The sequence below is a fragment of the Pelagicoccus sp. SDUM812002 genome, assembly GCF_031127835.1.
Classification (GTDB): domain Bacteria; phylum Verrucomicrobiota; class Verrucomicrobiia; order Opitutales; family Opitutaceae; genus Pelagicoccus.
On record NZ_JARXHX010000017.1, the window covers coordinates 1 to 57,671 of the forward strand.

General features: G+C 54.4%; 40 protein-coding genes (1 of these 40 running past the window's edge). 27 read left to right on the forward strand and 13 right to left on the reverse strand.

Annotated elements, in window-relative coordinates; all coding sequences use genetic code 11:
* Positions 1 to 109 precede the first annotated feature (109 nt).
* The gene (locus QEH53_RS18995) at positions 110 to 1,504 is read left to right on the forward strand and encodes a M28 family peptidase (RefSeq protein WP_309024799.1); all 1,395 of its coding nucleotides are present in this window, start codon (positions 110 to 112) and stop codon (positions 1,502 to 1,504) included.
* Between the two features lie 87 nt (positions 1,505 to 1,591).
* Here the strand turns inward: QEH53_RS18995 and QEH53_RS19000 are convergent, their stop codons facing one another.
* The 5 genes from QEH53_RS19000 to QEH53_RS19020 all read right to left on the reverse strand — a co-directional run bounded on the left by QEH53_RS19000 (position 1,592) and on the right by QEH53_RS19020 (position 7,281).
* Positions 1,592 to 2,890 (reverse strand): Gfo/Idh/MocA family oxidoreductase, encoded by a 1,299-nt coding sequence (locus QEH53_RS19000; protein ID WP_309024800.1) that lies wholly within the window; start codon positions 2,888 to 2,890, stop codon positions 1,592 to 1,594.
* A gap of 190 nt (positions 2,891 to 3,080) precedes the next feature.
* Positions 3,081 to 4,043 (reverse strand): aldo/keto reductase, encoded by a 963-nt coding sequence (locus QEH53_RS19005; protein ID WP_309024801.1) that lies wholly within the window; start codon positions 4,041 to 4,043, stop codon positions 3,081 to 3,083.
* Positions 4,040 to 4,774: a creatininase family protein gene (locus QEH53_RS19010; RefSeq protein ID WP_309024802.1), complete on the reverse strand. Its 735-nt coding sequence runs from the start codon at positions 4,772 to 4,774 to the stop codon at positions 4,040 to 4,042. The genes QEH53_RS19005 and QEH53_RS19010 overlap by 4 nt, the downstream gene beginning before the upstream one ends.
* Positions 4,775 to 5,006: 232 nt before the next feature.
* The gene (locus tag QEH53_RS19015; protein ID WP_309024803.1) at positions 5,007 to 6,329 is read right to left on the reverse strand and encodes a DUF455 family protein; all 1,323 of its coding nucleotides are present in this window, start codon (positions 6,327 to 6,329) and stop codon (positions 5,007 to 5,009) included.
* Positions 6,330 to 6,357: 28 nt separating this feature from the next.
* Positions 6,358 to 7,281 carry a phytanoyl-CoA dioxygenase family protein gene (locus tag QEH53_RS19020; protein ID WP_309024804.1) on the reverse strand — a complete coding sequence of 308 codons (924 nt, stop codon included), beginning with the start codon at positions 7,279 to 7,281 and terminating at the stop codon, positions 6,358 to 6,360.
* Between the two features lie 100 nt (positions 7,282 to 7,381).
* Between QEH53_RS19020 and QEH53_RS19025 the strand changes: the two genes are divergently transcribed.
* The 10 genes from QEH53_RS19025 to QEH53_RS19070 all read left to right on the forward strand — a co-directional run bounded on the left by QEH53_RS19025 (position 7,382) and on the right by QEH53_RS19070 (position 20,906).
* On the forward strand, positions 7,382 to 8,230 hold the full coding sequence (locus QEH53_RS19025; RefSeq protein WP_309024805.1) for an AraC family transcriptional regulator: 849 nt from the start codon (positions 7,382 to 7,384) through the stop codon (positions 8,228 to 8,230).
* A 380-nt stretch (positions 8,231 to 8,610) separates the two neighbouring features.
* Positions 8,611 to 11,406, forward strand: coding sequence for a DEAD/DEAH box helicase family protein (locus QEH53_RS19030; RefSeq protein ID WP_309024806.1), 2,796 nt, complete (start codon positions 8,611 to 8,613; stop codon positions 11,404 to 11,406).
* The gene (locus QEH53_RS19035; RefSeq protein WP_309024807.1) at positions 11,406 to 12,794 is read left to right on the forward strand and encodes a helix-turn-helix domain-containing protein; all 1,389 of its coding nucleotides are present in this window, start codon (positions 11,406 to 11,408) and stop codon (positions 12,792 to 12,794) included. Before QEH53_RS19030 ends, QEH53_RS19035 begins: the two co-directional genes overlap by 1 nt.
* 83 nt (positions 12,795 to 12,877) lie before the next feature.
* Positions 12,878 to 14,461: an N-6 DNA methylase gene (locus QEH53_RS19040; RefSeq protein WP_309024808.1), complete on the forward strand. Its 1,584-nt coding sequence runs from the start codon at positions 12,878 to 12,880 to the stop codon at positions 14,459 to 14,461.
* Positions 14,458 to 15,975: a restriction endonuclease subunit S gene (locus QEH53_RS19045; protein ID WP_309024809.1), complete on the forward strand. Its 1,518-nt coding sequence runs from the start codon at positions 14,458 to 14,460 to the stop codon at positions 15,973 to 15,975. The genes QEH53_RS19040 and QEH53_RS19045 overlap by 4 nt, the downstream gene beginning before the upstream one ends.
* Positions 15,975 to 17,681: a restriction system-associated AAA family ATPase gene (locus QEH53_RS19050; RefSeq protein WP_309024810.1), complete on the forward strand. Its 1,707-nt coding sequence runs from the start codon at positions 15,975 to 15,977 to the stop codon at positions 17,679 to 17,681. Before QEH53_RS19045 ends, QEH53_RS19050 begins: the two co-directional genes overlap by 1 nt.
* Positions 17,682 to 17,695: 14 nt before the next feature.
* A complete protein-coding gene (locus QEH53_RS19055; RefSeq protein WP_309024811.1) occupies positions 17,696 to 18,775 on the forward strand; it encodes a hypothetical protein in 1,080 nt (359 codons plus the stop codon).
* Positions 18,772 to 19,638, forward strand: coding sequence for a GIY-YIG nuclease family protein (locus tag QEH53_RS19060; RefSeq protein ID WP_309024812.1), 867 nt, complete (start codon positions 18,772 to 18,774; stop codon positions 19,636 to 19,638). The genes QEH53_RS19055 and QEH53_RS19060 overlap by 4 nt, the downstream gene beginning before the upstream one ends.
* A 98-nt stretch (positions 19,639 to 19,736) precedes the next feature.
* The gene (locus QEH53_RS19065) at positions 19,737 to 20,006 is read left to right on the forward strand and encodes a hypothetical protein (protein WP_309024813.1); all 270 of its coding nucleotides are present in this window, start codon (positions 19,737 to 19,739) and stop codon (positions 20,004 to 20,006) included.
* 39 nt (positions 20,007 to 20,045) lie between these two features.
* Positions 20,046 to 20,906, forward strand: coding sequence for a linear amide C-N hydrolase (locus tag QEH53_RS19070; RefSeq protein ID WP_309024814.1), 861 nt, complete (start codon positions 20,046 to 20,048; stop codon positions 20,904 to 20,906).
* A 244-nt stretch (positions 20,907 to 21,150) separates the two neighbouring features.
* Here QEH53_RS19070 and QEH53_RS19075 read toward each other — a convergent pair whose 3' ends face one another.
* Both QEH53_RS19075 and QEH53_RS19080 read right to left on the reverse strand, forming a co-directional pair.
* Positions 21,151 to 22,419: an ATP-binding protein gene (locus tag QEH53_RS19075; RefSeq protein WP_309024815.1), complete on the reverse strand. Its 1,269-nt coding sequence runs from the start codon at positions 22,417 to 22,419 to the stop codon at positions 21,151 to 21,153.
* A 266-nt stretch (positions 22,420 to 22,685) separates the two neighbouring features.
* Positions 22,686 to 24,824 (reverse strand): GxGYxYP domain-containing protein, encoded by a 2,139-nt coding sequence (locus QEH53_RS19080; RefSeq protein WP_309024816.1) that lies wholly within the window; start codon positions 24,822 to 24,824, stop codon positions 22,686 to 22,688.
* A gap of 143 nt (positions 24,825 to 24,967) precedes the next feature.
* On the opposite strand from QEH53_RS19080, the gene QEH53_RS19085 reads away from it, so the two are divergent.
* The 3 genes from QEH53_RS19085 to QEH53_RS19095 are packed head-to-tail and all read left to right on the forward strand — an operon-like array spanning position 24,968 to position 28,297.
* Entirely contained in the window at positions 24,968 to 25,783 is an 816-nt protein-coding gene (locus tag QEH53_RS19085; RefSeq protein ID WP_309024817.1) for a sugar phosphate isomerase/epimerase, read from the forward strand.
* A 31-nt stretch (positions 25,784 to 25,814) separates the two neighbouring features.
* Complete coding sequence (locus QEH53_RS19090; RefSeq protein ID WP_309024818.1) at positions 25,815 to 27,776, forward strand: CRTAC1 family protein; 1,962 nt, start codon at positions 25,815 to 25,817, stop codon at positions 27,774 to 27,776.
* On the forward strand, positions 27,773 to 28,297 hold the full coding sequence (locus QEH53_RS19095; protein WP_309024819.1) for a RidA family protein: 525 nt from the start codon (positions 27,773 to 27,775) through the stop codon (positions 28,295 to 28,297). Before QEH53_RS19090 ends, QEH53_RS19095 begins: the two co-directional genes overlap by 4 nt.
* A 37-nt stretch (positions 28,298 to 28,334) precedes the next feature.
* Here QEH53_RS19095 and QEH53_RS19100 read toward each other — a convergent pair whose 3' ends face one another.
* Positions 28,335 to 29,606, reverse strand: coding sequence for an aminotransferase class V-fold PLP-dependent enzyme (locus QEH53_RS19100; protein WP_309024820.1), 1,272 nt, complete (start codon positions 29,604 to 29,606; stop codon positions 28,335 to 28,337).
* A 171-nt stretch (positions 29,607 to 29,777) separates the two neighbouring features.
* On the opposite strand from QEH53_RS19100, the gene QEH53_RS19105 reads away from it, so the two are divergent.
* The 4 genes from QEH53_RS19105 to QEH53_RS19120 all read left to right on the forward strand — a co-directional run bounded on the left by QEH53_RS19105 (position 29,778) and on the right by QEH53_RS19120 (position 36,916).
* A complete protein-coding gene (locus QEH53_RS19105) occupies positions 29,778 to 30,479 on the forward strand; it encodes a peptidase E (RefSeq protein ID WP_309024821.1) in 702 nt (233 codons plus the stop codon).
* Positions 30,480 to 30,505: 26 nt separating this feature from the next.
* Positions 30,506 to 31,942, forward strand: a complete 1,437-nt coding sequence (locus tag QEH53_RS19110) for an enolase C-terminal domain-like protein (RefSeq protein WP_309024822.1) — start codon at positions 30,506 to 30,508, stop codon at positions 31,940 to 31,942.
* 156 nt (positions 31,943 to 32,098) lie between these two features.
* Complete coding sequence (locus tag QEH53_RS19115; protein WP_309024823.1) at positions 32,099 to 34,411, forward strand: hypothetical protein; 2,313 nt, start codon at positions 32,099 to 32,101, stop codon at positions 34,409 to 34,411.
* Positions 34,412 to 34,483: 72 nt separating this feature from the next.
* Positions 34,484 to 36,916 carry a hypothetical protein gene (locus tag QEH53_RS19120; protein ID WP_309024824.1) on the forward strand — a complete coding sequence of 811 codons (2,433 nt, stop codon included), beginning with the start codon at positions 34,484 to 34,486 and terminating at the stop codon, positions 36,914 to 36,916.
* A 3-nt stretch (positions 36,917 to 36,919) separates the two neighbouring features.
* Here QEH53_RS19120 and QEH53_RS19125 read toward each other — a convergent pair whose 3' ends face one another.
* Positions 36,920 to 38,116 carry a DUF455 family protein gene (locus tag QEH53_RS19125; RefSeq protein WP_309024825.1) on the reverse strand — a complete coding sequence of 399 codons (1,197 nt, stop codon included), beginning with the start codon at positions 38,114 to 38,116 and terminating at the stop codon, positions 36,920 to 36,922.
* A gap of 159 nt (positions 38,117 to 38,275) precedes the next feature.
* On the reverse strand, positions 38,276 to 41,626 hold the full coding sequence (locus QEH53_RS19130) for a TonB-dependent receptor plug domain-containing protein (protein WP_309024826.1): 3,351 nt from the start codon (positions 41,624 to 41,626) through the stop codon (positions 38,276 to 38,278).
* Between the two features lie 453 nt (positions 41,627 to 42,079).
* Here QEH53_RS19130 and QEH53_RS19135 point away from each other — a divergent pair, with 453 nt between their 5' ends.
* Positions 42,080 to 43,105, forward strand: a complete 1,026-nt coding sequence (locus tag QEH53_RS19135; protein WP_309024827.1) for a Gfo/Idh/MocA family oxidoreductase — start codon at positions 42,080 to 42,082, stop codon at positions 43,103 to 43,105.
* A 156-nt stretch (positions 43,106 to 43,261) separates the two neighbouring features.
* The gene (locus tag QEH53_RS19140) at positions 43,262 to 44,341 is read left to right on the forward strand and encodes a LacI family DNA-binding transcriptional regulator (protein WP_309024828.1); all 1,080 of its coding nucleotides are present in this window, start codon (positions 43,262 to 43,264) and stop codon (positions 44,339 to 44,341) included.
* A 184-nt stretch (positions 44,342 to 44,525) separates the two neighbouring features.
* On the opposite strand, the gene QEH53_RS19145 is transcribed toward QEH53_RS19140, so the two are convergent.
* On the reverse strand, positions 44,526 to 46,631 hold the full coding sequence (locus QEH53_RS19145; protein ID WP_309024829.1) for a sodium:solute symporter family protein: 2,106 nt from the start codon (positions 46,629 to 46,631) through the stop codon (positions 44,526 to 44,528).
* 204 nt (positions 46,632 to 46,835) lie between these two features.
* Here QEH53_RS19145 and QEH53_RS19150 point away from each other — a divergent pair, with 204 nt between their 5' ends.
* Positions 46,836 to 48,419, forward strand: coding sequence for a hypothetical protein (locus tag QEH53_RS19150; protein WP_309024830.1), 1,584 nt, complete (start codon positions 46,836 to 46,838; stop codon positions 48,417 to 48,419).
* Positions 48,420 to 48,734: 315 nt separating this feature from the next.
* Here QEH53_RS19150 and QEH53_RS19155 read toward each other — a convergent pair whose 3' ends face one another.
* Both QEH53_RS19155 and QEH53_RS19160 read right to left on the reverse strand, forming a co-directional pair.
* On the reverse strand, positions 48,735 to 50,429 hold the full coding sequence (locus tag QEH53_RS19155; RefSeq protein WP_309024831.1) for a GxGYxYP domain-containing protein: 1,695 nt from the start codon (positions 50,427 to 50,429) through the stop codon (positions 48,735 to 48,737).
* 2 nt (positions 50,430 to 50,431) lie between these two features.
* A complete protein-coding gene (locus QEH53_RS19160; protein ID WP_309024832.1) occupies positions 50,432 to 50,953 on the reverse strand; it encodes a hypothetical protein in 522 nt (173 codons plus the stop codon).
* Positions 50,954 to 51,061: 108 nt separating this feature from the next.
* Between QEH53_RS19160 and QEH53_RS19165 the strand changes: the two genes are divergently transcribed.
* From QEH53_RS19165 to QEH53_RS19190, 6 genes are all read left to right on the forward strand, one after another.
* On the forward strand, positions 51,062 to 51,838 hold the full coding sequence (locus QEH53_RS19165) for an amidohydrolase family protein (RefSeq protein WP_309024833.1): 777 nt from the start codon (positions 51,062 to 51,064) through the stop codon (positions 51,836 to 51,838).
* A 3-nt stretch (positions 51,839 to 51,841) separates the two neighbouring features.
* Positions 51,842 to 52,600 (forward strand): amidohydrolase family protein, encoded by a 759-nt coding sequence (locus tag QEH53_RS19170; protein WP_309024834.1) that lies wholly within the window; start codon positions 51,842 to 51,844, stop codon positions 52,598 to 52,600.
* A gap of 380 nt (positions 52,601 to 52,980) precedes the next feature.
* On the forward strand, positions 52,981 to 53,475 hold the full coding sequence (locus QEH53_RS19175; RefSeq protein WP_309024835.1) for a lactoylglutathione lyase family protein: 495 nt from the start codon (positions 52,981 to 52,983) through the stop codon (positions 53,473 to 53,475).
* A 170-nt stretch (positions 53,476 to 53,645) separates the two neighbouring features.
* The gene (locus QEH53_RS19180; RefSeq protein ID WP_309024836.1) at positions 53,646 to 55,511 is read left to right on the forward strand and encodes a sodium:solute symporter family protein; all 1,866 of its coding nucleotides are present in this window, start codon (positions 53,646 to 53,648) and stop codon (positions 55,509 to 55,511) included.
* A complete protein-coding gene (locus tag QEH53_RS19185) occupies positions 55,508 to 57,505 on the forward strand; it encodes a heparinase II/III family protein (protein ID WP_309024837.1) in 1,998 nt (665 codons plus the stop codon). Before QEH53_RS19180 ends, QEH53_RS19185 begins: the two co-directional genes overlap by 4 nt.
* Positions 57,506 to 57,515: 10 nt before the next feature.
* A protein-coding gene (locus QEH53_RS19190) for an aminotransferase class III-fold pyridoxal phosphate-dependent enzyme (RefSeq protein ID WP_309024838.1) crosses the window boundary here: on the forward strand, positions 57,516 to 57,671 show its 5' end (the start). Its footprint extends 1,071 nt past the window's final position; only the first 156 of its 1,227 coding nucleotides appear in the window; its start codon is at positions 57,516 to 57,518; its stop codon lies off the right edge, out of view.

Genomic DNA, 57,671 nt, shown 5'->3' on the forward strand with positions numbered 1-57,671 from the left:
TGACGCGGGACGGCGCGAGCGCCGCGCCCTACGATCCGAATCGAACTCAACTCACTTAGCACGCACATTTAATCGCACCCATACCAACTTCTAACTAAAAAGACACTTTATGAAACTACTTGCCATCTCTCTCTCCGCGTCGCTCCTCGGCGCCGTAGCCGCTGCCAAACCAAGCGAAGACATCGTGCGGGAACGCCTCTTGGGGGCCGCTTTCCTCGACAACCAGTCTTACGACTTGCTCGAAAAGATGACCAACCTCTACGGCGGGCGCATCACAGGATCCGAGTCCAACGAAAAGTCTATGCAGCTTCTCGAACGAGCCCTCGACGAAAACGGCATCGCTAACCATCGAGAGCTCTTCACCTTCCCCGGCTGGGAGCGCCGAGAAGACTCCGCAACCTTGCTGCATCCTCTCAAGCGAGAGCTGCGCTCCATCGCCATGGGCTACGTCGACCAGCATCCCACCTTCGCTGCCGAACTCATATACCTCGGCAAGGGAACCCCCGAAGAGATTCCCCAGAATTCCCAAGGTAAAATCGGCCTGCTGGCTGCCAATGTAAAACTATCGCAAGATAGTATCCAAGCGTTCGCTACAGACAACGGCATCAAGGGCCTCCTGCTCACCAACCGAAAAAATGGCGGTCAACTGCTGGCCCGCACTGCCAACTACAGTGGCGACGCCTCCCCCATCCCCATCTACTCCGTCACCGAGGAAGAGGGCCATTGGCTCAAGCGACTGGTCGAAAGCGGCGAAAATCCGCGCATCCAGCTCTCCACTTCCTCGATCGTCAAGGACATCGAGTGTGCGAACCTTGTCGCCACTATACCGGGAAAAACCTCAAAGAAAATCGTGATCGGCGCACACTTCGACTCCTGGGACTTGGGTCAAGGAGCCCTCGACAACGGTCTCGGCATCGCCCAAGCCTTCGACATCGCTCGCCTCATCCACGAGATAAATCCAGATAACCACTACACCATCGAAATCGTCTGGTTCAATGCAGAGGAATTTGGCCTCTTCGGCTCCTACGCCTACATGGAGCAGCATCAAGACGACGAGATCGTGGCTATGATCAACTTGGATATGGTCGGCAATCCCATCGGGGCCAACGCCATGGGATTCGACTCGCTGCTACCCGCACTCGAAACCTTCTCCAAGGACCTCAACGGATTCGCCCTGCCAAAAGACGTCGCCAACGCGCCCTGGCTGGGCAGCGACCACATGCCATTCATCAATCAAGGCATTCCCTCGATCACTCTGAACGCTCCCATCAAAGCGGAATCCGTAGCGTACTATCATGACTTCGGCGATACCTTCGAAAAGGTGGACAAGGAAGTCCTCTCCAAATCCGTCGGTATCTTGTCACTTCTCGCTTACCAGCTCGCCAACGACCCCAGCCTCGACCGCCCTCGCCTCACTGAGCAACAAACGATCGAACTCCTGAAAAAGGCTAAGCTCGACGAGAAAATGAAGACCGCAAAAATTTGGCCTTTCGAAGAAAATTGATCCACAAGAGGTGCCCTCGGCTCTGAAATGGGAAGCGTGCTTGTGCCGCGATTCGTGCAGGATCAATCGCGGCTCAAGTCCGCTTCCCTACTTCGCCAACTTGCGAGCGCCAGCCAATGGCACAGGGACTGGGCAACACTTGCCCAAGAATGATGTGTATCCAGAAATATCCGCCTTGCTTGGCTCAACTGCCCAAGGAGCCCCGAGCTCTTTGAAAGACTTCCTTTCGTGAAAGGAGCGAATCGCAAAATACTCGAGATCAGTCACTGTATCCACGACCTCATTACTCTCTTCCCGAACCGCCTTCCGATACTCTTTTGGAATATCCTGGATGATCGCGGTGTCATGGACTGCGTTAACCCATTTCACCGTTCCTCTCGCCAGCGTACTGGTGCAGATTCGAGCGGGCTTGCCTTGAATTACATCGATCACTGAGTCGAACATGTGATCGCGCACCGCTAATTGACCAAGTTTCGGATATGACATTCTGACACCCTCCGCTTCTACTTCGTAGTCGCCAATAAACCGCCAGATGATCTTCCCTTTTTCTCCTTCGATATGGATCTCCGGATCAAAGCGCTGGAACGTACTGTGGCTCAAGACCACCGCGGCTTCGATGCCCGAATCCATCTCTACCACACTTCGAACCGTGTCGTAGCTTTCGATCGATTTCGACCGGTAGGTTTCGGATAACATTTTCATCAACTCCGCTTCCTTGCCGAGCTCATCGCCAGACCAGAACAGGATCAAATTGATCAAGTGGCAAAGCGCGTTGTGCAGAGGAGAATCCAATATCCAGGAGTCCCCGTCGTGCAATCTACCGCTCCATTTGTTGCGTTCGTAGTAGTTGCGGGTACGCGGCCAAAGCGCTAGGCAATTGATACGTTTCACCTTGCCGATCTCGCCGCTCAGGATGCGTTCTTTGATATCCCACGTTTCCTCTTGGTAGGCATACTGGAAGCCGACGCTTATTGCGATACCGGCCTTCTTTTCCGCAGCCTGGATTTCAGCCACATCCTGCAAGGTTGGAGCCAAGGGCTTCTCTACCGTGACTTGAAATCCACGGCGCAGGCTTTCCACCGCCATTTGCGTGTGCCAGCCGATGCCGGTCGGGATACAAACCCAGTCGATCCGGTCCTTCGCCTTTTCTAGCATCTCCAGATAGTTCGCGTAGACAGGAACCGAACGCTCCTTGAAAAACGCGATCTCCTCGGCCGTTTCTTCCGGGTTAATAATGGTGACCGCCCCCCATTTCACGCGGCCCATATCGACCAATCGTTTGAGGGCATCTAGGTAGGCAGAGCCGTAGCCAGTGACGCCTACCAGCCCTACTCGAACAGGGTTGGGCGGGCTTTGCGAAAAAAGGGAGGTTTTAGTTTTGATCATCCGCGGTAAAAGGAGCCGCAAGGGCTCTCGTCGATAGAAGAAGTTTGGCCCTGAAATCTGCATGGAACGGGCCAATGGATGACAAACTAGCCGATCAAATGCAGCCGGTCATGGAAAAGTTGTTTTTCCAGTAAAGCGGATTCCTCCGCTCTCCCCTTAGGGCATGTCTTTCAATGACCTCAAACCTTCCTCACGCGGGGCAGAAATCCCGCTGGTGCAACGCTTCGCAACGTTCCAGCACAGACTCGGAAAACGACGGCAGTTGGCTCGCTCGAATGGAGTCTTCCAGCTCCGCCAACGACTTAGCTCCGGAAAGGGCCAGCGAAACTCCTGGCTGGTCTAAAACCCACCGGTAAGTCGCCTCGGGCAACGTTCTTACACCGTCCCCCAACAATGCGTCTTTCAACGCGTCCGCATAATCAACCCGCTCCGCGATCTCATCGCGCGAGTAGCGGGCGTTCAGGCTGCCCTTCGGAAAAACGGTTTCGCGGGTGATACCGCCGCTGAGAAATCCGTTGGCCATGCATTCGCGAGCTACGACTCCGCAATCGAGTCTCTTCGCTACGTCGATCAAAGGACGCGTCTCTCGGTTGAAAGGACTGAGCACCACCTGGATCGCGTCGATTCGGCGTTCCCGCATCCAGTCCGCCGACAGGTCGCAGGTATCAGAGTACATGGAAACGGAGTGTCCGAGCGAGCGCACTTTTCCTTCCGCACGCAGTTGGTCGAGCTCTGCCCAGACGTCATCGTCGATCTCCGAAGGGCCAAAGGGCGAATGGAAAAACAGCAAATCCAGCCAATCCCGCCCGAGACGTCGCAAGCTCGCCTCGCAGGAATGACGCGCTTCCTTCGCCGTGAACCGGCCAGGGATCACATCTGTCGCCGTCCGGCCAAATTTGGTCGATATGATTGCCTCTTCATGGCGACTTCCCAAACACTTTCCCAGAACGGTCTCGGCGATTCCATCTTCCGTTTTCGACCCATAGAGTGGAGCCGTATCGAAAAAGTTTATACCATGATCAAGCGATCCTTGAATAAGTCGCTCGGATGCCGGGAGTTCCACCTCGCCATATACCGAACTTCCCAGAGCCCAAGTGCCTAAACCAATTTCACTGACTTCTAAGCCAGTCCTTCCGAGCTTTCTCGTCTTCATTTGTTATCGTCTAACTCCTCAATCCATTTGTTCACCAGCGGCACGGCATTTCCTAAAAGGAGTGCCAACTGCTTCGCGCCGCGCTCTTCGCTCGCCTCGCGCGGGTCCTCGCCTGTGATGCCGTCGTCATCGAGCGTCACCTTGCGGTCCGGCAGGTTCGCGGTCTCCACAGAGCCAGGCCTAAAATACATCTGGTAAGAAGTCTCGTAGGCCCCTGCGTGATCCGCCTTAAACGATCCACCCTTCAGAAAATCGTTGTCTGCCCAAACCTCAAAGGAAGCCGTATCAATCTTCGTTCGAGCGCTCCGGGCTCCCGCTTTCAACGCATCGATCTGCTCCGGCGGATAATGCCCTGTAAACAAAATGATGATACGAAAGCCTTCGTCCGCCAGCTGGAGGCAAATTTCCTCCGCGAGCTTAGTGATCAGCCCAGCTGAAATCTCGATCGAGTGCGGAAACCCCTTGAACGGTTTAATCGTATTCGTAGCCAGCGGTATCGCTGGCAGCACTACACCCCCCGTCTCTTGTGCAAGAGCGCAACAAATCCCTTCCGCCTTGACCGAGTCGAGTCCGATCGGAGCATGGGCACTATGCCACTCCAAGGCTCCCCAAGGCACGTAAGCTATCCGGCTCTGCGCGAGAATCCGATCAATCTCCGCCGGCTTCAAGTCGCTGTAGCGTCCCCATGCGACAACTGCAGAGGACGAGGTTTCAGTAAATGAGTCACACATATTAAAGTTGGTAAGAAAAGGGGTAGCCTTCGCGTTTGTAAGGCTGGCGCTTGCGCCACGCCGCAGTGCAAGGGAGAGTAACTAACTGACGCAGAATTTGGACTAATTGTGGGAAGCGGCCTTGTGCCGCGATTTGATGCAGGAGATTCGTGGCACAAGGCCACTTCCCCCAAAGGTTGTTCGCGAAAAGACGGATTTCCCGAAATAGCGTGATGCCAAAAAAAAGCCCAAACTAATCGTTCCCCTTCGCGAGCGCCAACAAATCGCTGCCCGTTATCCGCTCCTCCGCGCTCAAGCTATGCGGAATCCTACCGCCGAACTCCTTCGTCATCTCCTCAAATCGCTTCTTCGTTGCCTCAACGAATTCAGCGACCGGTCGGGTCTCCCCAAACAACTTCATGATCTCCGGCAACCAACGATGCCCATAACGAACGTGTCCTTGCTCGTCGTTTCGATCGAATGCTAGCAGCGTATCCGCCTCGAAATCATTGAGCTCACGCACCCGATCCATGACTTTCGCCTTGGTGGGAAAACTCCCCGCTTCGAATTCCATGGTCATCATGGCATAGCGCTCTGGCGGGCTCATCTGCACGAGAATGTTGTACAAATCCAAAGAGTGCTCCAGCTTCGACAGATCGACTCCGAGCTTGGGAAGCTGCCTGTATCCAAATTGACTGTGACGCGACTCATCCCAAAGGTGGCGAGCCAGATCGTAGTGTAAATCGAAAGGCGCGTCTGGGGTGTCGTAGAAAATGGTCGAGAGATAGTCTACCGCATCGAGCTCCATCATGAGCCAGACATAAATTGTCAGTCGCACAAGCCGAGCATCCGTCGCCGGATCTTCTATCCAAGAGCGCACAATCGGATCGGATTCCGGATCATAACCAAAAACGCTCGAGCAGATGGGGTACTTTCCACGACTGCAAACCTCAGGATGCTTGTACACTACCTTCGCATACGACCACTCGAATCCGTCAGGAAAAGCGGCCCCTGCCTGAATTTCAAGCCAACCTCCGCGGACCTTCAAACAACTTTCGAGACTGGTCTCCCACTCGCTAGAATCCACTCCTTCTAAGTAAGGTTGGATTTCCGCAGCATGGCGTTTCTCGTCGGCTACGAACTCCTCGACCAACTTACTGGAAGGCCAGTCGGCTAAATGATCCGTCACCTCCAAATACTCCTGGTAGGCCGCAAGAAGAGCCTGCTTCAACACCCGGTAGAAAGCGCCAACGGCGACCATGGAATCTTCGCAACGAACCGCCTCTTCGAAAAATTCCCGAATTTCCGGCCGCACCGTTTCACTCGAACCAAAGCCGCTCAGTTCCCGTCCACGTTCGCGGATAAATCGTGCGTGACCCGCCGCTTCCCAAACGTGTTGGCAAAGCAAATACTTGAGCTCTATGTCGCCTACCCGGCAAATCAAAGCGGTCGCGGTTCGCACAAACTCCCGCTCAACCTCGAAAATGGATCGCAGGTAACCTGCCATGTCTTTAACAGCGGTCATACGACCGCCCAACGGGCGCGCACCCGAAACCTTTGCGTTTGAAGAAACCATATCGAAATGTAAATGTCGTTGTAGTCGCTTAACAGATACGACCGAGTTTAGCCGCCTTGGTGTGACCAGGAGGATTAACGCCTACCCAACGCTCATCAATCGGCTCACTGGCTCGTTGATAGCGGCTGTCGCTAGAGATGCGCAGGGTATTTTCCGTTTTATTGTCAACTGATGCATGCACGAGGAACATGCCAAAGGTCAAAAAGTCGCCTGCCTTGAATTCAGTTGTCAACCAGCGGCCGCCAAAGGAATTCCGTACCGCTGGAGGGTTCTTGGAAAGCGTTCCCGTGAAGGTCCATCCTCCGTCTTCCGCCCGCTTCTTCTGCTCCGGCTTGTTTTCGCAGTAGCTGTCGACGTCGCGAAACACGTACCGTTCAAGCATATCCATACGCTTGTGCGACCCTTCCAGGATCATCAAGCCACCCAGCTCGTATGAGATATCTCCATACGGCAACCAGCAAGTCATGTGCTGGTGCGTGCCCCGTCCCATATAAGGCAAGTCACAGTGCGGGTTGGTTCCCTTGCCCGGACGCATCGCCCGCAACCAGGTAAAGTCGTAGTGACGAATCTCTTCGGCGTAAAGCTGGCGATAGAAATTTGTCAGCTTCCCTGAATACAACAGTTCCTGCACGCTCTCGCTGTCACGAGCCGCGTCCGGCATGAAGCAGAGCCCATTGCCTTGCTTACACCGGGCCTCATCCTGCGGATACGCAGGGTCGAGTATGCCGTCCCCCGCCAAGTGGCTCGTAATAGAAGAGCGAGCTGCCAGAACCTTATCTCGGTCTAAGTAGCCACGCATGTAAAGATAGCCGTCTTCCTCGTGACGGCGACGCAGCTCGACAAAATCTTCGGCAGCGTCGGAAGAATCTCTCAAAAGGCCGACCTTGTCCTCGTCCATTTCGAGTTCGTGGCCATAGGAAGTCAGTTGCGGAATGGGGTAAGTCGTTTTCATAGGCACTAGTAAGTTGTTTAATAACGAACCATCAGCATAGCTGAAAAATGCCTTTGAGAAAATGGTTGTAATGGGAATTCGCATGTAGATTTTGGGAAATATGCCATCTTCCCCGTCGCCACCCCCTGGGTCCTGGCTGAAGGTCCCCATCCGTACCGAAATCGGCACCATCTCGCTAGCGGGAGCGCTCAAGGACGGAAGCTGCATCCAGCCCGAATCGATGCGTACGCTCGGGAATTTCGCCCTCATCTTTATACTTTCTGGACAGATCGCCTACTCGGATGCCAACGGCATCAGGCAATCCGTCGCGCCCGGCGACGCCATCCTCGTATTCCCCGATCTCGCCCACGCCTACGGTCCCGCAGCTGAAAACATTTGGGAGCAAATCTACATCGTCTTCAACGGCCCCCAATTCGAACTACTCGCCGACGCAGGCATCCTCTCCGCCACACCCCCCCTCTGGCGTCTCGGCTCCGTCGAGTACTGGCAGCACCGGCTCGAGGAGCTCTTCCGCGAAACGCCCCTCCGTCACGGCTCCGACGCCACCCGAACAATCGGTCGTTTCGTCAACCTGCTCACCGACATGGCCGCCACCCACGCGGAAGCCCAGCAAACGCCCCAGGACACCTGGCTAAGCGAAAGCATGCGCCTCCTCTCGGAACCCGGCCCCAACGGTTGGCTGACGCCCCAGCAAACCGCCCAACGCGTCGGCCTCAGTTACGAAAACTTCCGCAAGCTCTTCGCCAAACGCGCCGGCGAGTCGCCCGGCTCCTTCCACAAACGCCGCCGCATCGAGCACGCCTGCGCCATGATCTACCAAGGCTCCCGCCCCTTCAAGGAGCTCGCCGACGAGCACGGCTTCTGCGACGTCTTCCACTTCTCCAAAGCCTTCACCCAAGTCATGGGCGAATCCCCCTCCGACTACCGCAAACGCGTCAAAGGGAGCTAACAGGGGGAGCCAAGAACGTCGCTTACCTAGACCTCTACAATCATCATTGTGGGAAGCAGCCTTGTCGAAGAGCCTGAGCCTGCCGAACGGGTGCCGCGATTATTCGCGACCAAACAAACGAACAGTGCTCTTCAGGTACGGCAACAACCAACCCTCTCCCCAATGTGGGAATGTGCTCGTCACGCGATTCCAACGGCATATTGGAAACAAGCAGTTTAGCCTAAAACGTCTGTGTTATACAATTTTGAGCGACTATAATTTCCCTTACCAAAGAAATCACTCCTACGTAAAAACCTTTATCTCGCCAATAATCACCAAATTTACCAACGTCCGGCAGAATCCCCTCTACCGAACTGATACCTGTCTCTCCCAACCCTCCCTTGGCCTCCGAAAAAGACACCCGCCAGCAAATCATAGACAAACGGCTCGCACTCGCCGGTTGGGATGTCACGGATCGCACTCAAGTCATCGAAGAGTTCACAGTGCGAAAGTCCGAACCTCTCCTCGCGGCCGAATCAAAAGCCAGTTACAACAATACGTTCTCAGACTACCTGCTGCTAGGACGTGACGGGAAACCTCTCGCAGTGGTAGAAGCGAAGCGAACTTCCAAGGACGCAAAGACCGGCCGCGAACAAGCCAAGCAATATTGCTACGGCATCCATGAGAACTCCAACTCTGAGCTCCCTTTCTGCCTCTATACAAACGGGCATGACATCTATTTTTGGAATCTCGAGAACGCTCCCCCGCAAAAGGTCCACGGGTTCCCCACCCGTGCCGACTTCGAGCGTCTCCTCCACCTCCGTAAATACAAGAAGCCGCTCACCGACGAGCTCATCAACACCGACATCGCCGGACGCGACTACCAGCTTCAAGCCATCCGCTCCATAACCGAAGGCATCGAAGCTAAACGCAACCGGTTCCTCCTCGTCATGGCGACCGGTACAGGCAAGACGCGTACCTGCATAGCCCTCGTCGACGCCCTAATGCGTGCGGGTTGGATACAGCGTGTCCTCTTCCTAGTCGATCGCGTCGCGCTCCGTACCCAAGCATTGGATGCGTTCAAAGAACATCTACCCGACGAACCCCGCTGGCCACACCTCGGCGAGAAGTCCATTGCCACCGATAGACGCGTCTACGTAGCGACATACCCCACGATGCTCAACATCGTTCAAGATGAGGCGTCCCGACTCTCTCCGCACTTTTTCGATCTCATAGTCACCGACGAAAGTCACCGCTCGATCTACAACACCTATCGAGAAATCCTAGAGTATTTCAACGCGATCATTCTAGGCCTTACGGCGACTCCCACCGACGTTATCGATCACAACACATTCGAAATCTTCGATTGCGAAGATGGCGTCCCACATTTCGCCTTCTCCTACGACGAGGCCATCGGACACACCCCGCCTTACCTCAGCGACTTCACCGTCACGAAACTCACCACCCGATTCCAAAAACAAGGCATTAGCCAACGCACCATCTCCCTCGACGACCAGATGCGCCTGATCCACGAAGGCAAAGCGGTAGAGGAAATCAATTTTGAAGGCACCGAACTTGAGAAGACCATTACCAATCGCGGCACAAACGCGCTGATCGTTCGCGAGTTCATGGAAGACTCTATCAAGGATCCAAATGGCGTTCTACCAGGCAAAACCATATTTTTCGCCACCTCCAAGAAGCACGCCTATCGACTAGAAGAAATCTTCAACACACTCTACCCTGAGCACAACGGCGACCTCGCCCGCGTGCTCGTTTCAGAAGACTCGCGAGTCCACGGAAAAGGCGGCCTACTCGATCAGTTCACCCACCAAGATATGCCGCGTATCGCGATCAGTGTCGATATGTTGGATACAGGAATCGACGTTCGCGAAATCGTAAACCTCGTTTTCGCTAAGCCCGTATTCTCCTATACAAAGTTCTGGCAAATGATCGGCCGAGGCACCCGGCTCTTAGAGTCAAAAAAGCTCAAACCGTGGTGCCCGGAAAAGGACGTCTTCCAGATCCTCGATTGTTGGGACAACTTCGAGTACTTCAGAGTCAACCCCAGAGGTCGCGAGAAACCGCCCCAACTCCCTCTGCCCGTACGCTTCGTCGGCATTCGCATCGACAAGATTGAAGCCGCCGTCGGAAGAACCGAAAACGCCATTGCCGCCAAAGAGATTGGAAAACTCCGCGACCAAATCAACGAGCTCCCCAACGCCTCCGTGGTCATAAGAGACGCCTCCAGAGATCTCAACCAAGTACAAACCGACGCATTTTGGAAATCGCTCACGATTGAAAAGATCGAGTACCTTCGCTCCGTCATTAAGCCTCTCTTCCGCACCCTTTCCCAAGTTGACTTCAAGGCCATGCGATTCGAGAAAGACATTCTCGAAACCTCCCTCGCCCGCCTCAAAGGAGAGACTGACAAATACGAAACGCTCAAGGACAACATCGTCGAGCAGCTCGAAGAGCTACCGCTTTCAGTCAACACCGTAGCCGCAGAGGAACCGCTCATTCAGTCAGCCAAGACCAACCACTACTGGTCCACTGCTACTGAGGATGCGTTCGACACGCTCTCGACGCGACTCGCTCCGCTCATGCGTTACCGAGACACCTCCGCATTCAAACCCGGTATCGCTAAGTTCGACTTTTCGGACTCTATCTACGAAAAAGAAACCGTCGAGTTTGGCCCCGAACACGAAGCCCTCAGTATATCCCGTTATCGTGCTCTAGTAGAGGAGCGAATCGGTTCGCTCCTAGACTCCAACACAGTCCTCCAAAAGCTCCGTTCCGGGCTGGACATCTCCGAACAAGAAGCAGACCAGCTCGCCGATACCCTCTACCACGAGCGACCACACATCACTCTCGATCTTCTCCGCCGCGCCTACCAGCACCACCGAGCGCCCTTCCTTCGCTTCATCAAACACATCCTTGGCATCGAAAAACTAGAGAGCTTCCCCGACACTGTATCCAAATCCATCGACCTCTTTATCTCCCAGCATAGCACGCTCACCACCCGTCAGCTCCAGTTTCTCAACATCCTCCGCGACTACCTCATCGAACGTGGCACCCTCGAAAAGCGAGACCTCATCCAAGCGCCTTTCACCTCCATCCACCCCAGCGGTATCAGAGGCGTCTTCTCCGCTCAGGAGATTGACGAAATCCTAGAGCTCGCCAATACCCTCGTCGCTTGATGACCGACTCCGAACTACAGCTGATTCTTCAAGAAGGCGAAGGCTACACCATAGAGTTCAAGGAAAACGCCAACACCGACCTCTCCCGCGAAATGGTCGCCTTCGCCAACGCCTCCGGAGGCCGCATCTTCATCGGAATCAACGACCAAGGCAAAATCACCGGCGTCAAATCCACCAATCCCCTCAAGTCCAAGATCCAGGAAATGGCCACCGCGTGCGACCCCGCCATAACCATCGAGATCGAAACCTTCCAAAACCTCCTCGTCGTTCACGTCCCACCAGGGCAAAACAAACCCTACCGTTGCACCAAAGGCTTCTACCTCCGCAACGGCGCCAACGCCCAGAAGCTCACAACTCGCGAGATCACCGAATTCGTCCAAGCCGAAGGCAAAACCCGCTTCGACGAAATCCTCCGCGACGACATCGACGCAGCCGCCACCGCCTCCCCACAACTCATTGGTAATTATCTAGAAACCGCCGGTCTCGAAAACGCCCTGCCCAACCTAGATACCCTCGGAAACCTCGGCGCCGTCCAAACGCGCGGAAACCGCCGCCTGCTCAACAACGCCGGCCTTCTCTTCTTCGCCGAAAAACGCCCCGCCGACCTCTTCCACGCCACCATTACCTGCGCCCTCTACAAAGGCACCGAAAAGCTCGACATCCTAGACCGCAAAGACTTCTCAGCGCCCCTCCTGCAAAACATCGAAGACGCCCTCCTCTTCCTCAAGCAGCACCTCAAAACCCGCTACGAGATCACCACCCTCCGCCGTAAGAACATCCTCGAAATCCCCGAAGTCGCCCTGCGCGAAGCCGTCGTCAACGCCGTCTGCCACCGCGACTACTACGAGAAAGGTGCCAACGTCATGATAGAGCTCTTCGACGACCGCCTCGATATCACTAACCCCGGCGGCCTCCCCAAAGGCCTTCTCCCCGAAAAGTTCGGCAAGCTCAGCATCGCCCGCAACCCCACCATCGCCTCCCTCCTCCTACGCTGCGGCTACATCGAAAAGATGGGCACCGGCATCCACCGTATCCAAAAAAGCCTGAGCGACGCCAAACTCCCAAAGGCCAAGTTCGATTACTCCAGCGTTTTCACCCTCACTTTCACCCGCGTCCTCTCCGACGCTGACCGAAAAAAGGCGGTGAAAAGTGAGGTGAAAAATTCTCCGACAAGTTCACCAAACGCGTCGGAGAAAACGTCGGAGAAAACGTCGGAGAAAATAGTCCACTTAATGGCTCAGAACCAACAAATCACCATCGCGGAGATGTCGGAAAAAATCGGCGTCACAACGCGCAGCATCGAGCGGAACATCAAAAAGCTACAGGCAGTCGGACGCATTAAACGCGTAGGCGGCGACCACGGCGGCCACTGGGAAGTGCTCGACTAATCCAATTCCGAAGCCCCTCTATTTCACTTTTCAATTTTGCTACGCCATCTTCGCTACGCTCCAACACCCTTCACTCTTTCTAAATGCTCCTAAACCAAACCATCCTCGCCCTCATTCAAAAGCTCTGGGACCGCTTCTGGTCCGGCGGCATCTCCAATCCCCTCGCCGCGATCGAGCAGATCACCTACCTGCTCTTCATCAAGCGGCTAGACGAGCTAGATCTCAAGCGCCAACAAGATGCCGATTTCACTGGCGAGCCCTACACATCCCGATTCGAGGGAAGCTTCTTCCTCCCACACGACACGAATAAGATGAACCCCATCGCCAAGGAAACCCTGCGCTGGAGTCACATCAAGCAGATGACCAAAGCCGACGAAGCCTTGGCCCACGTCCAAACCAACGTCTTTCCCTTTCTCAAACAACTGAGCGACGAAGACACCCCCTTCGCCCGCCACATTGCCAACGCGGTCTTCCTTATCCAAAAGCCGGACCTGCTCATTACCGCCATCAATATCATCGATGAGATCTACGCCGAGATCGAGCGCGACCAAGCCGAAGGCGGCCACACCTTCCAAGACATCCAAGGCGACGTCTACGAAATGCTGCTCAACGAAATCAGCAGCGCCGGAAAAAACGGCCAGTTCCGCACCCCTCGCCATATCATCAAACTCGTTACCGAGCTCGTAGGCCCCCAGCTCGGCCACCGAGTCTGCGACCCCGCTTGCGGCACCGCAGGCTTCCTACTCGACGCTTACCAATACATCGTCACCCAGCTCGCCCGCAAAAAAGCCAAGAAAGGCCAAACCTTCCAGCCCGATGACGACGGCTTCATCCGCACCAGCATCTCCGGAGCCCTCACCGAGAAAAACAAAAAGATCCTCGAACAAACCCTGCAAGGCTACGACTTCGACGGTACCATGGTCCGCCTCGGCCTCATGAACCTCATGATGCACGGCCTCGACAATCCACAAATCGACTACCAGGACACCCTCAGCAAACGCTTCGAAGAAGAAGGCCAGTACAACGCCATCATGGCCAACCCGCCCTTCACCGGCAGCATCGACAAAGGCGACATCAACGAAAGCCTCAAGCTCAACACCACCAAAACCGAGCTCCTCTTCCTCGAACGTATTTTCACCCTGCTCACCGTCGGCGGCACCGCCGGCGTTATCCTCCCTCAAGGCGTCCTCTTCGGCTCCGGCAAAGCCTTCGTCGAAATCCGCAAAAAGCTTGTCGAGGAAGCCGAGCTCAAAGCCGTCATCTCCCTGCCCAGCGGCGTTTTCAAACCTTACGCCGGAGTCTCCACCGCCATCCTCATTTTTACCCGTGGCGGCACCACCGAAAACACCTGGTTCTACCGCGTCGACAACGACGGCAAAACCCTCGACGACAAACGTGACAGAAAAGAGGGCAGTGACCTACCAGATGTTATCCAAAAATGGAATACACGCGATCCGCAGATTACTTCGGACTACAAAGCCAAACACTTCTTCGTATCGGTAGATGATTTACGAGAAAAAGCCTACGATCTCTCATTCAACCGCTACAGCAAAGTAGAACACGAAGAGACCACGCACGAAAAACCAAAAGTTCTCCTCAATAAACTGAAGACCTTGGAGAACAAAATCCAACAGGGCATCGAAGAATTGGATGGGATTTTACAATGAGCCCATGGTCTACTCAAAAACTAGGAGAAATTGCTACATTACAACGTGGCAATGATCTTCCTAAGAGACAACGCGCACACGGGATCTACCCTGTAATTGGTTCAAACGGACCACTTGACTTTCACAATACGGCAATTGCTAAAGGTCCAGGAGTCACTGTAGGCAGAAGCGGAAGTGTCGGGAAGGTGCATTGGATCGATGTTGATTTTTGGCCACTAAACACATCACTTTGGGTAAAGGATTTCCACGGTAATGATCCGAAATTTGTGTATTGGCTTCTACATTCACTAAATCTCGGAAAATATTCTGAGGGAGCTGGCGTACCCACATTAAATCGGAATCTTCTGCATCCCATCGCCATAAGAATCCCGCCCCTCGACGAACAAAAGCGAATCGCAGCGGTATTGGACAAGGCGGACGCCCTACGCCGCCAACGAAAAGAAGCCCTCGAACTCACCGAAAAATTTCTCCAATCCGTATTCCTAGACATGTTCGGCGATCCTGTTTCCAATCCGAAAAACTGGGATCAGGCACCACTTACTAAAGTATGCAAACCAACCAGCGGTGGAACTCCCTCGAAAAAAGACGCAAGCTTCTGGGAAGGCAATCTGCCCTGGTACACTCCCAAGGATCTAAAAGCTCCTGAACTCTACGATTCAATTGACCACGTAAGCGAATCAGTCCCTGAAAGGACTCGTCTAAAAGTTCTTCCAGCAGAAACAGTATTGATTGTAGTGAGAGGAATGATACTCGCCCATTCCTTCCCCGTTAGCCTTATCATGAAAGCTGGCGTTGTGAATCAGGACATCAAGGCATTAGTTCCAATCATAGACCTTGAACCGCAATTCCTCGCTGCTTGTTTAATCGCCCAAAAGTCCTTCGCTCTTAGCAAGGTGACCGAAGCCGGCCATGGCACAAAAAAGCTAGATTCAAATGGCCTAGCAGAACTACAAGTAATCCTTCCCCCAAAAGGGCTACAGGAAAAATTCGTTAAGATTACAAACCTATATAGAGGTTTCCTCAACGATCAAAAAGAATCGCTCCTCGAACTAGAGAATCTCTTCTCATCCCTCCAGCAAAGAGCATTTCTCGGCGAACTCGACCTAACTCGCGTTTCACTACTTGAAGAGCAAAGCGACTCACCAGAACCAACAGAAAAAGAACCAGTTAGTGGGGACAGCCCTCCCCCCGATACATCGCTCTCTCGCACCCAAGCTGCCCTCGATATTCCAACCGAAATCAAAACCTTCCTTGAGCCACTTGATGAAGAAGTGGCCAAAGGGGAACTCATCAATTGGTCTCCGGAGTTCTTCAAGTATCGAATCATTGGCGACAAAATGAATCGCCCCTTCACCTTCGAAGAGCTCATGCTCATATCCAACACCATCTTCTACGATTCCCCACCCTACGAAGAAGCCAAAGCCATCGTCTTCGAAATGCTCGAAGCCAAGCAACTCAAGCAAACCTTCGACGAGCAACCAAACCGTAGAGCCATCGTTCTCGATCTCGCCTGATGAAGCTGATTCGCCTCAAGCTCAACTCCCCCTTTCGCAGCCTAGCCCCCGGCTTCGAAATCAACTTCCTAAACGAGTGGAACGAGCAAGAGGCCTACCAGTTCAATCCCTACTGCCTCGTCGGCAAAAACGGCAGCGGCAAATCCAACGTCCTAGAAGCCCTCGCCGCCATCTTCTACCACATCGAGTGCATCTACCTGAGCTATCGCCCAGACAACCTTTCAGATGAGGAAAACAATGAGGGGTTTGACGCGTCAAGAAGCACCCCTGATGCATTTGAGCTCGAGTACCATTTTCGCTTAGCAAGCGAAGACTGGAATGATATCGTTCTAGACTACCTCCCGACACTCGATCTATCAGAACCGAATTTCGTTCATATATCTATCACCAAACAATCCGGAACTCCCCCCGTCATTCGAAGTGCGAACATTCCACTACTAAATGAAAAGGACGGCACGCTGAACAGAGCGAGAGTAAAGCGGCACTTACCAAAGTACATCCTTGGCTACACTTCGGGTCACAACGAAATCCTGAGCCTACCATTCCAAAAAATGCGTTTCATCCATTTCGATGAATACTACGAACGCTTATCGAAAGGACTCGACTATATTGGCGTACCAGAGGGACGTTTGATCTATCTCGACGAGCAGTATAGCCAAGCCATCCTACTTTGCCATTTTCTTTTCCCAAACGAACATATCCTAAAAACGTTCGCAGATGAAATCGGTGTTGAGGCAATCAAGAGCTTCAGCATCGGTATTCGACACCCTTCCGAGCCAACCACCCAATCAAATCAGTTTCCAGCTCAACTCCCTATGACGTTTGAGGAGCCCAGAAGAGAACTCGTTCTAACCTCCAAACTCACCAAAGTCATAGATCGTTTCGGGAAGTGCTCCACCACTCAATTTGAAGACGAGCACACCAGCGAGCAATCCTTTGACTTTTGGAACAACGATGCCACCCGAGAAGCCTTCAAGCTTCACTTCGGCTCAGCTCTGGAACTATTCCAAGCATTCCAAATCCTCTTCACGCTAAATCTTCATACCGTGACAGAAGAGATTAAGAAGGAGCTCTACCTTTCTGAAAGTTTATACGCATCTGAAAAGATTCCGTCGTATCCTTCCGATTCACAGGTGATGCGCTTCAAAAACTTCTTCATCAAGAAAAGATCAGTCGACGAACCCATACTACTCAAAGCCCTTTCAGACGGCGAACACCAATTCATGCACACCATCGGTGTTTGCCTCCTCTACCGCAACGAACCAGCCCTTTTCCTCCTAGACGAACCCGAGACACACCTTAACCCCGGCTGGCGCGCTAGCTACATCTCCATCCTAAGACGAGCCCTTGAAGAAGATAGCGACGCCAAGAAAACCAGCCGCGAGATCCTCCTAACATCTCACTCCCCCTTCATCGTATCTGACTGCAGGCAAGAAAACGTACTCGTATTCAAAAAGTCGGTCACAAACAAAGTCATCTGCTCCCGCCCAGACTTCAACACCTTCGGTGCCTCAGCAAATACGATTACAGCTAAGATTTTCGATCAAGGGGACACCATTGGAAACTATGCCCGCAGCAAAATCGAAGAATTCGACCGTAGACTTGCGATGGGGGAGAATGGCGAAGACCTCATGGATGAAGCAGACGAAATGTTGGGTGACTCTATCGAAAAGGTACTCTTAACCAATAGAGCAATAAAGAGCTAATATCGATTTCCAGAATGCTATACGCTTACAAATACATATCGCATTCGCTCGAAACCCTTCAAACCTATCTGGACCATTTGGTCTTGGAAGTTTGGTGCAAAGCAGATGAGGCGTACTCACTCGACTTGCTACACCCGAAGCTAAAGGAAATCGTATTAGATTTTTACTACGACGACGCCATAGAGAAAGACTACCTCGATGGGCCAATAAAGACGATCTACGCCCTTTTTCAGGATTTATCCGCAGATCAAAGAAACGCCATTGCAACCGCTTACCGAACAAACAACGACATCGAAAGCCTTTGCTCCGACTGCAATGGATGCAAGCCCGCCACATACAGTTCCATAACCGCAATATCCTCAAGGCTCTCCGCAGAACTTAGAAAGTTCTACAAGTCACTCTTCACGGAAGTCATACATAGAAAGGCAGTCTACTCTCGCCTCGGGAGTCTCGATGAGCATTTCAACGAATTTCGGAAAGTGAATAAACACAGCTACTGTCCTTTCTGCGGCTTGTATCGACTCAAAGGTGTGTACCATCAAAATAGAGAGGCATACGACCACTTCCTCCCTAAAGCGACCTACCCATTCAATTCGGTGAATTTCAAAAATCTGGCACCCATGTGTCACGAATGCAATTCGACCTACAAACTCGCGAAAAACCCACTTATCAGCCCAAGGAACCGCGATCCTATTCATTCAACCGACTCGCGCCCGAGAAAAGCGTTCTATGCGTATTCCGAAACCTCACCAAAGGTCGAGATCACTCTCGAACTCGCAACCGGCGATATTGAGAATCTGACACCCAGTGACATCGAATTGAGCTTAACCTCCACTGACTGCGATGAAGAAGTCTCAACATGGGACGACATCTTCAGAATCAAAGAACGATACAAGGCCATATTTTGCGAAGAGGACGACGGAAAAGCCTGGATCGACACAATCCTCTCTGGTGCTTCTTCAAAAAACTTAACACCCCGGCAACTATACAACGAGTTCATTTCCGCCGCAGAAAAGAGACCCTTCACTGATACTAACTTTCTCAAGAAGCCATTCCTCGAAGCCTGCGAACGAAAAAGCCTTATCCCATCATGACCGGCAAAACCCTCCAAACCTACCTCCCCGAAGGAACCCCATCTGGCATCCGTATCGCCGAACTCACCACGCGAATCGTCCTAGCCGTTTCCGTTCCGCGCACAAAACTCGAGCAATTCTTCCACCGGCTAGAATCACAGCACATTGGCACCTACTTCCTCTTCGGTGGCAGCGACGACGACACCAAGCCGATCTCCTACATCGGCCAAACCGAGGACCTCAAAACGCGACTCAAGAACCACGACGCGAACAAGGAGTTCTGGACCACTGCCGTTGTATTGATTTCTCGGACACACAGCTTCACGCAAGCACACATCCGCTGGCTGGAATGGCATTCTATCCTAAAGGCGAAAGAGGCAAACCGCTATCACCTCGAAAATGGAAACTCGAGTGGCCTGCCGTTCGTAACCGAACCCATTCTCGCCGACCTACACGAAATCTTCGAAACCGGTTCGCTACTTCTCGAAAGCTTGGGCTATCCTATTTTCAAGCCATTGGTTTCAAAACCCGAAACCAACCTTTCCGAATCAGAAAACGAAAAATGGTATCTAAAGAGCAAAGATGTGGATGCAATCGGTGTATTCACTACGGAAGGTTTCATTCTCTTAAAGAACTCAAAGCTCCGAGCGGAATTCACACCCGGAGCGGTGGATTCCGGCTTCGCACGCAAACGGCACAAGCTCGTAGAAGAAGCAATTCTCAAGCTCGATGGAAACTCCTATATCGCACAAGAGGACTTCATCTGCAACTCTCCGAGCCAAGCCGCTGCGATATCGCTCGCTCGCCACTCCAACGGCTGGGTTCTTTGGAAAAACAAGTTTGGCCAAACGCTGGATGAGGTTAAGCGTCAATCAGAGAACTAATCCGAATGGACCGGCTTCTGATAATAACAATAGCGAGTTATAAACAGAAAAACTTACATGCTACTATCGAACAACCAAGCCAATCGGAGACCGCTGAAATGACCCTCGCAACCCTCTGGAAATCCGACTCTCAGCAACTCACCGATAAATCGATCCAGCAGCTCTTCGCTTTCGCAGGAAAAGAGCAAAAAGGAGTCAGGCTGTGCTTGTTGACATTCGGAGGAGAGGTCGAAAAGAGTTCAAACCTCGGAAGACAAATTCCATGGTCCAACCCAAAGGCATTCCCCAATTATGAGGTGGCCTACCCGACAAGCTCGCGTAGAATTGAACTTCCGGCTCCCCAATGGGTCGCAGTTAACCTTGTCTAACTCCGACTCCGTCACCATAAATCCAATACTCTAGCGAAAATGAAGCGTTTCCTCCTCTTTTCCGCGCTCTGCTTTCTGTCACCCTTTCACCTTCAACAAGCGACAGCCTGCAGCATGGTCTGTTTCGTCGACGAGTCTGGCCAAACTTGGATCGGCAACAACGAGGACTATTCCAATCCCAACACTTGGATGTGGACGGAGCCGAAGGGAAAGAACAAGTACGGCAGCGTATTCTTCGGATTCGGGGACTTCTTCCCGCAAGGAGGGATCAATGAGGCAGGTTTGGTCTTCGATGGATTCGCCATGCCGCCGCTGGAGCAGAAACTCCAAAAAGGTAAGAAGAAGATGGATTCGACCAAGCTCATGAAAAAGGTCATGGGCAGCTGCTCCAACGTGGCTGAGGTCAAGGAGATGATTCTCGAATATCGACTGGATTTCCTGGAATCCGCTCAGCTGCTATTCGCCGACAAATCCGGAGCCACGCTTATCGTCGAGGGCGACGAAGTGGTCGAAAAAGCGCCGGGCGAACACCAGATCTGCACAAACTTCTACCAATCCCTCATCGAGTCACACGAGCAGATAAGCTGCCCTCGTTACTTGAAGGCCTACTCCATGTTCGACGACGACGACGCCCTGATCGAGGACGGAAAAGAGTTCTGCCTGGAGCTGGTCGACGCCATGCACCAAGAGAGCGAGCAATGGGGAGGCACCCAGTATTCAAATATCTACGACCCGAAAAACGGAGTCATCTACCTCTACCTTTTCCACAACTACGAGGAAGAGGTTCGCCTGAATGTCAGCGAAGTCCTCGCCACTCAGAAAGAGCCGATTCGCATTTCCGCCCTATTCCAAAACACGCAAGCCTACGACCGCTATCGATCGCAACACTCCCAACGTTAGCTTCACCCGCACTCAACCTCCGTTACGGCTACATAAGAGGGAAGAACAGGGTCAGCTCTGAACGGCCTGTTGCCATCGAAAGCGTCCCCGGTATCGGGGAACAAGTTGGTAGGCAAAACAAGAAATGGGAGTATCAGTAAACGTTCCAGCTCCCCGAACTTTAAAAGCCCATAAGCGGACTTTCTCCAGAATCGCCCCCTGCGCTGCTGCGAGCTTTCGCCTCCGAGGTAACATCCAGCATCGGCTAGAGTTCCCAGAGCATAGAAATGGGGACAGCTAAGAAACGCGGATCTCCCAAGGTCAATATGTCATGGCCATCGTAGAAAACCACTCCCGACTGAAAGCTGTTTTTGGCATAACCTGCGAGCCGGCGGAGCCCCTTAGCATCATCAAGCGAAACCGATTGAGACAGCTTGACTTCCACGCCCCAAACTTTTTGCCCACGGGTTATGACACAATCGACTTCATTCTTATCTTTGTCGCGGTAATGCCAGAAACGAAGCTGCGGGTGACTCCAACTCGCTTGAGCAATGAGTTGCTGCACGATGAAGGATTCGAGCAAATGCCCGAACCGGGGGCGTTCCGTCAACCAATCGTCCGCTTCCAAGTGAGTCAGAGCGGCCGCCAACCCACTATCGCACAAATGAATTTTTGGGGTTCTAACTGCCCGCTTGGTGGCATTCTGATGCCAGGCCGGCAGTCGGCGCACGAGAAAGAGTTTTTCCAGAATGGCTAGGTGGTTTTCAACAGTGGCCCGCGATCTCTTCAAGGTGCCGGCCAATTCCGAGATGTTCAAAAGCGTAGCGGTACGCTCTGCCAATAGCTCCATCAGCGATGCAAGGTCTGCGCTGTCCTTCACTTTGGCTACATCCTGGATGTCACGCTCGATGATCGATTGTAGGTATTGCCGCAGCCAATCCTGGGCTCTCGACAGGCTGCGACGACAGGCCTCCGGGTAGCCGCCTAAGAGTAAACGGACGGGCAAGGTAGAACTTTTAGGTGCCTGACTGCCTACAACTTTGGGCTGGATTTCACCTGCCAGCCATTTTTTTAGGAAAAGCCCTTCGCTACGCGCTTTCTCAGACTCAGTCAATGGATGCAACTGGAGCGTTTCCATGCGACCTGCCAATGAGTCCGCCAAGGTCGGCAGTTGCAGGAGATTGGCTGAACCGGTCAGAATATAGCGACCTGGGCGGCGATCGTGATCGACACTTCGCTTGATCGCTAGCGTCAATCCTGGAGCCCGTTGCACTTCGTCTATCGTCACCTCATCAGGAAGTTCTGCGAGAAAGCCCTGCGGGTCTTCCTGAGCAAGCTTGAGATAAGCAGCGTCATCCAGGCTTACAAAAAGACGAGACGGCTCTAGGCGGGCCGCAAGGGTAGATTTTCCACACTGGCGCGGCCCTAGAAGGCAAACCACCGGGGTATCCTTCAGCGCCTCGATAATCTTCGGTTGCAGCCCTCTTTCGAAGTAATCCTCCGGTTGAAGTGATGGCGCTTTGCCTCGGCTCATTGCAATCGACTATTTCGACTATTTGCAAAGTGTCAATCCGACTATTTGTAATGTTATCTACCGACTATTTGCAAAGCTCAGCCTCGTAAAATTGGGCGATAGGGCTAGGACCAGTTGCCCTCTAAGCTCATCAAAGGGGGCATCGGTGAACGTTCTGACCACCCCCGGAACTTTGTGCGGACTTTCTCCAGAGGGAGCTTAAAGCGCCATTCCTTACTGTTTGATATCACTAGACTAGACGGGAGCTTAAAAGCGCTCAACTCTCCCTACTCCTCCGGCATCCAATCCTCCGGACGCGTGTAATTCTCGAAAGTCGGATCTTCCGCCGCCATCTTCAAGAACACGTCGAGCGACACCACTTCGAAAGCGGGGCCAAGGCTATCGAAAATCGCCTTTACCCGCGAAATATCGCTCCACTGTCGCACGTGCAAAAGCAGGAAATAAGGCCGAACCTCATTGATCGCCGCCAACTCCAGCAAATCCGCTCGCACCTCGGCTTCCGGTCGTCCGGGAGCCATATAATAATCGTAGGACAACATCGCTCGACCATCCTGGTGCACGAAGGTATAAGCGGGCGCATAACCGTTCAAAAAGCCGACCGCGTCCGGCATCTCCTCGAAATAGACATCCACCACCGATTGCGGCAAATCGGGATTTCCCTCGACCGAAGCCCCCTCCGAATAGTCCATGATTTCGAATACACTCAAATCAAGCGTCTCCATATACTCGCGCGACTTCCGCAGCGCCATCGGCAGCTTATCGCGCGGGATCGCCTTGGAATACATATAACCCGGGCCAGAAAGACCGCCGATAAACAGGTCGTTTGGCGTCCCTTGATCATAAAACATTTCCAAGATCGACGGCCCCATCCAAAGCCAGTTCGGCGTCACCTGCCAAGCGTAGGGAATCTCTCCACGGCCCGGACGCGTCCACGCCCCGATCCCCAGCGCATCCGTCTGCACCGCTGCGATGTACACCTTCTTCTCTGGCACGTAACGCACGCCGTCCTTCACGTTGTGGTTATTCTTGAATTCAAATCCTGGAGACAAGGGCACCTGCGTATTGAAACTCATATTCGGCAAGGTGTGCAGCCCCGAGACACGGATCAGATGCGAAGACGCCAGCTTCACGTGGTCACGCTCCTTGTCCTTCTTGTACGAGTGCCAACCAAAGCACATCCCCATCTCGTTCATCTCCGAAAAAAGCTTATCAGCGAGCTTATACTCGTCCGCTTCCGCCGGATCCTTCGCATCCGTAGAAAGATCCGTGAAAAAGCAGCGATGATACATGCCGAAATCCGCCACGCCGGGCTTCATGCGATTCCCATGCTCGCCGCCCATCCACACGATCGCGTCCTTGTTGCAGCGATCCCAATACGCGTTGTACGCCCACGTATAAATCTCGAAATCGTTCATTCCCGTAAACCGTCCCCGAAAGTCCTCCACCTGCTTCAGGCCGAACTCCTCGACGAGCGGTATCAGATCTTCGGTTACCACGATAGCATCCTCCAATCCCGCCACCGTAAACGCTACGATCAGCGAAGTCCGCACCTCCGGATCCCAAACCACGTACTTGTGAACCTTCCCCTCGAAGGCCGCCAAGGCCCGCCGCAGCGAAGCTATTTTCGTAAACGTAAACTGCTTCTTCTCTTTGTAGAAATCGAGAATCTCGTCCGTAAACCGAAAATCCCAAGTCTCCGGATAGATGAAGTACAACAACGGCGCCTCCCGATTCACCACCCCTTGCAGCGTGATCAAAGCCGCTTGCTCGGGCAACAAGCTTTCGATTTTCCAATCATCCGCCAACTCCATGTAAAAGGAATCTCGATACCCTTCCTTCTTTAGGCGAAAGCTCAAGGGCTGATCTGAAGGACGCGTCGGCCGAGAGATCGTCCAAGTCATGATCGTCCCCGTATCGTCCAAGGAAATCGTGGAACGACTCTTCAGATCCCGCTTCCCCTGCGACGACTGAATCGGAACATTTTCTTGCAGCGCCAAAACCTGAAACTCCTTTTCCCAACCCGCGCGGATCCGCCTCATTCCGCCGATCTCACGCCGCAGTCCCATAAAAACGTTGCTGGCAAAAACCTTGGCCGCGATCGGCACCTCGTTGACCGCACCGCCCAATGCCAAATCCAGAGTCTCCGCATGCGAGCGCCCTTCGCCCCACGTCTCCACGAGCAATACTTTTCCAGCCTCGACCGAACGGAAATCGAGCGAGACCGTTCCGTAGAGATCAAGATTGCTGCTCTCGTTTTCGATCAAAACCCACTTGCCCAGCCAATCCTCCGCTCTAGGCGCGGCCCTCGACTCCGCCGCCAAAAAACCTAGCACAGCGAGGACAACCATCAGCAGGACAACAAAGCGGCGAGATCCATAAATCTTCATCACAAAAAGCGGGCTCAAGGATTCAAGGGAGTTACTACGCAGTAAAAAGACGGTATCACAAAACGACGCCGATGCTTTCTCAATCAAGCCCCTGTTTTACCGAAAAGCGGCCTGCCTGCTGGCTCCTATTCTTGCGTTCTTTTTAAATCTAAATCCGAACTATGGAATTTTCTATACTCTCAGACGAAATCTCACTCGATATCAAAGAAGCCTTCGAACACGGAGCCGCCATGGGCTTCCGCAAGTACGAAATCCGCTGTATCGACGACTACGAACACCGCGTCCCCTACTTCAATCCCGGCCGCGAGCAGTTTCTCCAAGAGCAGGTCGACAGCGGCGCCATCGAAGTCACCGCTCTCACCCCCGGAGTCTTCAAAATCGACCTCAGCGACCCCGCCCTCGTCCGCAAGGAGCTCGACGAGACGCTTCCCCTAAGTTGCGAAATGGCAGTCCGCCTCAAGGCTCCCACCATCATCGTCTTCGGTTTTATGCGAGGCCTCGGATCCGAACGGTCCGAAGCAATCTCACTACTCAAGGAGGCCGCTCAGATCGTCAAACGCTACCATCTCAATCTCGCCATCGAAAACGAGCCGGGCTCTTTCTGCGACACGGGAGCGGCCACTGCCGCTATTGTCGAAGAAATCGACATGGACCACGTCGGCATCAACTGGGATCCCGCCAACGCCCTCACATCCGGCGAAGTTCCCTATCCCATCGGCTACGAACGCGTCCTTCCTCACCTGCAAAACATGCACATCAAGGACTGCATCCCCATCCCGCCCGACAAGTGGGAAAACCGTCTCGTCGGCGATGGCGGCGTCAACTGGATCGGACAACTGCAAGCCGTCATCAGAGACCAAAAGCTGCCGTTCCTCACCATAGAAACCCACGTCTTTCCCGTGCTCGAATCCACTCGCGAGGAGCTTCGCAGGCTGAAGATCTACCTCGAAACGATTAAGCAACTAGACCAAGCCTAGTACAGCTCCAAGCCTAGTACAGCTGTCCCAAATGCCTCCTCCCTTCGCCCGTCTCTCGATTCCGATCGCTGTCCTCCTCGCGTCAAACGCGTTCAGCGCTGCAAACCGCTCCACAGCTTGGACCCGAGCCACCGCCAGCGCAGGAATCGACGGCATCCAAGCTTCCCGCTTGAAGTTCGGCGATCTTAACAATGACCGAAGGCCTGACGTCGCTATACTCCCCTTCGACCTCGAATCACCACCGCGAGTCTTCCTCAATCAACCCACGAGCGAGCACTCCCTCGGATTCCAGTATATCGAAATTACGGATACAAGGCTTCCTCCTCTATCCAAGACCGACATCCTCGCTTTCGCCGATATCAACAACGACGGTACGCAGGATGCCATCATCGGTCGCAACCGCGATTTCTACCAAGACGACTACGTTCCGTCTTCTGAAGAGCCAACACAAAGCTCTTGGCTTCCTGGAAACGGTGACGGCAGCTTCGGCCCGCCTGTCGCTATAGGCGACGCCACCATCGCCACCACTTGCGCAATCGCAGTAGGCGACGTCAATGAGGACGGCCTGCCCGACCTATTCATTGGCAATTGGTACGAACGCTACTTTTCTGGATACGAAGCTTTCGCCAACGACCTGCTCCTCCAGTACAGGAATTCGGAAGGGCAAGCCGACTTCGTCCGCTGGCCACTTCCCCACGAAACCACGCCCACCGACTACACTACGGACCTCGGCGGACGCCCCACTTATGGCACCGCCTTCGCCCGACTCGACGACGGACTTCCCATGCTCGTCGAGCTCAACTACGGGCGACGCTGGAACCGTCTCTACAAAATGGAGACACGCCAGCCGCTTCGTGAACTCGCGGACGATCCCACCACTTCCTATACTCCCGGCGAATCCGCCGCGCTCCCTGCCCACCTCGTCCGCCATCTAAAAGGTCGAGACATCGCTCCCAGCGTCGGCGTTGACGGCGACTCGATCCGCCACGGTCGCCACCAAAAGTGGCCCGAAGAACTGGCTCGCGACAAACCGCGCTCGATGCGACCCGACGAACCACCCTTTCGAGCGAACGGTAACACCTTCGACGTCGCCATCGGCGACGTCGACAACGACGGTGACTTCGATCTCTTCTTCAGCACTATTTTCCACGCATGGGCGGGCGACTCGTCCGACCACTCTCGCTTCCTTGTCAACCAACTTGCTCAATCCGGAAGCGTCACGTTCGAAGAGTCGCAGCACCTCTCCGTCGACCGCTTGCCACCCCCTCCCTCTGCCGGTGAAAAATGGCAATACCATCACGTTCGCCAAAACCAGGGAGACATCTTCGCCGCCCTCGCTGACCTTGACCAAGACGGTCAACTCGATCTCATTCTTTGTTCATCCGACTATCCCGACGAACCGCCTTATGAAGAAAGACTCCGCATCTTTATCCAACAAACCGACGGCAGCTTCGCCGACCAAACCGCCGAGCTCGGCATCGACCACATCGGAGCCGGCATGCCCTCCATCGCAGACGTCGACCTCGACGGGGACCTCGACCTCCTCGTCGGCCAAAGTTTCAATCGGCTTACATCCGAAAAACGCCGAGCCGCCGCGCTCGCCAGCGGAGCCCTCGCATGGGACAGCCCCGAAGACGCCATCCCACAAAGACGCGCCACCCTCTTCCTCAACCCCGCCGCCGATCATAAACATTCTCTGACGCTTCACCTAAGCGGCGACCCCGCAAAAGGCGTCACCCGCGATGCCTTAGGCGCCATCGTACGCCTGACAGCCGATCTCGACAACGACCCTACCACCCCAGAGGTCACTCAAATGCGACAGCTGCTCGGCCCCGGAGGCCACGCGGGTAAGCAGAACGAACTCATCCTCCACTTCGGACTCGACCAGGCCACCCAAGCAACCCGAGTCGAGATCACCTGGCCTAACCCAAAACGACAAAAAACAACCTTGGAAAACCTGCCTGCTGGGCATCACCAAATTCATCAGCCATGAAAAAACGTATCTTCGCTTCCGCCTGCCTCGCTCTCTCTTGCCTCGTTGGCTCTACAAACGGGGCAAGCCCCGAAAGCCGCCTCCAAGAGCTCGACATAACGCTCGCCCAAAACAACGCCCCCGTAGCCAATTACGTGAGCGCTGTGCGCGCCGGCAATCTAATCTTCTTGGCCGGACACCTTCCCAAGGGCGAGGACGGCTCCTTGGTCACCGGAAAGCTCGGACAGGACCTATCCACCGAAGAAGGCTACGAAGCCGCTCGCCTCACCGCCATCGCTCTCATCGGAACCCTCAAGGGCGAACTTGGCGAACTAGGCAAAGTAAAGCGAATCGTCAAAGTGTCCGGCATGGTGAATGCCTCTCCGGACTACACCGAGCACTCGAAAGTGATCAACGGCTGCTCGGACTTGCTTGTCGACGTATTCGGAGACCGGGGACGCCATGCTCGCATCGCCTGCGGCTACAGTTCCCTCCCTCTCAATGCCGCCGTCGAGATCGACCTTATCGTCGAGGTCGAATAACCGCCCCCAGCTAGGGCCGCGCAAAAACCGGAAGGCCCTAAAGACCCGCGACAACCGAGCGCACCGCATCCGCATACCGGCGAGCGTCCGTCTCTTGATGATACACATGCCAGGAAGCGCGGACACCATTGAGGCCTCGCTCCGTAACTACGCGCGTGCGGAACTTATGCTCCCGCGACAAGCCGTTGTAGACTGTACCACAATCAACTCCGGGCACGCGAAAGGTTAAAATCGAACTGCGCATCGCCGGGTCGATCGGACTCAAGATTTCCAGTCCCTTGACCTCGCTCAATTCCTCTAGCACGAGCTGCGAGAGCGATGCTCCATGATCAGCGATCCTCTGGCGGCCAATCTGGTTTTGCAATTCGAAGGCAGTCTGCAAGCCAACCACACTCGCCGCGTTGCGAGTACCGTACTCGTGACGAACAGCGGAATCCACATAGGTGAGCGTCGAAGGCAGCTCGTATTCGTCATTGGAATACGCTCCGATATGACTGCAAGCGACCTCGTCGTTCCGCTCTGCCGCAATATAAACCATTCCCGTCTCGATCGGACCATTGAGCCACTTGTGCCCACTGGTCGCATACGAATCGCAACCGAGCTCTTTCAAGTTTACCGGGATCATCCCGGCACTCTGCGCTCCGTCGACGTGAAACCAGATCCCACGTCGTTTCGCTTCCGCGGCAATGGCCGGGATGTCGAAAATCAAACCCGTGGTCGCTGTGATATGACTCACTTGAATCACCCGCGTGCGATCCGTCACTTGATCAAAGAGCCGCTCTAAATTTTCTTCGGAGCTCGCGGAGCTTGGCTCGAAAATCTTCACCTTCACGCCATCCAATTTCTGGCGATTCATCCAGGCGAAAGAACCTCCCGGATGGGCGTGCGACTCGAATACAACCTCGTCTCCCTTCTTCAACGACAGTCCGCTCGATATCACAGAGTTGCCCTCTGAAGCATTTCGCACGAAGGCGATTTCGCTGGAGTTCACCCCGAAAAACGCCGCCGCGGTCTCGCGCGCCGGAGCTAGCAGCTTGTGATAATGCTCCCCAATTCGGGCTTGGGTCTGGCTCTGCTCGAACACTCTGTCCAGAGCCGGCTGGGAGGCAGGCCCGAGGCCGCCCGTGTTGAGATAGGTTACCTCTGAGCGTAGCGGGAAGAGAGAGCGCACTTGGTCCCAGTTATCCGTGGCCCACTTTCCAGAAGGGGCTAAGCGAGCCGCGGCATCGGATTTACCGAGGAGGCTCGATCCCACGAGTGCTCCAGCGCCGCTCGCGGCAATTGTCGTGATAAACCGTTTCCTGTTCATTGATAACCCCATCTACGCAAACTGAAGCAGGTACCTCGGCAATTGAAAGAAACTTCCGGTTTACAGTAACGCGAAACTTAGCCAAGAAGCCCTCGCATCCGGACCCGATTTCCTCAAAATCGATCCCTTAAAATCGGGTCATACCGGAAATTTCCAGACCGAAACCATAGCATGTCAAAGAAGCAAATCATCGCCATGGGCGGAGGTGGGTTCTCGATGGAGCCCGATAACCTGCTGCTCGACGCTTACGTTCTCTCCGCCTGCGAAAAACCGCAGCCCACCATCGGACTCCTGCCCACCGCAAGCGGCGACTCGGATTGGCTAATCTCCCGATTCTACCGCGCCTTCAACACGCTTCCCTGCCGCCCCAAGCACATCCCGCTCTTTCGCCAACCTGTCGACCTCGCAGCCGAGATCGAAGCGTGCGACGCCCTCTACGTGACAGGCGGCAATACTCGCAACATGCTCGCCATCTGGAAAGCCAGCGGCATGGACCGCCTGCTGCGCGACGCCTGGGAGCGTGGCGTCATTTTAGCTGGACTCAGCGCCGGCACTATTTGCTGGTTCGAACAAGGCCATACCGATTCCACCGGCAGCCTCTCCGCCATCGACTGCCTCGGTCTCTTGCCTGGATCCTGCTCCCCCCACTACGACGGAGAAACCCAGCGGCAAAGCTCCTACCACGAGCTGCTCAAAACCGGAAACATCTGTAGCGGCCTCGCCCTCGACGACGGAGCCGCCGCTCACTACCTCGGTAGCGAACGGGTAAAGATCGTCACCTCCCGCCCCGATGCCCGAGCCTTGGCAGTCAGCCTCGAAGATCAAAGCGTTCGCGAAATCGCCCTCCCAACAACCTACCTCGGCAAGGCCTAATCAGGAAAAAAATCCGACCCTCGTACATGATTCGACTCATAGACCAACGTATCCACTTTTTTCCCATCCGGACACGCATGCCTTTTCGCTACGGGATTGCGACCATGAGGAATCTTCCCATCGCCTTCGTCTTCCTCAAGTTCCAGTTCGGCGACGGTATTGCGGAGACCCGCTGGGGTATGGCCTCCGACCTACTGCCACCTCGCTGGTTCAAAAAAGATCCCGATCAATCGCCAGACTCCGAGATCCAGGAGATGAAGTCTGTCCTGCTGCACGCTATTGAAGCTGCCCAAGAGCTCGAAACGGAAACCCCGTTCGCCTTTTGGGATCAGCTTCATCGATTGCAACTCGAGTGGGCTGAGCAAAAAGGGATTCCCCCCTTGCTCGCCAACTTCGGCACAACCTTCGTCGAACGGGCACTACTCGACGCCTTCGCTCGCTTTCACCAAAAGCCCCTCTGCAAGCTTATCTCCCACAAAAAGCTCACCCTTGAGCTTGGAACGCTGCACCCCGAGCTTTATGGACTATCACCGGTTGACCTGCTTCCCAAAACACCGCTCCCGCGTATCCAAGCGCGGCATACGGTCGGTTTCGGCGACCCCCTTGAAGAACGAGACATCGCAGCCGATAACCGGGTTGCCGACCCGCTTCCGCAATCGCTGGAAGCCGCGATCGAACACTACGGGCTCACCCAGTTTAAAGTTAAAATCAACGGTCGGCTCGACGACGACCTCGCCCGCCTACGAGCCCTTGCCAAAATCTTCGAGCGCCTCTGCCCTCAGGGCTACGCCCTGTCGCTCGACGGCAACGAACAATTTTCAGATTGGCCCCAGTTCGCCGCTTTCTGGGCTCAGGCTCGAGCTAGCCCCGAACTCCATCCCTTGCTCGAGAACGTCCTCTTCATCGAACAGCCGCTTTCCCGAAGCGCCGCCCTTTCGAGCAGCGAGATCGGACAACTCCCCGACGGCAACGAGACGCCGCCTGTCATCATTGACGAGTCCGACGACGGTCCAGAAACGTTTCGACGAGCCCTCGCCTGCGGGTACCGGGGCGTGAGCCACAAGAATTGCAAAGGCGTCTTCAAGGGCATCGCCAACCGTTGCCTCATTGAGCACCGTAACCAAACTTCAGATACACACCTGATGATGAGCGGCGAAGATCTTTGTAACATCGGGCCCGTGGCCGTTTTGCAGGACCTCACCCTGCAATCCCTGCTCGGCAACGCCAGTGTCGAACGAAACGGGCACCACTACTTCTATGGCTTGTCCCCCTTTCCAACCGCAGTGCAAAGCCTGCTGGCGGAACGGCATCCTGAACTCTTCCAAAGCGCGATCGACGGCTCAGCCTGCCTACAAATCCATTGCGGCGAAATCCCGACCGCCCACTTGCACCACCTCCCCTTCGGCACGGGTTTTACGCCCGAAGAGCTTTCCGAGGCGCTCGGCCTGGAAACCTTGACGTAGAGGAACCGCGAAGGCGCGCAGCCGAGCCAGTTCCAGACTTTATCGTAAACTCAAAACCCTCTCGATTCCACCTGCCCTCTCTAGTCGGATAGGGGTCCTCGACTTCAAAGCGGGGTCACTTCCAGAACTAAAAGCCCGAACGAGGCATACTCAAAAATGACACTTTCCGAACTCCTCCAACGCTCTAGCGAAATCTGCATCCTCCACGACTCCATCGAGGTGGAAAATACAGCTGCTGCTCTCATCAAAGAAAGCGTCCCGGACGCCACCGTCCTGCAGAACGGCTCTGGAGCAAACAACGGCATCACCATCGGCGTCCTCTCTCCAGAGGAGGCCAAGAGCCGCAACGTCGATTCGCAAGGCAAAGAGCAGTGGATGTACATCCGGGCCAACGAGAAGACAGGAATCGAGCTTTACGCATCCCACACCTGGTTTATTTACCGGCTCGCCTATCAGCTCATTCACGACTTCGGCGACCGCTTAGTGAGCGACTTGGAGGCGGGCGAAGTCAGGCAAGCAACCTTCAAAAACCTCCGCACCTCTTACGACTCCCTACTCAACAACCACGCTCGCACGGCGAAGGACTTCGATCCCGAAGACCACATTCGCGAGATGGCTCAGATGGGCTTCACCCACGTCGAGGTCAATGGTCTCGCCACCACCTTCCCCGCCGAAGAAAACGCACCCGGCGAGCTCCTGTATTTATTCTACACCTACTGCGCCGCGCTCGACCAATTTGTCTACAGCAAGCTCAACAAAGGCATCTACCCCTACCACTACTTGCAGGCCAACCTTAACAAGCTCGTCCGCTCCGCCAAGCTCGCCGAAAAATACGGCCTTCGTGCCGGTCTCGTCTGCTTCGAGCCGCGCTCCGTATCGGACAAGCTCCTCGAGCGCTACCCCATGCTGCGCGGAGCCCGCGTCGACCACCCATTGCGCAGCTTCCGCCCCCGCTACAACCTTTGCACCTCGCACCCCGTCGTCCTCGACCACTACCAGGAAATGCTGGAGAAGATCATGCGAGCCGCGCCGAACATCGACTTCATGTCCATCTGGTCAAACGACAGCGGAGCTGGCTTCGAGTACACCGCCTCCCTCTACGTCGGACGCAATGGCGGCGGCTACGAGATTCGCGAGTGGAAAGACGAAAACGAGATCGTGGAAGCAGCAGCCAATAACATTCTCCGTTTCATGAAAACCCTGCGCACCGCAGGACGAAAGGTGAATCCCGACTTCCGTTGCATCCTCAAGAACGAAGTTTTCTACGCGGAACAAGATCACTTGAGAGCCAACCTCGAGCCGGGCCTCGAGTTCGAGACCAGCACCCTCGACACCAAAGGATTCGAAGGCGGGTATCAACATCCTAAATACGAGTGGGCAGACGACTTCATGTTCACCGGCCTCTTTAACCAGTTCCACGAAAAGGAGCGCAAACACATGGACGCCATCGAGGCCAAAGGCTCCAACGTACACGTCTACATCAACTCCGGCGCCTTCTGGAACCTCGAGCCGATCAAGGCAGTTCCTTACCCGAAGCTCATGTGGGAAAAGCTGCGCGACCTGCGGACCCAAGGCGTCGATTACGTGGCCAACATGACCGGTACCATTCCCGAGTCGCTGGCGTCCTACAACATCAACCAGGAAGTCCTGCGCGCCTTTCAGGCGGATCCAGACCTGCCATTGGAAACAGTGCTCAAGCGGGCCGCCGTCCGCTGGATTGGAGAAGAAGATGCCGATCTGCTCGTCCGGGCATGGCTGCTCGTCGACGAAGCCTATCGCAGCTACCCGCCTCCTGTGAGCGTACTCTCCTTCTGGAGCACTTGGTACCGCATCCTCGTTCGTCCGTTCGTTCCGAATTTCGAGGCCCTCACCGAAGAGGAGCGCGCCTTCTACGAAGACTTCCATCTCGGCCACGCCAACAACCGCGTACGCGTCGACTTCCGCCGCGAGGTCAACTTCGACTTCTGTACCCCCGAATACGGAAACAAGTGCCGCCACGCCATCAGCGACAACGTCTTCCCGGCTATCGAGCAAGCCATCGAGCTCGCCCGTAACGCCCGCAATCGCTCACCAGAAGGCTCCGAACGCCAAAAGGCTTGGACCACCCTGCTCGAGCGCTTCATCCCCATGAAGAACTGGTTCCGCACTCAGCGCAACGTGGCTGCTTGGGTCGAAGGCGTGCACGGCTACATGGAAGCGACGGACGATAAGGCCAAGGCCGATTTCCGCGAGTTAACCAAGCTCACCGTGCTCGACGAAAAGGCCAACGCAGCCGCGCTTCTCGAACATGTGCGCACCGCGACCACTGATTGGATGATCGAATCAGCCGTGGGCGAAACCACTTTCATCTACGGGTCCAACCTCGAGGAGCTCCTCGAAAAGAAGATCGCCCTCATGGAGGGACGCGAAGAGGACGAGCCCTTCGTCGACCCCGACTACATGTGGCGCGTGCCCGGAATTAACTGCTAAGAATCAAATAAGTTATAAACTCCGCCCCTTTGATACACTCGGAGGGGCGGCTCCATTTAGGCCGCTCTTCGCATGCTCCAATCCGCTAACCTACTCGATACCGCTGATCTAGATCCGCCCATGGGGGATCTCTTTTCCTTCCGAACGCTCTCCGAGTGTCGCTCGGTCTGGACTGCCCCCAAAACGGGCGAAAGCGATGCCCCCGCGCAGCGCATCATCCACTGCCGCGCTTTCACCCCGACCGGTAGAGCCACTGTCGAACGCATCGGCTTCCGCAACGCTCCTGGCTATCACAAATGCGGCAGCCATCAGGAGGACGACTGGATCGTCGATCTGCGTATCCTAACATTGGACACGCCTCACAGCGAGTGGAGAGAGCTCCACTACCTGCGCGACCTACCACAACAAGCGAACAAGGCGTTCAAGTGGGTCGATTTGGGCGAACTCAAAACCTACGGACTCATTTTAGAAATCCGCCGTTGTGGTATCGACGACTGGTGGACGCCCTGGAATCTCGCCGCACAAGCCTTCGTAGTCGAAGGGAAGCTACACGATCCAATTGCCCCGCGCAACGAGGCGCTCATCGAAACTTCTAACATCGACCTTTCTGCACTACCCGAAGGCCTGCAAGCAATCCAGAGCAACGGCCAAATCCGTTATAAGTCCGACACCCTCGAAATCGGCTTCTATCTCAGCCGTACCGGATTCTCCTACTTAGGCATCGACCAGACAGGTAAGAGCAAAACGGATACCAACCTCCTACAAGTCGGCCCCGGCTCCTTCCACCAAGGAGCTATGCTTTCACCGCTTGGCGACATACCTGTGGCAGATCCCGCTGTCCGTTTCCGCTTCACTGGCACGGTTTCCGTCGAAGCGAACACCATCGTCTACCAACTGCACAACGAACGCTGCGGACAAAGCTATCGGCTTGAATGGACGGTTCTGCCCGAAAAGCTCCACTTAAAGATCAAACGCGAATCGCAACGCCCACAGCGAGCTTGGCACAGCGCTGCTTGGCGGATGAGCTTCCACGCCCCCGCCGCCGCCAGCCAAATCATCGCCCTCGTGGACACGTGCGGACAAACCGGTAGCTTTGAAAGCCCGGCCATCCTGCACGCACCTGCCAACGGAAGCCTAGCCATTTGTGCAGCAGGCAAAGCCAAAGCTCGCTTGGAGGTATTACGCCCTCGCGATCGGATTGAACTGGAGTTGAAGGCCGGTGAAGTCCCCTGCGAAGAAGGCGATTGGCTTTTGGAACCGGGTACCCATGAAGCGAGCTGGACTTTCGAAGTAACGCGTCCGGCCTTCGCCCTCTCGCCCGAAGCTCCCAAAGCCGCGCGTGCTGCCATCGTGCAAGCCGGATTCACCGGTCTCAACTTTCGCCCCGATACCGCCACGCTCAGTAACAACGGAGCATCCATGCACTGTCCCATTTCCATGGATACGTGGGCATGCCAGTGCCTGAGCATGGGCGAGCTGCTGCCAGGCTTACGCAGCGAGGATCTGCTGCGCCTTTCCCTGGAGCGTTGGCTCACCGGTGGCCCGGGTTACGCAGGCGGAAACCTCAAGCAAGAAGGATCCCTACACTCCGGAGAGGACGAATACCTCATGACCGGAACGGCCACGCTGCTCGGGCTCGCCGAATACTTGCACAAGGCAGCCACGCCCGCGTGGATCGAGCGCTTCAGCAAAGAAATCGAGCAAAAGATCCGCGAAATGCAGGTGCGCGACCTGGACGGCGATGGGCTGATCGAAAGCCCCTTTCGCACCGGGACGTCCGGCTCTCGACAGTGGAGCACTTGCTGGTACGACGTGATCTCCTACGGCTGGAAGGACGCCTTCAGCAACGCCCTGCTCTACGAAGCTCTAAACCACCTCGCCCAAGCCTTGCCGGGATCAGTTCTGGCGCATTGGTGCGAGCCCGTCGAAACATGGAAGACCCAGATACACGCGTCCTACTTCAACACGTTCTTCAACCTGGAAACCGGCTGGCTGGCCGGCTGGGTTTGCAAGGAAGGTAAACTCCATGATCACGCCTTTCTGGCAGCGAACGGAGCCGCCATCGCAGCCGGTCTCATAGAACTGGATACCGCAAAATCCATCCTGCAAAACTTACTCGCGGAAGCGAAAGCTGTAGGCATGCCGACCGCCCGCTTAGGTCTGCCGGGAAACTTGCGATCAATCCCCGACGAAGATCTCTCCGACATCATACAAGGCTACCCCTTCGGCTATTATCAGAACGGCGGCCGCACCCACGCCCAAGCTCGCCATTTCTTGCGCGGCCTCTACGCAGTCGGCCTCCGCCAGAAGGCAGACGTACTGCTCCAGGAACTCAGCCAAGGACTCGCGGCAGCGGAAGTCTTCGGGGGATGCAAGAGCGGTCTCGATTGGCGCTACTGGGACGATCGCCCCTGCGGCTACGAGGGCCTACTCACCGACCAGTTCGGAGTGATCGGCCTTATCCTCGAGCGCTATGGCTTACCAACCGAGACCAGCCAACCTTAGTTTCTAAAACGGAGCGTCGATAGTGGAGACGGGCTTGCCCCTAACCGTGCTGAGGTGGGCTTTCACCTCTTCGACGATATCATCGAGATCACGATGATCATCATCTAAAAGAAAGTCCGTCCAGCGGCTTCCATAGCGGACGTGATTGATCTCGTCCGACCAATCCTGATCGGCAAAAAGCTGGCTGCGGATATCCCCTACTTTCTCGTAGTCCTTCACACGTTTCCCTTTGCGTGGCATGAAGTAGGCCTCAAGACCACGCGTCAGGTAAGCGATGCGATGAAGCAAAGGCAGCCCTTGCGATTCGTCGAAGAGCACAGGGTTCACGCGATCGGGTTCGCAACCGAGTTCGCGGAGGCGAATGCAACCAAACTCGCTGTGCCGGGCCTCATCCCAAAAATGACGGCTAAAGTCTGCTGACATTTCCCACGGATAGTCGCTATCGGCCGCGTCATAGAGAATACTCGCCAAGAGGGCCGCCGCATAAAACTCGTTAAAGAAAACCTTAAACTGCTCAATTGTTGCTTGCCCGGCGTCCATCTTTTCTCGCTCTTCGTAGGAGCAAAGCGGACCGACCGTTATCCTGGAGTCAAAATGGATTCGCTCAGGACGAACGAAAGGTTGGTAGTTGGTAATCGTATACGGCTCGCCATGCGGCAACTCGCCGTGCAAGCCTCCCATCGATTCTATGAGAGCCTTAATTTCCTTGGCCCATTCGTTATTCTCTACATCCAAACCGAGGCTCAGGAACCATGCTTGCTGATCCTCCAAGTCTTTTAACACACGCCGGAGTAGCCGAATCTCGTTCGCGTTTGCAGAACGATCAAACTCCTTGAGGTCAGCTTTAATCGATTTGATAACCTCTGCCTGTAAGACTCCGTAGTATCCAGCGAAAAAATCAGTATCGGCCGGAGCGAGCATAACGATATCACACAATTCCCGCAGCCGCGGTTGGATGTTCGCGTTCGGGTTACCGCCCCGCATCTCACCTAGGCGATTGCGAATCCATGTCACGTGTTCGGAATTGTCGTAAAGGTGGTAAGACAAGGCATATTTGTGTTCAAAGTCACCTATACGCAGAAACCATCCGGACAAGGTCTTGATTGATCGACGGGCGATCCAACCATAGTTACGAAGCCGCTGAGCTGCATTAGAAATCCCGAAGCCACGAGCCTCGTCCTTATCATATTTTTCGGTCATAATATATCTATCTCTACAATCCCCAAAAACCAATCTTCAATCCGGTTAGTATACGGACTATAATACATCTATGTAATCGATTACATACCACACAAAAGAGGCCCCCCACATGAGGGCCTCTTCGCTAGAACAAAATAACTAATTTAACTAGTATCAAATTTACCATTCGTACGTTGCCGAAAGAGTCGTGAGGCGACCTCTCAAGAAACGGTAAGTCATGCTACCATCTGGGTTAGCATAGGTTGGCACGAGATCGTCATTGTCGAATAGGTCCTTGATGTTCAACTGGACAGAAAAACTCCTGTCATTGTTAAGAACGTATTCAGAACGGAAGAACAGATCGACGTAGTCTTGCGAACCGGCGTAGAATGGCTTTGATGTGTCGAATGCCATGTCACCGAATTCATTTTCGGAAACCCCAAAACCAATACCAGCTTCGTCTTCCCAACGATAGCCACCACCAAGGGTAAACCTACCGAGGAAGTCAGGGATGGAACCACTGTCACGATCGAAGGCGTAACTTGTGTTGAAGTTAAACCTCCACTCTCTTTGCTCGATAGAGGGAATACCTTCTTGAGTAAGAGCCTTTGCAACGGGCGTGAGGATCGATTCTTGAGCTAATTGCGCGAGCGTTTTAGTACTAAGATCGTCGATGTAAAAGTTCTGCGCGAACGAGCTATCAACCCAATTTGGCTTTACGAAGTCTGCAGCGTAATTTCGTAGGACTGGATAGATGTTCGATAGAACAGTCTGCTGCTTGGCCACACCGATCATGTTCGTCCAACGCGGATTCGGATTAATAGCGAGCTCTAGCTCGTAACCCTTGGCCGTGTAGTCTTGAGTGCCGTTATCGTTCGAGTTGCGATCCATCGACGCCGTGAACGCTGTCCAATTCGGAGAGAACCCATTCATATCGAGAACGCCTTGTGGAGGAAGTACCGCTTGAGCATCAGCTGCCGTGAAACCTTGAGCTATGTTATCCGGATTATCGAGCTGCTCTACGAGGTTTCTAAGAATTCCCTCGCTTGAGGAAACGCCACCTGCATCGAAGCTATTATTTAGGATGCCTGTCTCATATTTATTCAAACGGACAGAGACCTTGCCATCGAAGCCAGAAAAGATGACACCCATTTCTTCGGTCGATCCAGTAACCGGGTCAATCTGCTCGTTGTAGATATTCACACGACCACTACTTGGCTGGAAGTTGTCAGACTCGGTCATGTAGAAAGAGAGGTTTGGCACGTCGCCACCGAGAAGTTCACGTAGGTGGAGCGTGGCGCTCCATGAGGTAGTGTCCTCGTCAGCGTCTTCTGTCAGATTCTCGGCAAGAGGACCCGCAACGAAGGTTGGATCGTAGACCCTGTCTCCGTCTGAAGTAATGCCCACTCCTCCTGGAGCGCTGATCGACTCACTGCTCAATTTATCATTACGCCAGGTTCCCATCAAGACGAGCGCATTGTCCCATAGGTACTGCTGTGCAACTACCACCTTCGAATCCAGCGTTTCTAAACCTTTACCAGCGTAGAAAGATGCTGGGTAGTTGTTACCGTCATCCAAGGTGTAGGTTCTAGCGTCAAAATCGACGAAGGCTCCAGCTTTTTGAGACCAAGAAGTCCATGTACCAGAATAAGGGCGATCGCGCTCCTGCCCGAAGGGTACGGCACCGATGTTGGCACCCTTCAAATCGTCGAGCGAGGTGATGCCGAGGTAATCGATGTTTGTATTGTGCGGCAGTGCGAAGATGCTACCAGTACGAATGGTAGCCGAACTCAAGGCAGTATCGCCTTGGATCGCCGCCATGACTGAGGCTGGATCTATTTTGTAGCGACCATAAGACTCAGAGTCGCGTAGCTCTCGCTCTTGCAGCACTCCGGTTACCTTTAGTCGGCCAAGGAGACGGGAAACCAGCCCTTCGTCCATGAAGTCTTCAAAGCGGATTTCGCCGTAACCAGTTAAACGAGTTGAATCGCGATCAGCTGACAGGTTGTTACCTTGCCACCAGCCGCCAATAACCGGCTTGCCAAAATGCGGATTCGGCACTAACGCTCCGCCCGGAGTGCCGTCCACCGTATCGAGCAGGTACATATTAGGATCTATATAAATCGTGCGTTGGCTCAATCCTTGAAGAGGGTTCGACGACTTTGAGAATTGCTCCTGCTTGAACATCGCCAGTTCGAATCCAAGTTGATGGTCAAACCAAGACCCCTCAATCGAGCCTTCCAATATTCTCCAATCGGAATCCTGAGAGTGTGCCCCACCGGTGTAGAGGTGTTTTCTGTAATCGAAGATACTCGTATCGGTAATCTGAGTGGCGACATTTCCAGCAACATAGAAGTTAGAAGTGCCAGCTTCCACAGGAGTACCATCAGGATAATACCCCGTTGTACGAATGATGTTTTCGCGAGTACGTGGCTGGAAGAGCATCATCTCTCCCGTAACCGTGCCGCCGGGTGCTCCCCGGTTCGCTCGCACGAAGGTATTGCCTCCAAAGAATGGCGCTGGATTCGTCGTATCGAAATAGCTTACGAAGCCGCTGGATGAACCGGGGCCAGCTAAATCCAAGAACCCGTTGTTGGGAACGCCTGGTACGAAGTCCCCAGTGCCGCGCCATAAATCGGAGCCGTCAGCACCACCCGTGGAGATCGGCTTGCCCATCTCGATCCACGGAGTGATACCGTCATTTGGAGGTGTTGGGTCAGGATTTGCACCATGACGTGCGCCAGACTCAATGCTGCCATAAGCGCGGAAGTGATCGTTGATCTTCCAAGCTAATGACAAATAAATTCGCTCGTCTTCGAGAAACGCTTCTTGCTGTTCGTACTTCCGATCCTCGACAAGACCTGCTACCCGAATAGCGAGCTTGTCCTGAATGATCACCTGATTGTGACGGAAGGACGCTCTCTGAGTACCGTGTTCGTCAGTCTCGAGACGAACACGACCAAAATTTTCGTTCAAGCCCGCTCGCAATGTCGTATTGTTAACGATGCCACCTGGACTACCGATACCAAAAAGAGCCGAATTCGCCCCTCGTTGCACTTCGATTCGCTCGGTGTTATAAGTGTCGAACGGTACCTCGGTGTTAAAATAGTTACGCGTCAGATCAGCCGACGCGAGGCCACGGACACGAGTGTTTCCGCCTTGCGGCCGGTCGGTTTCCCCTTCAGGAATCTGATTGCCTGCAGAGGACTGGTAGCCAGAAAAGTTACCGCCAAGCCCAGAGACTTCAGTATTAGGAGTGAACAAGAGCGCGTCGCCAATCGTGTTCGACCCCGTATCATCCAGAAAAGCTTCGTTAAGAATAGAAACCGAAGCCGCGATGTCACGCATGTTAGTGCTCAAACGAGTTCCGGCGAGCGAGGAGGTTGATAGGTATCCGACATCCTGCGATCCATCTACCTCGAAAGGCGATAGCTCGAATATATCCTCGTCATCCGAGGCAGCGTCTTGGGCATTCAATCCCGAGAGCGCAAATACGCTGCACAAGGGCAGCGACAATCTTAGTAGTTTCATAAGGCGTTTTTTAGAGGTGTTGGTAGGGGTTTAGGCAGCCACTAAGCGTATCCTGAGAGCGAGTCTGGTAAATCAAAAGGGACAGTTGCCATGAAGGTGAATGCCCACTTTCTTCGGTAATAAATGTTGGTCCATGGTGATGGATTGCTCGCTTCCAACGAAACAAAGAGTGTCTGACCGTACCAAAAGCTATCCCATTCGCATCATTTTCATCTACCCATTTACTGTTTTACAGTAATCCGTAAACCGCAACGCCGCCCTCACGAATGACTCCGTCTTATAATGAGGAGTAGCCCAACCTGCAGCCGTCGAAACTGTCCGGATAACAAGCTGAACGCCGACTCGACGCAGCCGCTCAAGCGCGCTTTACTGTAAAGCGCCCACAGCTTTCTCAAAACGATCCAACTTGACGCAACCTGCAAACCTACCTCGAGAGACCTACCAAACCACCAAGTGAGCAAAGCATCATTACCGATCAAAACGGCAATCATCGGATTTGGGCAAAGCGGAGAGCTCTCCCACGCTTACGGAATCCTAGCCAATCCCGAGTTCGAAATCGTCGCCACCTGCGACCTCTCGCAGACACGCCGAGAATACGCATCGCAGATGCTGGGTTGCCCCAGCTATTGCGACCATCACGAACTTCTTAAATCTCGTGACGATATCGAACTCGCCGCCATCGTAACCCGTTCAGACACGCACTGCGAGGTCGCCTGCGCACTATTGGCAGCTGGTATCAATGTGCTCATCACGAAACCTTGGGCCCTAGACCAAGCGGAGGCTGCCCAATTGATCCGCGCCAAGGAAAAAAGCGGCAAACAGATATTTCCTTGGATACCCATGTACTGGTCTCCCGAATACAACGAAATCAAACGGCTGATTGAACAGGACTCGATCGGGCGCATCTTCACCATTCGTCGCTACATTGCCCAATTCAGCAAACGCTCGGACTGGCAAACCGAGCTCAAGTACGGAGGTGGCTACCTCAACAACTGGGGTGCCCACATCGTACAACCCTTGCTCGGTCTCGCGAACAGCCTCGTCCAAAGACTCTCAGGCCACCTCCAGCAAGTCATAAACGGCGGCGACGGAGACGACAACTTCCTGGCGGTGATGGAATTCGAAAATGGCATACGCGGAATCGCTGAATATGCCCAAGCCATCGAAGGCTTACCCTCCTTCCTCGTTCAAGGCACCCACGGGACGATCGTCTCCGATGGTGAAAAGATAACGCTGCTACAAAAGGATCCCGCGTCGCCGGACGTCGGTAAACGCAGCGAGCTCCCTATCGTCGGAAAGCGCTTCGGAGACGAAGCCCACATCTACCGCGATGTCGCCAAGACGCTACGCGACGCCGCCCCTTTTCCCGCATCGGTGGAAGACGCCTACTACGGCACCGTAGTGCTCGACGCCATACGAGAGTCGCAGGTCAAAAGCGCATTCGTATCCAATTTACTGCCACTCGCTCCCTCCCTTTGAACGTTCCACATTACTATGGCTTCTTCAGCAAACTCAGTACCCCAAATACGCCCTAGGATAAAGATCTGAATCACCCTAGACATCAAATACGCTGACCCAAATTCTACAAATAAGATCGATCAAACACACCCCACAAACGAGCCCCCCCCAAGAACTATGAACAAAGTACAGCCATCCTGTAAGACCATTGCCAAGGAAGCCGGTGTCAGCCGCATGACCGTTTCCATGGCCCTGCGGGACCACCCTCGAGTTGCTCCTGAAACCCGCGAACGCATCAAGGAGATTGCCAAGCGGCAAGGCTACACCCCAGACCCGAACTTGACCGAACTCATGCGCTACCTGCGCAAGCGAGACATCAGCAAGGAAGAACCTGTCATCGCCATTCTCAACCCCAAGCGAGCCCCGCTGAACAAACTCTGCAAGGACTCCCGCCTCATCCGCGAGGGCGTCAAGCAACGCGCCGAAGAGCTTGGCTTCAAAACCGAAGACTTCTGGCTGCACGAACCGGGCATGCGCCTCAAGCGCATCGTGCAAATCCTCGAAACCCGCGGTATTCGCGGCATCGTTGTCCTGCCTGTCGAGGATCTGCAGGACGTCTTTTCCTTGCCCCAGGAGAACTTCACCGGTGTCGCCACCTGCGCCGTGGCGGCTAAGCTTGGATACAACCAAGTACACCCTCACTTCTACCAATCCATGCACATGGGCGTGTCGAGCTTGGTGGACCAAGGATTCAAGCGAATCGGTTTCTGCATAACCGCCTCCGAGGACGAACGCTCAAACCATCTTTATCAAAGCTACCTGCTCTGGCACCAGAACAACACGCCCGCTAAAAATCGGGTTCCGATCCTCTCAAATGACGAAATTACCAAAGAAGCGCTCATTAAGTGGGTCAAAAAGGGAAAGCCAGACGTAGTGCTCAGCCCCAATGTCGAGCACTGCCAGTGGCTGAAGGAAGCCGGTTTCAAAATCCCCGAGGACCTCAGTTTCGCCGCGCTCAACCCGGCCACCGAGGAGACCGGCGAGATCGCTCAGGTCAGAATCGGATTCCGCAAGATCGGAGCAACCGCCGTTGACCTTCTCAAGTCGAAGCTGGCCAACGAGCAAGTGGGCCCGCTGCACAACCCTGCAGTCACCTTGATTCGTGGCGAATGGGTAGAAGGCAAGAGCGTCAAAGCCCCCCAAACGCCCACAAAGATCATCAAGGAAAGCGACGCTTCACTGCAAAAAGTCGGCTAAACACGCACCAAAAATCATTTAAGACAAATCAAAGCGACCTTCCCAAGTCTGGGAAGGTCGCTTTTTTATTCACTCAAACGTACACCTAAAATACGGAAAGCGGCCTTTCGGAAATCGCAGCGAAGAGTTTATCTCATTAAACAAACCCTAACAAGCGGGGACATCGCCCCCACTCATCGCGCACTCAATGGATCGATACCATAGCCCACAACAGAAGGATCACCACGCCGACAGCTACCCAACTGCCGCCAAAGCCAATGATGTCCATCCTGTCCGGTTTGGCGATCTCCCAGCTACTCTTGGGAAAGATCTTCTTTGCCTCACGCTCGGTCGGGTTCGCCGCTGCATGAGCGACTGCCAACTTGTCCGCTTCAGGCGTTGCCTGGACAGGGGTATAGATTTTAGCGAAGAAGTAGTCGAGGCGACGCTTGCTCACCGGCTGGGTGAGAAGCGAAACCAGAATCAGAATCACGAAGGGGAAGAATGCGTTGAAGAAGAATCGAGCCGCAACGAGCTGTGACTTCTTGAATCCAGTAAAGTCCACCCCGAACCAACTCATCACCCAAAGCTCCGACTCGAAACGACCGATACCGATCAATGGCGAATTCGGATCCTCCGGATTTTGACGGGCCACCTTTTCGAAGAAGATACCCTTCGATTCGATGAATATTTCCTTCTCGATCGAGTCGCCAACATTCTCCGCACGCCCCAAGGCGACGTCCTCGCTTAAGGCCGGAGCCTTGTACATGTGCGAGAAGGAGTCGGTCTGCTGAAGAAACGCTGGATTCGTGCGAGCCCAGTCCAAAGACATGAAAACGTTGGGGAGGATAGCGAAAATTGCGAAACACACTACGACCTCTACCATTACTGCCGTCTTAGTCAGGCGCCGCCAAATGAATCCCAGCCAAATCGGGGCTCCGAAAATTGCGGGAATAGAGATGAAATACTTGAAGAGCTCCAAGAGGTTATCGACGTAAACCGCCGCGCCGATTCCTCCGAACAAAGTGACTCCAATCACAGCCCGACCGACCGTGATGTAGTGCTTCTCAGTCTTGCCCGGACGAAACGGTTGATATAGGTTCTTGATAAAGAGAGCCGAATTCGAAACCGACAACGCATCCAGCGTCGACATATTCGCGGCCAAGATTCCCACCAACATCAGTCCGATCGCTCCTGGAACCAAGAGGTCTCGACTCATGTAACCCCATGCCAAATCCGGATCGTGCAGCTTGCCGGCGTACAGCCCAACCGCTATCAATCCCGCCAAGATCCAGGAGAGCATCAGCAAGCGTTTGAAGAACATACCGCCGATAATCCCGAAGCGGGCCGAGTTTTCATTAGTCGCCGAACCGGCCGTTTGCATATTTTGGGCTATTGCCACGATCGCCACTAGGTTCGAGCAGGCCATAGCGAAGATCGTGTACCAACCATACTCGCTTAACGATACCGAGCCAAACAACTCGAACTTAAAGGCAGGCACCGCTGCATGCAGTCCCTCGAAGCCTCCCAATTTCGAGAGCCCCAGCGGTATCAGTATCATCGAAAACAATACAATCAGGAACCCTTGAATAACGTCAGTTATCGCCGCCGCACGGAAGCCTCCCATCATGGTGTACACCGCTACAATCAGGCCGTAAGCGAAATAGAACACCAAGGGATCGGTGTAGGAATAGAACGAGCGCAGCTCGCCGCGTAGATTCTTTTGTTGAAGCACATCGTAACGAGCTTGCTGGACTTCCGTACGTTCGCTGATCGTCAACGCATCCAGCTCGTGGTACTCGTTGAACTCCTCCACCGTCGTGCGTTGCTCCACCGTGAGCATCTCCGCCGGCTTCGGCGTGATCGCCATCATCGTCTTGCCGGCCACCATATAGCCGACACCGCCGCCTACAAACGCCATTAACAGCGTAAACACAGCGTAACTTCCGCCGAGAAACGGACTCTTGAAACGCTCCGTAAAATAGTCGCCTAGAGTTGTGAGGCGAACCCGACGGAAAAAGAGAGCCGTAAACCAATAAAACGGCGTCAAGAAGAGAACGAGAAACTGTATCCACATTCCCCCGACTCCCTGACGATAGGTTTCGCGCGTCACGGCGACTGCCTGGTCAGCATTGGTAGATGCCCCGAAATTTAGGAAAAACTGGTAGAACTTTCCCAAAGAACGCCCCGCGAGAAAAAACTCGTCGGTATCGCTATTTCCTTCACCGGCTTTCTTGCCGAGATACAAGATCACTACCAAGTAGATCAACAAAACTATAATATCAAAAACGTGAAGTCCTAGAAATTGCATGAAAGAGGAGTAATGTAAGATAAACAGGGATTTTGGAACCACTTCGGCTGCGTCGGCAAACCAAGGTAGAACACTGAGATTCGGCAGAGTGTCACCAATCCAGCCCACGTAAACAACCGATCTGAACGATGTACGGTAAAACGGGCCTCGCCTTGGTCTCGACCCCGAAACACAGGACAACCAAGGTCATTTTTTTTTCGCTCTATGCAAAACCTGACCTACACCAAGACCGGCCAACCGGAATTCGACAGCCTCTTCCCCAAAATTCGAGCCTTCCTCGAAAAGGACACCATGGAGATGCTGATCGATGGAGACGAGATTCGTGGGTACCGCTCCCCGGATACGCCAGCCGTCTGGATTCGCGACCACAGTGACATCATGCGAGGGGCACGTTTCTTCGAGCAAGACCTCACCTCCGCTGTAACCCATTTCGCCGACACTCAAGCCCGCAACGGACGTATTTTCGACTACTTCACCGTAAAACCGGAGAAAGTCCCTTGCGAGAAAGAGAACTGGACCAAGTACGTGCGCGTCCCCGTGGAAGCCGACGTAGAATACCGCTTCATCAAAGCCACGTTCCTCGCTTGGCAAGCGACCGGAGACGACTTTTGGATGGCATCCCTAATCCCATCCATGGAGCGGGCGCTCAACTATGCCTTCACCCATCCCTGGCGCTGGGATCCAGAAACCCAGTTGGTCAAGCGGCCTTACACCATCGACTCGTGGGACTTCGCCTACTCCGCCGGCAGCCACGATTGGTTACAGTTCCAGATCGATGAAAACACCTTTTGGGGAATCATGCACGGCGACAACAGCGGCTTCTACGAAGCGTGCCTCCTGCTGGCCAAAATGCTGGCCAAAGATCGACAGCCGCAAAAAGCCGCCCACTGGACAAGCTTCGCCCAAGGCCTCAAGAAACGCATGAACGAAGTTTGCTGGAACGGCCGCTTCTACACCCACTTCGTCAAGCAAACACCCGTCGAAATCGACGGAGTCGACGAAGCCAACCAACTTAGCTTTAGCAACCCCATGAACGTGAACCGCGGGGTATGCAGCCACCAGCAAGCAGTGTCCTTGCTAAATGAATACCAACAGCGGAACGCCGACGGAAACGCCTTCGCGGAATGGTACTCCATCACCCCCGCCTTTCCCGACGGCATCTTCGGCGAGGAAAAGATCGTAGCCGGCGCCTACTGCAACGGCGGCATCATGCCGCTCGTCGGTGGCGAGCTGGCCCGAGCCTACCTTGAGCACGGATTCGAAGCCCAAGGCATCGAAACCCTCAAAAGATACCACGAACTCATTTCCAAGGATAACGAAACCTACCTCTGGTACTTCCCAGACGGATCCGCCTCTAGCATCGATACCAGCACTAGCCCCGACGCCATGCCGACTGACGGCTGGGGCTCCAGCTCCATGCTGCACGGCTTCATCGAAGGGTTGGTCGGGATCCAGGATCAACAAAGCCTCCTTCAGGATATCGTCTTCAGCCCCCGCTGGTACGCAGCCGGCATCAGCGAAGCGGAAGCGAGCGTCGGCTACGAATGCTCCGGCTCCCAGTTCCAATATTCGTACAAAGAAAATACCGACAGCGTTTCCCTCTCCCTCAACGCTAAACAAAGCCATTGTAGGTGCCACCTTCTCATCCCGGAGGGTGCAACCGTGGCCCAAGTACAAGCAAGTAAAGAATCGATCAACTTCCAACAAACAAACGTGCAATCGAGCAACTACATCGATTTCAACTGTCAGGTTTACGACGGCACGGACATCAGGGTCGAGTTCAAGTAACGACGAGCCGCGCTACCTCCCCAAAGGTAGGGCTGGCGCTACGCTGTTAAGTCCGAATCCAGTAGGGTGCGGCGCTTGCGCCGTCCCGCGGAAAGCTGATCACAGTAACCCGCCACCCCATGGTAGGATCCGTCACCCTCTGCACTACGACGACTCACCAAGAACCCGCCCCTCCCCAAAGCTAGAAGGCCGGAGCAAAAAAGCTCCGGCCTTATTTTATGGACGATCCCCCAAGAAGGCGTCCTACCCAAAATTCAATACGATCAAAAAACAATCCAACGAGTGTAACTTAATTTCAAATACGTCTCACGGCGATCAACGATACGCATTCCTATCCACCGGATCCGACCCCTGCAGGTAGCGTTGCTTATAAGTCTGCTCGCTGGCCGCCAGCTTCAGAAAAACGTCGAGCGAAACCACCTCCATTTCCTCGGAAACGCCTTCCAGAATATCCGCCACGCGATCGATCGTCGTAGATTCGCGCACGTGGATCAGCAGAAAATAAGGCCGTTTCCGATTCAATTGAATCAGCTCCTCCAAATCCGCGATCGCTTCCTCCGTCGGACGGTGCAAGCCCAAATAATAGTCGTACGAAACCATCGGCCGTTCCCCGCGCAAATCGAAGGTGCGAGCCGAACCGTAGCCGTTGATGAAACCAATCACCCCCGGAAAGGCCTTATAGTAGCGGTCTACTAAACTTTTTGGCAAATCAGTGTTGCCCACATGCCGATTCCCTTCCGAGTAATCCATGATCTCCATCACCCGCAGATCCAGCGCTTCCATCAACTCTTCCGCCTCGTCCATCAAAGGCCAGAATCGGCGTTCGGGAATCGGCTTAGGATACATGTAGCCGGGTCCGGATAGACCCGCTATAAAGTAGTCGTTAGGCGTGGCAGCTTCCGCAAAGTACTGCAAGGCAGCCGGTGACGTTCGACTCCAACTCATGGATACCTGCCAAGCATACGGAATGCGACCGCGACCGGGCTTCGTCCATGCCCCTATCCCCATGCTGTCCGTTTGGACGAGCGAAACGTAAACGGTCTCCTCGGCATCAAGCGTCTCCTCTGGCGCTACGTTGTGGTTATTTTTGAATACAAAGTCGTCTGTGAAGGGAATCTGGCAATTGAAGCTGATATTCGGCAGGCTGTTAAGTCCTTCCATCTTCAAGCCATAGCTCGAGATCAGACTCACGTGCTGCCCTTCCGTATCCTTCCCGTAGGAATGCCAACCCATTATCGTCGCATCCGGATTCAGCTCGCTAAGAATCTTGTTGTGCAAGGCCAGCTCCGCTTCGTCTTCCGGGCTGGCCGACAAGTCGCAAAAGAACGCCTCCCGATAAATCCCATAATCTGCGAGCCCCGGCTCCATGCGCGAACCGTGAGCTCCGCCCATCCAGATCACCACATCCTTGCTGGTCTTTCCCCAGTATCGGTCGTAGGCGATCTCATAAATCTCCGCATCGTCCATACCTCGAAAATCTCCCCGCAGGTCTGCAACCGGTTTCAATCCCGCTGCTTCAGCCAAGGGGATCAAATCTTCGTTCACCGCGATCGCGTTCTGCAACCCGCAAACCGTAAAGGCTACAATCAAAGACGTTCTCACCTCCTTGTCCCAAACCACGTAACCGCTAACCTTCGAAGCATGTTCAGCCAGCGCCGCCTCCGCGCTGCCCAAGTCCTTGAAGTCAAAGCCGTGACGCGACTCGTAAAAGCCCTTCAGCTCACCGGTGATCTTCCAAGGCCAAGATTCTGGATACAGAAAATACAACTCCGGACCGCCCTTGTTGACCACTCCTTGCAGCGAGATAAGCATCGCCTTCTCCGGCAGATCCCCGTCCAGACGCCAATCCGCGTCAAATTCTAGCACGCTCGCGTCCTTCGCCTGAGCCGTCCCTAAAAAGCCAACGACCAAGTATGCAAACACCGCAAGCCATGCCGCTCTTCCTTTCCACATCTTCATGGCTAACTCCCTGAAAACGTTCTTCCGCGGATCTCGTTTTAACAAATCCATGTTCATCGCTCCTTGTTAAAAACCTGCAAGATAGGACGCGGACGAGTCGAACGCAGCTCCATCACCACCAACTGATCCCCGTCGGACGACACGCGAAACTCCTTATGAGAACGCACATTCGTCGCTCCTTGCGACGTATCCAGTATGTAGTTACAATACAGCACAAGCGTGCGTCCTTCGTCCAAAAACTCTGCATCAATCTCCATTGTACGGTTCCCGCCTATGTAGGCTCCAATATGGCGATTCCCGGTCCAGAGATCGATTGGCACTTTGTTTCGCGGTTTATCTAAATCGAGCTCGTAGCGCTGCGTCGCCCGTCGCCGGCCTGTCGTGTGCAGTTCTTCAATTAAAACCTTGCCTGCCTCCACCTCGATTTCCAGATGGATGCTGCGCCACGGATCGAAGGCAGAACTCAACTCCTTGTCGATCACCCATCGTCCCTCAAACTGCGGGCTTCCCTGCATCGATGACGCAGCGATTATCGATACCAAGATAAATAAGGAGGAGAGAGCGACTTTCTGCATACCGAAGCAGATCTATCCATTTCCACGATCAAGCACACCACCGCGACGTTTTACGGTCAAACAGAGGCGCTATGTAATGCGAGCCGAGTCCCATGCACTCTCTCAGCCGTGCCCAGCAATAAAATCATCGACGTCCACGCTCACCCCATCTTCTTTGGCAAAGGCAGTAGCAAACCGGAAGTCGACAAGCTCGTCAGCTATTCGAAATCCTTAGGTATCGATAAAATGGTCTGCCTCGGCGACGTGCTCGTGCACGGTCCCAGTCCGAGTGCCAAACAATTGACAGCTATCAACGAGCAAACCCGCCAGCTCCTCACCTGGTACCCTGACTTCTTCATCGGCTTCTGTTACCTCAATCCCACCCTCGGAGAAAAACGCTTGCGAGCAGAACTCGATCGCTGCCTCAACGCTGGGTTTCAAGGCATCAAACTCGAAATCGCCAACAACGCTCGCGACCCCATCATGAAGCCGCTCATGCGAGCAGCCGCTCACTACCAAATACCGGTTCTCCAACATACCTGGGACACTCTCGGCAAACCCATGCGCCGTACGCACAGCGATCCGCGAGACACCTGCCTGCTGGCCCATCGTTTCCCCGACACAAAGGTTATCATGGCCCACCTTTACGGCTTCGGCATGCGCGGCGTCCTCGAAGCCCAAAACCTGCCCAACCTCTATATCGACACCTCCAGCTGCCTTCCATTCGCCGGACTCCTTGAGTATGCCGTGGAGAAGCTGGGGCCCGAGCGTATCCTTTACGGCTCCGACATCCCGATCCGCGAACTCGGCCAATGCATCGGACGCATCACCGGATCCGATATCCCTGCTGCTGCCAAAACGCAGATCCTGTATTCAAATGCTAATACGCTTTTCAACCTTGCCTAGGCCATGACCTTTACCGACTGCAATCTATCCTTCGGGCACTGGCCCTTCGCACGACTCCCAAAACGCAGCCTCCCGCAGCTAGTGGCCCACCTGGAGCAGCACAAGATCAAGCACGGTCTCGTTTCCTACCTAGAAACCCTCTTCGTACCCGACCCCGATCCCGCTAATCGCGAACTCCTACAGTCCTGCAAACGCCTCCCTAGTCTCACCCCCGTCCCCGTTCTCAACCTCAGCCTCCCCAATTGGCGAGAAAGCCTCGAAACCTACCGAGCGAAGACTGAGCTAAAGGCGGTCAAACTGTATCCAAATTTTCATAACTATTCTCTCCGGTCGAAAAACTGCGCTCGACTGACCGAATACTTAGCGGACACAAACATACGCCTCATCATCAACGTTCGCATGCTCGACGAACGCCACCAGTACCACGGCCTCAAAATCAAAGGCGTCAGCGTGAAGCAGCTGATCGCCTACGCCCAACGCTTCCCTGACTTCAAATTCCTTTGCACCGGCCTCTTCCGACCCGAGATCCTCGAACTCGCCGACTCCTGTCCCAATCTCTGCACCGACCTCTCCTTCGCCGACTGGCACGACCTCGTTCACGGCCTGCTAGAAGTTATGAGCCCCGACCGTCTCTTCTTCGGCTCACACACCCCGCTCATGGTCACGGAAGCCAATACCTACAAGCTCCAGGCCTCCAACATCACCACCGCTCTGAAAACGCAAATCGCTAGCGGCAACGCCAAACGTTTTTTTCGCCTCTAACAACCTGCGCCCGCAATTGGCTGCGTGCCCCGAAAACGCCTACTGCGAATCGAAGGCGGCGTAACGACCAGCGTATGCACGGCCAAGGAGAAGTGAACAGAGCCCGCCCTTGAGCAAGCATTTGCCCTGTTCCTCAGTCGGTTAAGCCCATAAATCGCGTTCACCATCCCTGATCGCTCGGGAAAACGCAGCAATACGGCTTTTCAATCGTTACCGGTGCAGACTGCTCGCGACCTTGTCGATCGAGACTTCTCCATCGAATTGCTGCAGCCACTAGCGGTCCCAGGGTAAAACGAAGCCCGAGCCGGAACGGCACCCACGCAAGGGCACACAAGACGCTCACAAAAAACTCAAAAATTGAAAGACAGGCTCCATTAGCTATGAAAACGTATCCTAAAACATTCTCACATATCGGACTCTCCGTCCCAAACCTGGAAGAAGCCGTCGCCTTCTACGAAAACGTGATGGGCTGGTACACGATCAAGAAACCGACCGAGGTCAAAGAGGAGGCCGAGACCGCAATCGGAAAGATGTGCATCGACGTTTTCGGCGAAGGCTGGGAGTCGTTCAAGATCGCGCACGTTTCCACCGGCGATAAGATCGGCATCGAAATGTTCGAGTTTAAGAACAATCAGAAGCCAGACGAATTCGAATACTGGAAAACGGGAACGTTCCATTTCTGCGTGCAAGACCCCAATATTGAAGAACTCGTGGAAAAGATTGTCGCTCACGGAGGGAAGCAGCGCATGCCAATCCGAGAATACTATCCAAACGAAAAACCGTTCAAGATGGTTTACGTCGAGGATCCCTTTGGCCTCGTTTTCGAAATCTACACGCACAGCTACGAGCTGACCTATTCGCAAGGTGCTTACTGAAGGAGAAAGGCTGGCCAATGTCGCAAACCCGTTCCTCGCGGCTCGCGTTGCCTGGCATCGTCCCCAGCAAACACGGAAAACGGACGTGGGCTGCGGTTTACCATAAACCGCCGACTCCGTCACCGTTCGAGAAAAAGTCCGATTAAATGATGATCCTTTCCTAGATCATCATGCCCGAACTCCACTTTCTCAACTCGCTCGACTATACCATCCTCGGCGGATACATGCTCATGATCGTGGCCATCGGCATTTACGTGGCTCGCTTCAACAAGAAGACCGCCGACTACTTCAAGGGCGGCGGACACATTCCGTGGCAACTCTCGATGGTGTCGCTCTTCATTTCCGGTTTCTCCGCATTCATGTTCGTCGGAGCTTCGGGCATCACATACCAAAACGGCGGCGGCGCGATCCTGCTCTTCAGCCTCGCCCTTCCCGCCTACCTGATCGGCTACTACGTCTTCGCAGTCCTCTGGCGACGCACTCGCCTCGACACACCCCTGCAATTCCTTACCCGCCGCTTCTCACGCGAAACCACCTATTTCTACACGCTGCTTGCAGTCGTGCCCAACACCCTCGTGCTGGGCATCATGATCTACACCCTTTGCATTTTCACTTCCACTGCATTGGGTATCAGCGAACAAGTCTTCGACCTTGGACTCTTCACCATCAAGGGTTTCGAGCTCTCCATTCTCATCACCGGCGGAGTCATAGTGATCTACACCACCCTCGGTGGACTCTGGGCTGTCATGGTGACCGATGGAATCCAATTCCTAATAGTACTCCTCGTCACCCTGATCATCACGCCCCTATCGTACGCTTACATCGGCGACGGCAATATTATCGACGGACTCAAGCGACTCGGCACCGATGCTCCGGAGGGTTACTTCCAAATCGATTTGGAGGGAAAGCCATTCCTCTTCTGGCCAGTCTATTTCGTGTATATTGTATTTGGATACAATGTAAATTGGCACATCGCCCAGCGCTACTACAGCGTGGCCGATGAGCGCGACACGCGGAAGATGGCCCTCTGGTGCGCCGGACTTTCCTTCGTGCTGCCCATGCTTTGGATCCTGCCCATTTTCACCACTCCCATCATCTTTCCCGAAATCGCTAGCCTCTGGCCGAGCCTTACAAATCCAGAAGAAGCGTCCTTCGTCACCCTCGCCCTCGCGGTCCTTCCTCACGGCATGTTGGGACTGCTCACTGCCGCGATCTTCGCCGCCACGATGAGCTCCACCGATACGCTATTCAATTGGCTGGGCGCCGTGATCACCAAGGACGTTTACGTCCCCATTTCCACGTCCATCAAAGGGGCTGCCCCTTCCGAACGCACGCAGCTTTGGTTCGGCAAAGCTTCCGTCGCCTGCCTTGGTGTCTTCTCCATTTTTGTCGCCTTCAATATCAAGCGCTTCGGTGGAGCCTTCGACGTCTACATGAAAGCGGAGTCGCTCTATAAAATCACCCTCTTCATCCCCGTATTCTTCGGACTTCTCTACACCAAAACCCCTTGGTGGTCGGCCATCGCCTCCGTAACCGCGGGCGTGGTAGGCGTTTTCTTTGTCGGCATCACCGCAGCCCGCGAAGCCGCAGATGGGATCACCGTCATGAACATTCTTTTCGCCGATATCAATGCAACCTGGTTCGGCTTCGACCTCACCCGTTACGAACTAAATGCCATAGTCGGCATCCTTACCAGCGGCAGCGTGTTTCTCGCCTCCGCCTTTTTCAACAAGCGGGAGGGCGACTTCAAAACGCGTATCGAATCCTTCGAGACAGACCTTAAGACGCCCGCCTATTCCGATCCCAATACCAAGATCGGATCAGAGGGACTCATCGCGTATCGGCTGCTTGGTTACCTTTCGCTCCTAATCGGCGGCATTCTGCTACTCGTCACGATTCCGACTCTAGATCGCAACGGCTGGCTCAACGCTCTCGCGGGCGTCATCGCTACGGCCATCGGCATTTCCATCATCAAAGCCGTTCGGGCTTACGAACGGCGACACCAACCCCCACACCCAGCCCCTATCGAACCATGACACGACGCGATCTCCTACGCTATGCCGGCTCCAGCCTTATGCTGGCCAGTCTCCCCCTTTCCCTCAAAGGTAAGTCAACCACTCCACGATCTTCCAGCGGCGGACGCCTTTTCTTCGAGCGAGACGAAATCGAGAAAATACGAGCCAACGCTCGAACCAAGCTGCTCGCCCCCACTTTCAACGATTGGACCGAGCGGACACCCCAAGACCTCGAAACTGCTCTCAACGCATTCGAGAAATCGGGCGACATTATTCGTGATTTTGCCTCCATCATCAACCTGCTCACTGAACTCTCAATCGTCCAACTCGTGAAGCCTCAGCCTGCCCGACGCGACGCCCTAGTCTCGGCCATAACCAGACTCATCGGCTACGAAACATGGGACTACTTTCTTGACGGCAGTAAGCCAATTGGCATCCAGAGGGCTTCCATCGCGACAGTACGCATTCTCTTCGCTCGCGAAGTGCTCGACGGCGATATCGACGCCAAACTCGACAAAGCCATCCTCGACGCCATCGCCGAAAAAGGCTGCCTCCCCTGCTACCGAGCTGTCTATGGTATGGATCATCCTGATACAGTCGAGGGGTGGTCCTTCGACAAGCGCCACGAAGGTTTCTACGATCTTTCCATGGAACGCTGGCCCATGATCCTAGGCGACAACAATCTCCGATCCGCACCAAGCAGTGCCCTCGGTATTGGAGCAATTGCCCTGCTCGGGCACGACCCGCGGGCTGAAAAATGGCTGGCCACCGCCGAATCCAGCTTCGACCGCGTCCTCCGTCTTTTCTCTCCCGACGGCAGCTACTTCGAAGGACTGAGCTACGCGGGATACACCTTGCGCACCGCTCTCAACTTCTTCGACGCCCACGCTCGCAACGGCGGAACCATTGACTGGGCGAAAAAGGCTAACTTCGACGGCATGCTCGACTTCATAGCCACCATGCAAGCCGGCACCCAAGAGGATGGCACTCCGGATATCGTCAACTTCAGCGATGCCCGCTCCAGCGTTCACGTCTGCATTCCGGCATGGATCGGCAAGCACACCGGAAATCCGCTCGCACAATACGAGGCGGAAAACCTCAGTGTCGCAAATAGCTTTCTCGACTTCATTTGGTACGAACCGGGCAAAGCCTCCAGCCCGCCGCCCGAATCGCTCCAGAACGTTCGCAACAACCTGGACTGGGTTCTCTGCCGCAGCGGTTGGGGTTCCCAAGACGCGGTGCTCGCCTTTCGCAGCGGCGGTCCTTGCAACCACGAGCACGCCGACCGCAACCACATCACCTATAAGATTTTCGGAGAACGGCTTCTGACCGACCTCTTCGGGGCCGCCTACGATCGGCGGCATTCCGGATGGGAAATGCGCAAGACGAAGGCCCACAACTCCGTTCTCGTGAACGGACTCGGGCACCACTACCACGATGGCTCCGAAGGCACCAACGACAGCCAGGCCTACGCCGTCATCACCCAATTCGAAGACCACGGCGACACCGTCTGGTGGACAAGCGACGCCACCGCGGCCTATTTAATCGACAACGATCACATCTCGAAAGTCCTACGCACTGTCATCTTCGCCAAGCCTGACATCATCGTAGTGGTCGACCAAGTACGCCTCCACTTCGGAGAACAACCCATGAGCCTCCGCTTTTTTCCCGATAATCGCGATGGCGTGGCCAAGCTCAGTGCCAGCAAGAACAGTTTTCTCATCGAACGTCCGCAAGCGAGCTTGCACGGGACCGTCCACTCTCGAACGGAACCCAACATCGCCACCACCAAGCTGGATGTGACGCCCGAAACCGGCGACTTCCCCTGCGTCGAACTCAGCAGTCCACCCGCATTCACTCACGAAATCGTCACCGTGTTGCAAGCCGCCCCAAAAAACAAAAAACCACGCAAGCTAAGCGTTTCTTCTACCGCGAACGGCTGGCTGGCTTCCGAAGGTGACCTGAAGATCGATATCAACACTCGAAACATCACGCCCGTCGTCACGCTCGGCTGAGTCGGACCCCATGAACGCACCCATCGACATTTCCGCGATGAGCCCCAACCACGCGGCTTATTTCACAAACGCCCTTAAACGGATTCCCTGGGCGACTCAAACCAATGCCAAACGCTACGAGAGCGAGCTCACCCCGTCTCGGCCACCGTTCCTCAAAAGAGCAAAA

What these genes read in the sequence shown, in the direction of transcription:
- QEH53_RS19115 (WP_309024823.1), top strand. Translation starts at nt 32,099, where the DNA reads ATGACACTTTCCGAACTCCTCCAACGCTCTAGCGAAATCTGCATCCTC.
- QEH53_RS19120 (WP_309024824.1), top strand. Translation starts at nt 34,484, where the DNA reads ATGCTCCAATCCGCTAACCTACTCGATACCGCTGATCTAGATCCGCCC.
- QEH53_RS19140 (WP_309024828.1), top strand. Translation starts at nt 43,262, where the DNA reads ATGAACAAAGTACAGCCATCCTGTAAGACCATTGCCAAGGAAGCCGGT.
- QEH53_RS19100 (WP_309024820.1), bottom strand. Translation starts at nt 29,606, where the DNA reads ATGAACAGGAAACGGTTTATCACGACAATTGCCGCGAGCGGCGCTGGA.
- QEH53_RS19010 (WP_309024802.1), bottom strand. Translation starts at nt 4,774, where the DNA reads ATGTGTGACTCATTTACTGAAACCTCGTCCTCTGCAGTTGTCGCATGG.
- QEH53_RS19090 (WP_309024818.1), top strand. Translation starts at nt 25,815, where the DNA reads ATGCCTCCTCCCTTCGCCCGTCTCTCGATTCCGATCGCTGTCCTCCTC.
- QEH53_RS19000 (WP_309024800.1), bottom strand. Translation starts at nt 2,890, where the DNA reads ATGATCAAAACTAAAACCTCCCTTTTTTCGCAAAGCCCGCCCAACCCT.
- QEH53_RS19060 (WP_309024812.1), top strand. Translation starts at nt 18,772, where the DNA reads ATGACCGGCAAAACCCTCCAAACCTACCTCCCCGAAGGAACCCCATCT.
- QEH53_RS19005 (WP_309024801.1), bottom strand. Translation starts at nt 4,043, where the DNA reads ATGAAGACGAGAAAGCTCGGAAGGACTGGCTTAGAAGTCAGTGAAATT.
- QEH53_RS19015 (WP_309024803.1), bottom strand. Translation starts at nt 6,329, where the DNA reads ATGGTTTCTTCAAACGCAAAGGTTTCGGGTGCGCGCCCGTTGGGCGGT.
- QEH53_RS19130 (WP_309024826.1), bottom strand. Translation starts at nt 41,626, where the DNA reads ATGAAACTACTAAGATTGTCGCTGCCCTTGTGCAGCGTATTTGCGCTC.
- QEH53_RS19045 (WP_309024809.1), top strand. Translation starts at nt 14,458, where the DNA reads ATGAGCCCATGGTCTACTCAAAAACTAGGAGAAATTGCTACATTACAA.
- QEH53_RS19070 (WP_309024814.1), top strand. Translation starts at nt 20,046, where the DNA reads ATGAAGCGTTTCCTCCTCTTTTCCGCGCTCTGCTTTCTGTCACCCTTT.
- QEH53_RS19055 (WP_309024811.1), top strand. Translation starts at nt 17,696, where the DNA reads ATGCTATACGCTTACAAATACATATCGCATTCGCTCGAAACCCTTCAA.
- QEH53_RS19125 (WP_309024825.1), bottom strand. Translation starts at nt 38,116, where the DNA reads ATGACCGAAAAATATGATAAGGACGAGGCTCGTGGCTTCGGGATTTCT.
- QEH53_RS19035 (WP_309024807.1), top strand. Translation starts at nt 11,406, where the DNA reads ATGACCGACTCCGAACTACAGCTGATTCTTCAAGAAGGCGAAGGCTAC.
- QEH53_RS19105 (WP_309024821.1), top strand. Translation starts at nt 29,778, where the DNA reads ATGTCAAAGAAGCAAATCATCGCCATGGGCGGAGGTGGGTTCTCGATG.
- QEH53_RS19025 (WP_309024805.1), top strand. Translation starts at nt 7,382, where the DNA reads ATGCCATCTTCCCCGTCGCCACCCCCTGGGTCCTGGCTGAAGGTCCCC.
- QEH53_RS19095 (WP_309024819.1), top strand. Translation starts at nt 27,773, where the DNA reads ATGAAAAAACGTATCTTCGCTTCCGCCTGCCTCGCTCTCTCTTGCCTC.
- QEH53_RS19180 (WP_309024836.1), top strand. Translation starts at nt 53,646, where the DNA reads ATGCCCGAACTCCACTTTCTCAACTCGCTCGACTATACCATCCTCGGC.
- QEH53_RS19040 (WP_309024808.1), top strand. Translation starts at nt 12,878, where the DNA reads ATGCTCCTAAACCAAACCATCCTCGCCCTCATTCAAAAGCTCTGGGAC.
- QEH53_RS19155 (WP_309024831.1), bottom strand. Translation starts at nt 50,429, where the DNA reads ATGGATTTGTTAAAACGAGATCCGCGGAAGAACGTTTTCAGGGAGTTA.
- QEH53_RS19020 (WP_309024804.1), bottom strand. Translation starts at nt 7,281, where the DNA reads ATGAAAACGACTTACCCCATTCCGCAACTGACTTCCTATGGCCACGAA.
- QEH53_RS19145 (WP_309024829.1), bottom strand. Translation starts at nt 46,631, where the DNA reads ATGCAATTTCTAGGACTTCACGTTTTTGATATTATAGTTTTGTTGATC.
- QEH53_RS19175 (WP_309024835.1), top strand. Translation starts at nt 52,981, where the DNA reads ATGAAAACGTATCCTAAAACATTCTCACATATCGGACTCTCCGTCCCA.
- QEH53_RS19075 (WP_309024815.1), bottom strand. Translation starts at nt 22,419, where the DNA reads ATGAGCCGAGGCAAAGCGCCATCACTTCAACCGGAGGATTACTTCGAA.
- QEH53_RS19050 (WP_309024810.1), top strand. Translation starts at nt 15,975, where the DNA reads ATGAAGCTGATTCGCCTCAAGCTCAACTCCCCCTTTCGCAGCCTAGCC.
- QEH53_RS19150 (WP_309024830.1), top strand. Translation starts at nt 46,836, where the DNA reads ATGCAAAACCTGACCTACACCAAGACCGGCCAACCGGAATTCGACAGC.
- QEH53_RS19185 (WP_309024837.1), top strand. Translation starts at nt 55,508, where the DNA reads ATGACACGACGCGATCTCCTACGCTATGCCGGCTCCAGCCTTATGCTG.
- QEH53_RS19170 (WP_309024834.1), top strand. Translation starts at nt 51,842, where the DNA reads ATGACCTTTACCGACTGCAATCTATCCTTCGGGCACTGGCCCTTCGCA.
- QEH53_RS19065 (WP_309024813.1), top strand. Translation starts at nt 19,737, where the DNA reads ATGACCCTCGCAACCCTCTGGAAATCCGACTCTCAGCAACTCACCGAT.
- QEH53_RS19110 (WP_309024822.1), top strand. Translation starts at nt 30,506, where the DNA reads ATGATTCGACTCATAGACCAACGTATCCACTTTTTTCCCATCCGGACA.
- QEH53_RS18995 (WP_309024799.1), top strand. Translation starts at nt 110, where the DNA reads ATGAAACTACTTGCCATCTCTCTCTCCGCGTCGCTCCTCGGCGCCGTA.
- QEH53_RS19160 (WP_309024832.1), bottom strand. Translation starts at nt 50,953, where the DNA reads ATGCAGAAAGTCGCTCTCTCCTCCTTATTTATCTTGGTATCGATAATC.
- QEH53_RS19085 (WP_309024817.1), top strand. Translation starts at nt 24,968, where the DNA reads ATGGAATTTTCTATACTCTCAGACGAAATCTCACTCGATATCAAAGAA.